The organism is Paenibacillus sp. AK121 (assembly GCF_019042715.1).
Lineage (GTDB): Bacteria > Bacillota > Bacilli > Paenibacillales > Paenibacillaceae > Paenibacillus > Paenibacillus polymyxa_C.
The window spans coordinates 634386-688436 of the sequence record NZ_JAHPJM010000001.1 but is presented as its reverse complement, the minus strand read 5'-3'; the positions used below and the strand labels follow the sequence as shown (position 1 = coordinate 688436).

General features: G+C 51.2%; 72 protein-coding genes and 1 pseudogene (1 of these 73 cut by a window edge). 6 read left to right on the top strand and 67 right to left on the bottom strand.

What is annotated here, in order from left to right:
- Positions 1-147 precede the first annotated feature (147 nt).
- The 30 genes and pseudogenes from KSP24_RS03215 to KSP24_RS03070 form a co-directional block, all read right to left on the bottom strand.
- Complete coding sequence (locus tag KSP24_RS03215) at positions 148-342, bottom strand: hypothetical protein (RefSeq protein ID WP_216974456.1); 195 nt, start codon at positions 340-342, stop codon at positions 148-150.
- A gap of 1 nt (position 343) precedes the next feature.
- The gene (locus KSP24_RS03210) at positions 344-1120 is read right to left on the bottom strand and encodes a M15 family metallopeptidase (protein WP_216974455.1); all 777 of its coding nucleotides are present in this window, start codon (positions 1118-1120) and stop codon (positions 344-346) included.
- A gap of 7 nt (positions 1121-1127) precedes the next feature.
- Positions 1128-1436, bottom strand: a complete 309-nt coding sequence (locus KSP24_RS03205) for a BhlA/UviB family holin-like peptide (protein ID WP_216974454.1) — start codon at positions 1434-1436, stop codon at positions 1128-1130.
- A gap of 21 nt (positions 1437-1457) precedes the next feature.
- Positions 1458-2225 carry a phage tail protein gene (locus KSP24_RS03200; RefSeq protein ID WP_216974453.1) on the bottom strand — a complete coding sequence of 256 codons (768 nt, stop codon included), beginning with the start codon at positions 2223-2225 and terminating at the stop codon, positions 1458-1460.
- A gap of 2 nt (positions 2226-2227) precedes the next feature.
- The gene (locus KSP24_RS03195; protein WP_216974452.1) at positions 2228-2800 is read right to left on the bottom strand and encodes a YmfQ family protein; all 573 of its coding nucleotides are present in this window, start codon (positions 2798-2800) and stop codon (positions 2228-2230) included.
- On the bottom strand, positions 2797-3873 hold the full coding sequence (locus KSP24_RS03190; protein ID WP_216974451.1) for a baseplate J/gp47 family protein: 1077 nt from the start codon (positions 3871-3873) through the stop codon (positions 2797-2799). Before KSP24_RS03190 ends, KSP24_RS03195 begins: the two co-directional genes overlap by 4 nt.
- Positions 3874-4299, bottom strand: a complete 426-nt coding sequence (locus tag KSP24_RS03185) for a DUF2634 domain-containing protein (RefSeq protein ID WP_216974450.1) — start codon at positions 4297-4299, stop codon at positions 3874-3876.
- Positions 4289-4753: a DUF2577 domain-containing protein gene (locus KSP24_RS03180; RefSeq protein WP_216974449.1), complete on the bottom strand. Its 465-nt coding sequence runs from the start codon at positions 4751-4753 to the stop codon at positions 4289-4291. Before KSP24_RS03180 ends, KSP24_RS03185 begins: the two co-directional genes overlap by 11 nt.
- On the bottom strand, positions 4750-5895 hold the full coding sequence (locus KSP24_RS03175) for an XkdQ/YqbQ family protein (RefSeq protein ID WP_216974448.1): 1146 nt from the start codon (positions 5893-5895) through the stop codon (positions 4750-4752). Before KSP24_RS03175 ends, KSP24_RS03180 begins: the two co-directional genes overlap by 4 nt.
- On the bottom strand, positions 5895-6491 hold the full coding sequence (locus tag KSP24_RS03170; RefSeq protein ID WP_193190941.1) for a LysM peptidoglycan-binding domain-containing protein: 597 nt from the start codon (positions 6489-6491) through the stop codon (positions 5895-5897). Before KSP24_RS03170 ends, KSP24_RS03175 begins: the two co-directional genes overlap by 1 nt.
- Before the next feature lie 89 nt (positions 6492-6580).
- Positions 6581-8347: pseudogene (locus KSP24_RS03165) on the bottom strand (phage tail tape measure protein); the annotation flags it as partial.
- 239 nt (positions 8348-8586) lie between these two features.
- Positions 8587-8910, bottom strand: a complete 324-nt coding sequence (locus tag KSP24_RS03160) for an HNH endonuclease (protein WP_216974446.1) — start codon at positions 8908-8910, stop codon at positions 8587-8589.
- Positions 8911-9789: 879 nt separating this feature from the next.
- Positions 9790-9984 carry a hypothetical protein gene (locus KSP24_RS03155; protein WP_216974445.1) on the bottom strand — a complete coding sequence of 65 codons (195 nt, stop codon included), beginning with the start codon at positions 9982-9984 and terminating at the stop codon, positions 9790-9792.
- Positions 9985-10240: 256 nt separating this feature from the next.
- The gene (locus KSP24_RS03150; protein ID WP_216974444.1) at positions 10241-10615 is read right to left on the bottom strand and encodes a phage tail assembly chaperone; all 375 of its coding nucleotides are present in this window, start codon (positions 10613-10615) and stop codon (positions 10241-10243) included.
- Between the two features lie 57 nt (positions 10616-10672).
- Positions 10673-11113 carry a phage tail tube protein gene (locus KSP24_RS03145; protein WP_193190890.1) on the bottom strand — a complete coding sequence of 147 codons (441 nt, stop codon included), beginning with the start codon at positions 11111-11113 and terminating at the stop codon, positions 10673-10675.
- A gap of 16 nt (positions 11114-11129) precedes the next feature.
- The gene (locus KSP24_RS03140; RefSeq protein ID WP_367949276.1) at positions 11130-11984 is read right to left on the bottom strand and encodes a phage tail sheath subtilisin-like domain-containing protein; all 855 of its coding nucleotides are present in this window, start codon (positions 11982-11984) and stop codon (positions 11130-11132) included.
- Between the two features lie 238 nt (positions 11985-12222).
- Positions 12223-12696, bottom strand: a complete 474-nt coding sequence (locus KSP24_RS03135) for a hypothetical protein (protein ID WP_216974442.1) — start codon at positions 12694-12696, stop codon at positions 12223-12225.
- Positions 12653-13126, bottom strand: coding sequence for an HK97 gp10 family phage protein (locus KSP24_RS03130; RefSeq protein WP_167440733.1), 474 nt, complete (start codon positions 13124-13126; stop codon positions 12653-12655). The genes KSP24_RS03135 and KSP24_RS03130 overlap by 44 nt, the downstream gene beginning before the upstream one ends.
- A complete protein-coding gene (locus KSP24_RS03125; protein ID WP_216974441.1) occupies positions 13127-13444 on the bottom strand; it encodes a hypothetical protein in 318 nt (105 codons plus the stop codon).
- A 1-nt stretch (position 13445) separates the two neighbouring features.
- Positions 13446-13844, bottom strand: a complete 399-nt coding sequence (locus tag KSP24_RS03120; RefSeq protein WP_216974440.1) for a hypothetical protein — start codon at positions 13842-13844, stop codon at positions 13446-13448.
- A 14-nt stretch (positions 13845-13858) separates the two neighbouring features.
- Complete coding sequence (locus tag KSP24_RS03115; protein WP_216974439.1) at positions 13859-14068, bottom strand: hypothetical protein; 210 nt, start codon at positions 14066-14068, stop codon at positions 13859-13861.
- A complete protein-coding gene (locus tag KSP24_RS03110; RefSeq protein WP_216974438.1) occupies positions 14068-14508 on the bottom strand; it encodes a hypothetical protein in 441 nt (146 codons plus the stop codon). Before KSP24_RS03110 ends, KSP24_RS03115 begins: the two co-directional genes overlap by 1 nt.
- Before the next feature lie 49 nt (positions 14509-14557).
- A complete protein-coding gene (locus tag KSP24_RS03105; protein ID WP_216974437.1) occupies positions 14558-15676 on the bottom strand; it encodes an SU10 major capsid protein in 1119 nt (372 codons plus the stop codon).
- Between the two features lie 57 nt (positions 15677-15733).
- Positions 15734-16318, bottom strand: a complete 585-nt coding sequence (locus KSP24_RS03100) for a phage scaffolding protein (protein WP_254207551.1) — start codon at positions 16316-16318, stop codon at positions 15734-15736.
- Positions 16319-16483: 165 nt separating this feature from the next.
- A complete protein-coding gene (locus KSP24_RS03095) occupies positions 16484-17182 on the bottom strand; it encodes a phage minor capsid protein (protein ID WP_225164775.1) in 699 nt (232 codons plus the stop codon).
- A gap of 116 nt (positions 17183-17298) precedes the next feature.
- Positions 17299-18678, bottom strand: a complete 1380-nt coding sequence (locus KSP24_RS03090) for a phage portal protein (protein ID WP_167440823.1) — start codon at positions 18676-18678, stop codon at positions 17299-17301.
- A gap of 230 nt (positions 18679-18908) precedes the next feature.
- Positions 18909-20633, bottom strand: a complete 1725-nt coding sequence (gene terL, locus KSP24_RS03085; RefSeq protein ID WP_367949280.1) for a phage terminase large subunit — start codon at positions 20631-20633, stop codon at positions 18909-18911.
- Between the two features lie 149 nt (positions 20634-20782).
- Positions 20783-21031: a hypothetical protein gene (locus KSP24_RS03080; RefSeq protein ID WP_216974435.1), complete on the bottom strand. Its 249-nt coding sequence runs from the start codon at positions 21029-21031 to the stop codon at positions 20783-20785.
- 604 nt (positions 21032-21635) lie between these two features.
- Positions 21636-22025 carry a phBC6A51 family helix-turn-helix protein gene (locus KSP24_RS03075; RefSeq protein WP_216974434.1) on the bottom strand — a complete coding sequence of 130 codons (390 nt, stop codon included), beginning with the start codon at positions 22023-22025 and terminating at the stop codon, positions 21636-21638.
- A 627-nt stretch (positions 22026-22652) separates the two neighbouring features.
- On the bottom strand, positions 22653-23474 hold the full coding sequence (locus tag KSP24_RS03070) for a hypothetical protein (protein ID WP_216974433.1): 822 nt from the start codon (positions 23472-23474) through the stop codon (positions 22653-22655).
- A 210-nt stretch (positions 23475-23684) separates the two neighbouring features.
- On the opposite strand from KSP24_RS03070, the gene KSP24_RS03065 reads away from it, so the two are divergent.
- Both KSP24_RS03065 and KSP24_RS03060 read left to right on the top strand, forming a co-directional pair.
- Positions 23685-24170 carry a DUF2321 domain-containing protein gene (locus KSP24_RS03065; protein WP_216974432.1) on the top strand — a complete coding sequence of 162 codons (486 nt, stop codon included), beginning with the start codon at positions 23685-23687 and terminating at the stop codon, positions 24168-24170.
- A 105-nt stretch (positions 24171-24275) separates the two neighbouring features.
- On the top strand, positions 24276-24482 hold the full coding sequence (locus KSP24_RS03060) for a hypothetical protein (protein WP_216974431.1): 207 nt from the start codon (positions 24276-24278) through the stop codon (positions 24480-24482).
- A gap of 65 nt (positions 24483-24547) precedes the next feature.
- Here the strand turns inward: KSP24_RS03060 and KSP24_RS03055 are convergent, their stop codons facing one another.
- The 4 genes from KSP24_RS03055 to KSP24_RS25445 all read right to left on the bottom strand — a co-directional run bounded on the left by KSP24_RS03055 (position 24548) and on the right by KSP24_RS25445 (position 26377).
- A complete protein-coding gene (locus tag KSP24_RS03055; RefSeq protein ID WP_216974430.1) occupies positions 24548-25408 on the bottom strand; it encodes an ATP-dependent DNA ligase in 861 nt (286 codons plus the stop codon).
- 107 nt (positions 25409-25515) lie between these two features.
- Positions 25516-25686 carry a hypothetical protein gene (locus KSP24_RS03050; protein WP_216974429.1) on the bottom strand — a complete coding sequence of 57 codons (171 nt, stop codon included), beginning with the start codon at positions 25684-25686 and terminating at the stop codon, positions 25516-25518.
- 295 nt (positions 25687-25981) lie between these two features.
- A complete protein-coding gene (locus KSP24_RS03045; RefSeq protein WP_165181746.1) occupies positions 25982-26140 on the bottom strand; it encodes a hypothetical protein in 159 nt (52 codons plus the stop codon).
- 108 nt (positions 26141-26248) lie between these two features.
- Positions 26249-26377, bottom strand: coding sequence for a hypothetical protein (locus tag KSP24_RS25445; protein ID WP_277933270.1), 129 nt, complete (start codon positions 26375-26377; stop codon positions 26249-26251).
- Between the two features lie 161 nt (positions 26378-26538).
- Here KSP24_RS25445 and KSP24_RS03040 point away from each other — a divergent pair, with 161 nt between their 5' ends.
- Positions 26539-26739: a helix-turn-helix domain-containing protein gene (locus KSP24_RS03040; protein ID WP_216974428.1), complete on the top strand. Its 201-nt coding sequence runs from the start codon at positions 26539-26541 to the stop codon at positions 26737-26739.
- Here KSP24_RS03040 and KSP24_RS03035 read toward each other — a convergent pair.
- The 9 genes from KSP24_RS03035 to KSP24_RS02995 all read right to left on the bottom strand — a co-directional run bounded on the left by KSP24_RS03035 (position 26726) and on the right by KSP24_RS02995 (position 32940).
- Positions 26726-27250, bottom strand: coding sequence for a hypothetical protein (locus KSP24_RS03035; RefSeq protein WP_216974427.1), 525 nt, complete (start codon positions 27248-27250; stop codon positions 26726-26728). The genes KSP24_RS03040 and KSP24_RS03035 overlap by 14 nt on opposite strands.
- A 32-nt stretch (positions 27251-27282) precedes the next feature.
- The gene (locus KSP24_RS03030; RefSeq protein WP_216974426.1) at positions 27283-27678 is read right to left on the bottom strand and encodes a sigma factor-like helix-turn-helix DNA-binding protein; all 396 of its coding nucleotides are present in this window, start codon (positions 27676-27678) and stop codon (positions 27283-27285) included.
- Between the two features lies 1 nt (position 27679).
- On the bottom strand, positions 27680-28906 hold the full coding sequence (locus KSP24_RS03025; RefSeq protein ID WP_216974425.1) for an HsdM family class I SAM-dependent methyltransferase: 1227 nt from the start codon (positions 28904-28906) through the stop codon (positions 27680-27682).
- Between the two features lie 168 nt (positions 28907-29074).
- Positions 29075-29269: a hypothetical protein gene (locus tag KSP24_RS03020; RefSeq protein ID WP_216974424.1), complete on the bottom strand. Its 195-nt coding sequence runs from the start codon at positions 29267-29269 to the stop codon at positions 29075-29077.
- Between the two features lie 7 nt (positions 29270-29276).
- Positions 29277-30650: a DNA cytosine methyltransferase gene (locus KSP24_RS03015; RefSeq protein ID WP_216974423.1), complete on the bottom strand. Its 1374-nt coding sequence runs from the start codon at positions 30648-30650 to the stop codon at positions 29277-29279.
- Positions 30601-30783 carry a hypothetical protein gene (locus KSP24_RS03010; protein ID WP_216974422.1) on the bottom strand — a complete coding sequence of 61 codons (183 nt, stop codon included), beginning with the start codon at positions 30781-30783 and terminating at the stop codon, positions 30601-30603. Before KSP24_RS03010 ends, KSP24_RS03015 begins: the two co-directional genes overlap by 50 nt.
- Complete coding sequence (locus KSP24_RS03005; RefSeq protein ID WP_216974421.1) at positions 30780-31370, bottom strand: nucleoside/nucleotide kinase family protein; 591 nt, start codon at positions 31368-31370, stop codon at positions 30780-30782. Before KSP24_RS03005 ends, KSP24_RS03010 begins: the two co-directional genes overlap by 4 nt.
- Positions 31367-31639: a hypothetical protein gene (locus tag KSP24_RS03000; protein ID WP_216974420.1), complete on the bottom strand. Its 273-nt coding sequence runs from the start codon at positions 31637-31639 to the stop codon at positions 31367-31369. Before KSP24_RS03000 ends, KSP24_RS03005 begins: the two co-directional genes overlap by 4 nt.
- Positions 31639-32940 (bottom strand): hypothetical protein, encoded by a 1302-nt coding sequence (locus KSP24_RS02995; protein WP_216974419.1) that lies wholly within the window; start codon positions 32938-32940, stop codon positions 31639-31641. The genes KSP24_RS03000 and KSP24_RS02995 overlap by 1 nt, the downstream gene beginning before the upstream one ends.
- Positions 32941-33028: 88 nt before the next feature.
- On the opposite strand from KSP24_RS02995, the gene KSP24_RS02990 reads away from it, so the two are divergent.
- Entirely contained in the window at positions 33029-33424 is a 396-nt protein-coding gene (locus tag KSP24_RS02990; RefSeq protein ID WP_216974418.1) for a hypothetical protein, read from the top strand.
- Here the strand turns inward: KSP24_RS02990 and KSP24_RS02985 are convergent.
- The 15 genes from KSP24_RS02985 to KSP24_RS02915 all read right to left on the bottom strand — a co-directional run bounded on the left by KSP24_RS02985 (position 33408) and on the right by KSP24_RS02915 (position 44114).
- Positions 33408-33812: a 3D domain-containing protein gene (locus KSP24_RS02985; protein ID WP_240752950.1), complete on the bottom strand. Its 405-nt coding sequence runs from the start codon at positions 33810-33812 to the stop codon at positions 33408-33410. The two genes, KSP24_RS02990 and KSP24_RS02985, sit on opposite strands and share 17 nt — an antisense overlap.
- 47 nt (positions 33813-33859) lie before the next feature.
- Positions 33860-34117 (bottom strand): hypothetical protein, encoded by a 258-nt coding sequence (locus tag KSP24_RS02980; protein ID WP_216974417.1) that lies wholly within the window; start codon positions 34115-34117, stop codon positions 33860-33862.
- 1 nt (position 34118) lies between these two features.
- Positions 34119-34913: an FAD-dependent thymidylate synthase gene (gene thyX, locus KSP24_RS02975; protein WP_216974416.1), complete on the bottom strand. Its 795-nt coding sequence runs from the start codon at positions 34911-34913 to the stop codon at positions 34119-34121.
- A 203-nt stretch (positions 34914-35116) separates the two neighbouring features.
- Positions 35117-35653, bottom strand: a complete 537-nt coding sequence (locus tag KSP24_RS02970; protein ID WP_216974415.1) for a dUTP diphosphatase — start codon at positions 35651-35653, stop codon at positions 35117-35119.
- Positions 35654-35815 (bottom strand): hypothetical protein, encoded by a 162-nt coding sequence (locus tag KSP24_RS02965; RefSeq protein WP_216974414.1) that lies wholly within the window; start codon positions 35813-35815, stop codon positions 35654-35656.
- Positions 35815-36636: a hypothetical protein gene (locus KSP24_RS02960; RefSeq protein WP_216974413.1), complete on the bottom strand. Its 822-nt coding sequence runs from the start codon at positions 36634-36636 to the stop codon at positions 35815-35817. Before KSP24_RS02960 ends, KSP24_RS02965 begins: the two co-directional genes overlap by 1 nt.
- A gap of 133 nt (positions 36637-36769) precedes the next feature.
- Entirely contained in the window at positions 36770-38704 is a 1935-nt protein-coding gene (locus KSP24_RS02955; protein WP_216974412.1) for an anaerobic ribonucleoside triphosphate reductase, read from the bottom strand.
- The gene (gene nrdF / locus KSP24_RS02950; protein ID WP_216974411.1) at positions 38701-39675 is read right to left on the bottom strand and encodes a class 1b ribonucleoside-diphosphate reductase subunit beta; all 975 of its coding nucleotides are present in this window, start codon (positions 39673-39675) and stop codon (positions 38701-38703) included. The genes KSP24_RS02955 and nrdF overlap by 4 nt, the downstream gene beginning before the upstream one ends.
- A 19-nt stretch (positions 39676-39694) precedes the next feature.
- Positions 39695-41782, bottom strand: a complete 2088-nt coding sequence (nrdE, locus tag KSP24_RS02945) for a class 1b ribonucleoside-diphosphate reductase subunit alpha (RefSeq protein ID WP_483311483.1) — start codon at positions 41780-41782, stop codon at positions 39695-39697.
- A complete protein-coding gene (gene nrdI, locus KSP24_RS02940; RefSeq protein WP_216974409.1) occupies positions 41775-42128 on the bottom strand; it encodes a class Ib ribonucleoside-diphosphate reductase assembly flavoprotein NrdI in 354 nt (117 codons plus the stop codon). The genes nrdE and nrdI overlap by 8 nt, the downstream gene beginning before the upstream one ends.
- Positions 42091-42297 carry a hypothetical protein gene (locus tag KSP24_RS02935; RefSeq protein WP_216974408.1) on the bottom strand — a complete coding sequence of 69 codons (207 nt, stop codon included), beginning with the start codon at positions 42295-42297 and terminating at the stop codon, positions 42091-42093. The genes nrdI and KSP24_RS02935 overlap by 38 nt, the downstream gene beginning before the upstream one ends.
- Complete coding sequence (locus tag KSP24_RS02930; RefSeq protein ID WP_216974407.1) at positions 42294-42524, bottom strand: hypothetical protein; 231 nt, start codon at positions 42522-42524, stop codon at positions 42294-42296. The genes KSP24_RS02935 and KSP24_RS02930 overlap by 4 nt, the downstream gene beginning before the upstream one ends.
- Positions 42509-43066, bottom strand: coding sequence for a crossover junction endodeoxyribonuclease RuvC (locus KSP24_RS02925; RefSeq protein WP_216974406.1), 558 nt, complete (start codon positions 43064-43066; stop codon positions 42509-42511). The genes KSP24_RS02930 and KSP24_RS02925 overlap by 16 nt, the downstream gene beginning before the upstream one ends.
- Positions 43044-43544, bottom strand: coding sequence for a hypothetical protein (locus tag KSP24_RS02920; RefSeq protein WP_216974405.1), 501 nt, complete (start codon positions 43542-43544; stop codon positions 43044-43046). The genes KSP24_RS02925 and KSP24_RS02920 overlap by 23 nt, the downstream gene beginning before the upstream one ends.
- On the bottom strand, positions 43545-44114 hold the full coding sequence (locus tag KSP24_RS02915; protein WP_216974404.1) for a hypothetical protein: 570 nt from the start codon (positions 44112-44114) through the stop codon (positions 43545-43547).
- Positions 44115-44669: 555 nt separating this feature from the next.
- Between KSP24_RS02915 and KSP24_RS02910 the strand changes: the two genes are divergently transcribed.
- Complete coding sequence (locus tag KSP24_RS02910) at positions 44670-44843, top strand: hypothetical protein (protein WP_216974403.1); 174 nt, start codon at positions 44670-44672, stop codon at positions 44841-44843.
- A gap of 45 nt (positions 44844-44888) precedes the next feature.
- On the opposite strand, the gene KSP24_RS02905 is transcribed toward KSP24_RS02910, so the two are convergent.
- The 8 genes from KSP24_RS02905 to KSP24_RS02870 form a co-directional block, all read right to left on the bottom strand.
- Positions 44889-45974, bottom strand: a complete 1086-nt coding sequence (locus KSP24_RS02905) for a DNA polymerase (protein WP_216974402.1) — start codon at positions 45972-45974, stop codon at positions 44889-44891.
- Between the two features lie 176 nt (positions 45975-46150).
- Positions 46151-48001 carry a DNA polymerase gene (locus KSP24_RS02900; RefSeq protein ID WP_254207550.1) on the bottom strand — a complete coding sequence of 617 codons (1851 nt, stop codon included), beginning with the start codon at positions 47999-48001 and terminating at the stop codon, positions 46151-46153.
- 15 nt (positions 48002-48016) lie between these two features.
- Entirely contained in the window at positions 48017-49813 is a 1797-nt protein-coding gene (locus KSP24_RS02895) for a hypothetical protein (RefSeq protein ID WP_216974401.1), read from the bottom strand.
- A 51-nt stretch (positions 49814-49864) separates the two neighbouring features.
- Positions 49865-50119 (bottom strand): hypothetical protein, encoded by a 255-nt coding sequence (locus KSP24_RS25110; protein ID WP_254207549.1) that lies wholly within the window; start codon positions 50117-50119, stop codon positions 49865-49867.
- Between the two features lie 223 nt (positions 50120-50342).
- A complete protein-coding gene (locus KSP24_RS02885) occupies positions 50343-51113 on the bottom strand; it encodes a single-stranded DNA-binding protein (RefSeq protein WP_216974400.1) in 771 nt (256 codons plus the stop codon).
- A 155-nt stretch (positions 51114-51268) separates the two neighbouring features.
- A complete protein-coding gene (locus KSP24_RS02880) occupies positions 51269-51718 on the bottom strand; it encodes a hypothetical protein (protein WP_216974399.1) in 450 nt (149 codons plus the stop codon).
- A gap of 113 nt (positions 51719-51831) precedes the next feature.
- Positions 51832-51990: a hypothetical protein gene (locus KSP24_RS02875; RefSeq protein WP_216974398.1), complete on the bottom strand. Its 159-nt coding sequence runs from the start codon at positions 51988-51990 to the stop codon at positions 51832-51834.
- A 225-nt stretch (positions 51991-52215) separates the two neighbouring features.
- Positions 52216-52803, bottom strand: coding sequence for a hypothetical protein (locus KSP24_RS02870; protein ID WP_216974397.1), 588 nt, complete (start codon positions 52801-52803; stop codon positions 52216-52218).
- A gap of 101 nt (positions 52804-52904) precedes the next feature.
- Between KSP24_RS02870 and KSP24_RS02865 the strand changes: the two genes are divergently transcribed.
- On the top strand, positions 52905-53159 hold the full coding sequence (locus KSP24_RS02865) for a helix-turn-helix domain-containing protein (RefSeq protein ID WP_134904562.1): 255 nt from the start codon (positions 52905-52907) through the stop codon (positions 53157-53159).
- Positions 53160-53212: 53 nt separating this feature from the next.
- Here KSP24_RS02865 and KSP24_RS25550 read toward each other — a convergent pair whose 3' ends face one another.
- Positions 53213-54051, bottom strand: partial view of a toprim domain-containing protein gene (locus KSP24_RS25550; protein ID WP_216974396.1) — the 3' portion only. 151 nt of this gene lie beyond the right edge of the window; the window shows 839 of its 990 coding nt (coding positions 152-990); the start codon falls outside the window, past its right edge; the stop codon is at positions 53213-53215.

Sequence of the window (54051 nt, the reverse complement as noted above, 5' to 3'; positions counted from 1 at the left end):
AATTATACAGTATCTCCCCTTAACTGCCTACCATTTTATACAATCGTAATTAAATACACTACATCTGAAGAAGTAGCACGTTGTCACTAAAAGAAAAAACGGACCCACTCACGCAATCTCCCGCACAAATGAGTCCGTTAAAGTCTGTTACTTCGTATCTTCCGCCTTCTGCTCCGTCTTGAACGTCGAGTACACGCCTGTCCCGATTAACGCGTACGACACGATGTCTACTCCGATTTGCCACGTTCCGAAGTCCGGTGCAACTCCGTACTTTTCGAGAATTTGGTACGCAAGGCCGACGACGGCTGCGATGAATAACGGATTAGTTAAACGTTGTTTCATGTTACGCTGCACCTCCCTTCGCACCAAATACGCCAGCGCGGTCGAGTATCGTAATCATCCGGTAGAAATCGTAGCTACCGTCGTTCGCGGTATCCAAAAGCCCGACTGCCTTCGCATTAACACACGCTTGTTCCGCCCACGCCGGCACCTTCGCGAGCTTATTCGTAGATTCCAGCGCAACTACACGATCCTGCAACGCTTTAAAAGCGGCTTTTTCTTCCGTTGTCATCTCGTCATCATCCTCCGGTTTATTCGATTTAAGTGCGTCAATCTTCGCCATCGCAGTATTAAGTTGCGTCTGGCTCGGGCGCTTGCCTGCGCGGTAGTCTGCGGTTGATAACCCGAACGTCATCTCGAAATGCGGATAATCCTTAAACGAGCGCCAATCTCCGCCCCAATTCCAGCCGATCCGTTTTGCCTCCGCAACGACTTCGTTCCAGTCCGCAATGCCATCCCCGTCTCCATCGCGCCGCATATCCCACGATACGTTTTTCCCGTCCGGCAACAATAACGCAAAGTCGATCGCAACGCCGAAATTGTGGTAACTGTAACCTCCGCGAGCATTCGTTACGATTTGGCCGGGCTTGCTGCGGCCTTGTGCGTAAAGTCCGTTCTGCTCGTCGATGGTGCGGAGCCCTTGCGTGATAACAATCGGCACGCCGCACGCATAGGCAAAGTCGATAAGCAACTCGGCCGCTTTACGTTGGATGTCAGACAGACCCGCGATTCGATTCGTTGACTTAGCGCGGACTTGATCTAGCGTGAGTTTGTTCGCCATATTTACGTTAACCCTCCCGTTTAATCGCCGACTTGATATCGTTGACGTCAATCCGCAACGTCTCGTACTGGCCCGCGAGCGTTTCGAATTGCTGCGTAATGCCCTCCGCGAGTTTTAGCAAGCGGTCCTCTCGTTCGCGTGCCTCGGTATTGATGCGCAGCTCTCGCGCGGCTGCTTCGTCCTGGATGCGGGATTCACGCGCTTTGCCATCGTCCTGAATGCGTCGGGACTCACGTAATTGGTATAAAAAGAGCGCGACAAAAAGGACGGCGAAGATACCGTCCTTTAGTGCTGCGTTTATTAACGTTTGTTCCATCGGTTATACGCCCTCTCTCTATTACTCGTACGCCCACCAGTTACTTACATACACATAATATGAATCTACCCCGACGGATTGCGTCGTATGGTTAAACGTGATTTTTCTGCCCGATCTAGTATAACTCAAGGAAATTTGACTATTTTGTATTGTCCCTACCGGATCTATAGGTAAAATTTCGGGACCAACACTTGAGACAGTCCCTCCCCCCGGTTTGAGTCCCGAAACAAATATTTTAACGAGCACCGTATTGGGGTTAAAGTCTACAGGAATGTCTAGTGACTTTGATTCGCCGAAACGGATACCGTTTAGAGTTACACCTAGATTACCGCTTGCGGTATGCTTTACGGATAAAGCTAAAATTGCCGCCGCTAACTGATCTCCGGTCATGGCCGAGTTGGCGTTTCCGCCTTTGCCAGTGATAGCGTTAGCGACCTTGGATTTAAGATCACTGGCTTGCGTAAAAGCCTGGTCAGCCCGGTTGTATGCTTCATTTGCTCTATCATTAGCCGTCTTCAGCGCCTTAGCGGTCGGCGCCAAAGTCTCTGACGTACTATTCGTTGCATTCGTAAGTTGGACGATACCTTTAACCGTCGTACTTGCGTCAACCGGGTCCTTTACGTTAAGCTGACCCGCAGGCACCTTCCCGTCTGCACCAAGTACCGCAAGCCCACCCGCAACACCTGCCTTCGCATCTATCGCCTCGGCCAGCGCATTCATGTCGCGCGGTACGTCCGCAGTCATGTTTGGCTCAATTAGCGGTAGGTTGAGTTTATCCGTATTTGCCATCGTTAAAACCTCCGGTTATATATGTCTTCGTACATCTTCCCCGTTGCCGCAATCTCACCGTACGTTTGGTTCAATGCAGTTAGTTCCGCATACGTAAAGAAGCGGAACACGTAGTCAATTGCGAGATGCGCCGGTATAATTTCGCGTAACGTTTCTTTTAATAAGTCAATTTGCGCAGGCACGCCAAAAACGCCTACGAATGTAATCGTAAGCGTGTAACTAGCGATGTTGGGCGTCACGTCTACTTCTCCGTTTGCATACGCGGCCGCTACGTTCTCGATAAGCTCCGCGGTTACCCGTCCAACGCCACGGAGCTTACCGCGAAGGACCTCACGCCGCTGCTCGTACGTTTTCGTTGGGTCCGTGGTGATTCCGAATATCTTCTCCCACCGCGTAAGCCCCCACGTAGCCGAACCGATGTAAAACTGATCAAGTACATCGTTAGCGGATGCACCGACTCGCGCTAGTTCCTCGGCCTCGCGGTCGACTACATTGTCAGCGATACGGGATTCGTTATAGTAATCCGGAAGCGAATCACGCATAAACTGACGCATTTGTTCCGCTGTCTTTGTCACGATATCGTCACCGTCCCGAGTACCGCTACCTGCCCGTCCGCAACGATGATGTTGCCGGTCGTACCGTTAAGCGTAAGTGACGCATAGTCCCTGACCGGGGGGATGTCGATAATTACGTTGCCGATCTGATTGATACGAACGATCGGGTCCGCGAAGGCTAACGTTTCGAGGTACTTACGCGCTCCCGCATCGACTAGCGCTTTTACTTCGTCCAACGTAGCACCCGGCGCCAAGTCCACGTCAGCTACGATATTAATTGGAACCTCTTCCGCTCCCACAACCGTAGCCACCGCGCCGAGCGGTGCCTGACCTTCGCCGCGTCCGTCCTGTGTCGGATCAATGTACGCTTGGGCTGCGGCTATGACTGCGGAATCGGGCGAGGTCTTGTCGTCACCAAGTAGTACGACCTTAACAGTGCCCGCGCCCTTCCATACCGGATAAACACGCGCATCTGTCACACCGGGTACCTCTCGCGCCCATTGTCGATAGTGATTCGCGTTACCCGACGTAACTGGCCGCCGCGCTCGTTCGTAGTAGCGATCACGAAATGCATCGTCCGTTTCTCTATCTACGCCGCCCTCAAAGTTAACTGCGTTCGTTACCGTTACGACTCCGACTAAATCGCCCACCATCGTATTAACTGCGCCAATACTTACGTTGCCGGATACGCCCGCCTCTTCTGCTGTAGCCGAGACCGTCGCACTTGTGCTTGCGATTGTTACGTCAGCCGTCGTTATAAAATAAACCGGAACCGCCGCGCCCGTCGATGTAACGGTTCCTGCGGGAATAACCGTCCCGTTAGGACCCTTAAACGTTAATGTACCTTTCGCTTTTACCGCTGCTTTGCGTGTCAGTCCGTAATCTGCTGCGCGACGGTCGAGATAGACGTCACTTGTGGTATCCGTAAAGCCCATCGTAAGTACTGTGTCCAATTCCGTGTAAAGTCCGGTCATTTCGATAGCGGCTGGTGAGAGTAAATCGTTCGTAACCGAGCCTTGCCGCTTGTCAATATCCTCCGGAGATGCGTCGAGCATCCGTTGTAGTATCGCGGCCTTCGTTTGATCCTCGTACATCTATAGCGTCACCTCCATCGGTATTGTCTCGTTATCTGTATCCACGTAAAAAGAGACGAACAAATCGCTCGCCTCTTGCATAATTTCGAATCCATATACGTCGTCAATTCGGTCGTCGTAAATAAGTGCCTCGGTTATGACCCGAGGTATTTCCGTTTCAAGCAGCTCCATCGGAACGTCCTGACCGATCAAGTCTTCGAGCTCACATCCGTAGTCCTCGTCGTAGATCGTAAAGTGAAAACGCGAGGTTAATATCGCTTTGAGAATAAACTGGCGAATCGCCTCGCGTCCATCAATAATCCCGCCGACTACTCCGCTATCCAAATCTAGGGCATACGTCCGACTCGGCTCCACGTCATTTTCCGTTACTACGTCAAGGTCTGCGTCGAGATTTACGTCAACTTCCGGCAATGGACTAAGCGCCATCAGCCGCACCTCCTATCCGATCCAGCACGATATAACGTTGTCCCGCGCCAAACGACGCAACGGCCACGCGATCGCCCGCCTTCAGCGTGTCATGAAGCGTAATCTCAAACGTACCGGACGTGAAGCCTCCGAAGTTGAACACGTCGCTGAACGCTTTCGAATTAACAGGCGCAGACGATTCGGTCTCCTTTGTTACGCGCGTATATCGGTTGAGTTCAAGCGTAGTCGGCTCCACCGCTTTAACGGACACTTTCCGCGTATGTTCACGCAAATGCTCCGGAACAATTACGTCGTCTGCGTCGAGTTCAATCTTCATATTATCGACTTGGACGCGGAGAGCTGGCGGAGGAGCGAGGATTGTTGCGTATTCGATATCGACTTCTACGTTGTGTCCGAGTTGCTTAATGACGTCGCGGAATTGCGATACGCCGCCTCCGTCAATTCGTTCGATCATTTCTTCGCTCCTCCCCGTATCGATTCCATTTCAGAGACAACGTCTAAAACCTTCATTGTACTGCCGCTACCGCTGTTATTTGCCTTTGAGGATTTTTTCTTTGCTTTCTTTTTCTTCTTCTTGGCTGCTTCTTTCTTCGGCTCTGATTCTTCATACTCCAATTTCGGCAGGTCATCGGTTTTACTCAACGTAAGCGACATCGTGTGTGTACCGTTCGTAAACGTATGAGTATCCGCATTTACGTAATAGCCGCCGACAATGTCCGTCATGGATTCAAACGCATAAACAGCAGTTCCCGCGACAACTTGCGTAATACCTAAAGCATCTACCGACACGTCTTCGCCGACTTTACCGAGTTCCTTTAGTTTTGCTTTCGCAAGTTGTTGGATTTGCGAAGCGGTTGCGTCCGAATCCGCAGACTCTACGTGCTGCATCATTCCGTATTTTTTAATCAACGCGGCATCCTTAGCCGTAGACGTTATCGGCTTTTCCTCCGTTCCACCCTGCGCCTTGACCGCTGTCCGCATCTCCTCAATAGACTGGCTACGCCGGGCCGACGTAATGTTAACGCCATCCTCCAGCATCCAGCGGATAACCTCGTCCTTTTTCTCACGCAAAAAAAGCTTACCCTCACGCGAGTAAACGATGAATTTACGGTTATTTTGCTTACGTGTTTCCGTCAGTGCCGTCGTAATCATATCCCATAACGACATATCGCGGAGGATGAGCTTCGGAATAACGTAGCCCGTGTTTGCGACGGTACCAACCGGGATTCCGAACGACTTACACAACGAGGAAACGATCGCGCCAGCCGTTTTGCCTACGAACTTTTGCGTATCAGCGTTTTTCGTCAGGTACACGTTTTCATCGTACGCCGTAATTGTTGTATCGCCTTTGTCGTCGATGTCGTACGTAAAAATAACGCCGCGGAATAGACCCACATCGTCTGCGTAAAACCGGAGTTCCTTTCCGAGCTCAAACGCGATCCGCTTATCGTCCGCATTTAACGTGTTGGAGTACGCGATAGTCAACGTACGGTGTGGCTGCGCGACGTCTCCGGACCATGTTGCGGATTTAACGAGCGGTTCGATCCAATACTTACCGTCATATAGCAATTTAATCTGTGCAGCTCCCGTTCCCATTACGGAATCACCAACTTTTGCCCCGGCTTGAGCACGTTAGGGTTCGGACCGATTGCGGACTTATTTTTCGCGTAAAGCTCACGCCAGCGGTCTCCGTTGCCGAGTACGTCTGCCCGTTGCGCAATCTTCCAAAGCGAGTCGCCAGCCTTAACCGTATAGGACTTCGCCTTGACCGTTGTATTCGGACGCTTGGCTGAGGATGTAAGCTTCGGCATCGTCTTTGACGCGGAGCCCGTAAGCTTCTTATTATCCGATTTCTTCGCAATCTCGATAAATACGTGTTCCTTCAGTGATAACGTATAGTAGATGTCGCCAGGCTCGCCACCGCGCTCCTCGTACTCAAAGGAGCGGATAGTAACCGCGAAATTAACGGATGTTCCGGTGATAATAAACCGGGCGGGCTTACCGCTACGCATCCAACGTTCAATTATCGCTACGTACTCACGCGGCTCCTTGAGGTTCGTGTACGAGCAGTAGCCGGCGTTATAATCTCGTGGGAAAAATGATGAAAACGAGAACTCACGAAGGCGCTGATTGCCGATTATCGTGTACTCGCCGAGATTCGATATCTCTACGTCCTCGTACCCGTGGGTCATCGTTGTTTTGATACTCTCGGGATTAACCGGGAGCCATAGGACTTCCGCGCCGTTATTGTACTTGAGCCAAAACTGCAAATCATCGCCTCCTATCTCGCAAGTTGTACCGCCAGTTGACGGGCTAGTTTATCGATATCCGCATCCTCGCGTATCGTAGTACCGTACATATTAATTACGACACCGCTATGCCCGCCTTTGCCGCGTTGCTGATCACGCCACTCTGACGCTTCGTGTTTCGTAAGGACCGCCTCGTCTTTGTGGAGACGTGCGGGCATTCCGTTGTACGGAACGGTATCAATACCGCTTGCGAACCCGGTTGCTCTGCGGAAATCCGCCCATAAACTTGTATCGTTAGGGTCGACTTTGCTCGACGGTGCTTTAAGCTCCGTAGGACCCTTAATTACTGGCGTGCCCTTCGGCGTGCTATTGAGTTGCGCATTATACTCCAGCAACCGCTCTCCGCCTGCTGCTCCGCTAACCTCACGTAATCCGGTCCGCAGGAAATCTATTGTTTTCTTAACCCACGGATCAGCAATGATTCCTAGTGCCACTGCGAGACCGATCGGATTCGGCGCCTTCCCCGCAATAAACAAGCCGAGAATAAACGCAAATTCGGGGTTATTGGCAATTGTACTCGCGAAATTCTTCCCGATTGCAACTGCGGATTCCTTACCGAACTGCGCAAACTTTTCGGACGCGCCTCCGTTCCACCAATTGGATAACGTCTTCTTAACGTCGTCGAATACGAACGCAATTTTACTCTTAATATCGGGAAGCTTGTTAAACTCCGGATTGTTTATAAAATGCGTTTTTAGGTACGACTTAGACGTGTCGACCGCACGCTGCATGGCGGCTGTGATTCGCGGGGTGTACTTAACGACAAAGTCCGCAGCAGCTTGCGCGAGCTTCTTCAGGATCGGCATCGTCGGAAGCAACGCGGAAATCTGCAACGTCTCGATTGCGCCCTGGAATTGCTCAACCGCGCCCGCTGCGTTGTCCATCTTCTTGGTTGCGACTTGTAGCGCGGTGACATTCGCCATCTCCTGCTGGAACTTCTTAACGCCAGCCGCGCCCTCTTTAAAGAGGATATTTCCCGCACGAATCGCGTCGGACCCGAAGATTTGGTGCAGATAGTATTGACGCTGCTCATTCGTAAGCTTTCCGAATCGGTTCTTCAGCAAATCCGCTACTTGCGCTAGGTCTTTAATCTCACCCTTTTCGTCGTAAAACGCAGAGTGTACGAGATTACTCGCGGTTAAGAACTTCTTCGTTTCCTTCGTGGCCTTAGCCGTACCGACCTTGAGTCCCGTCTGCGCTGCAACGTATTTCTCGATATCCTTCGTAACCGCTTGGACGGATGTGCCCGTTGACTTAATGCCCTTTTTGGACATAAATGCGAGGGCATCCGTGGTATTTACGGTCAAGAGATTGAAGTCCTCGAACATGCCATACGCCTTGTCCGTCATCGGCACGAGGTTCGAGAGCATCGTTTTCAGCGACGTACCCGCGTCTGCGCCCTTCAGCCCGTTATTCGCGAACAAGCCTAGCGCTGTATTCGTGTCCTTAAACGACTGCCCTACGCCATCTGCAACTGAACCAACCGCTGCCAACGAGTAACGTAAATCGTGTACGTCCGTAGCTGAGGCGTTCGCCGTACCCGCCAAGATATCCGCAGCCTGCGCCGCAGTTAAGCCGTCTTTCTTAAACGAGTTAAGCGCGGTCGACATAATTTCCGCAGATTCCGCTAGGCCGAGACTACCCGCAGTTGCGAGATTAAGTGCTGCGTTAAGTCCGCCCGCCTGAACCTGTGCCGTAGTCATCCCCGCTTTGAGCAACTCTTCGATCCCTTGTGCAGCTTCAAGTGCTGAATCAAAATGTTATCGTAGAGGCTCTTTATCCTCTACTTCTTACGGTTTCCCGTAAGTTCAGACTATATCTTCGCCCTCGACATAATTCGGTCGGGCGCTGTGCGCTCGTGGGTGTTTTGCCATGCCTTACGGTTTAGGCTACTCCACCTAGTCGTTACACCTTCCGGTAATTTCTTACACGGCTCGGCTCGGTATTAGCATGGGGAAAAGCAAAAGGAACGCGTCCGTCAAGCGCATTCCTCGTGGATAAATTCAATAAGTTGCTTTTCAGTGTTGCCTGTATAACCATATTGATTGTGGAAAGCTACATGACAGGTCTCACAGAGTGTTACTCCGTTATCCACGTCAGTACGCCCTTCTACATACTCCGCATAGTTACGAACGTGATGCGCCACGAGGTTTCCGCCTCTACTGTCACCGCAAGATACACACGCATACCCATCTCGGAAAAACACGTCTTTGCGCCAATGTGTGTACTCAGGATAACTACGTGCTTGCAAACGCTCCTCGTCCGTAAGGTCGGGGTTCCATCGCGGGTGATCTGCCCCCACGTACACGACACTACGTAGTAGACCTGCACACTCAACTGAGCAACACGTTGTTTTTCTATTATCAACTGCACTGGGCTTTATGTGGAATAACTTCCCACAATAATCACATTCTTTTTGGTTATCTTTCTTAACCTGAGCCATTCGTTGTGAATGGTACTGAAGATAGCACAATCGACTACAGAAGTGGTGTTCTCCCCGATAGGAGCTCGCTATCCTTGTGATAGTCTCCCCGCAAGTTTCACAGGCGCGTACCAATCTGCGGTACTTAGGGTTGAGAAAACCCTGCTGAAACTTCCCGATATTCCTTTTATAGCATTCATTAGAACAGAAGACGTGTTTATTGTCTCTGATTCTGTAGGGCTGAACACTAATAGAATCGCCACAACCATCACAAATAGTCTCTAAACGATTGTAGTTAGGATTGCGTTCTGCTGCCATCAGGGTACCCAGATGTGCCGCCCGACACTGAATATTACAATAAGTGTAGTTAAATTTTGATAGTTTATATGGGGTCGTCTCCACAGGTGATTGACAGTAAGAGCACTCTACCGTGACCCGAGTCCTTCTTGACTTACCTGCACATTCTCTACTGCAATACTTATTTGAACTACGTCTGGCGTTGAATTGCTTCCCACAGTGTCCACATTTCTTCAACATCCACAGCCCTCCTCATTAGATGTGTGTTGTGGCGGTATAGACCGCCGGCCTCTAATATAAGGACACGAGAGTGCAGAATTGGGACACATTTCGTTGTACGTAATGCAGACTCTTAGTTAGTGGAGTTAACTTTTCATTACAAATCGACGGTCTTCCCTTTAGCCTTCACCGAATTCACACAGTTCATTTTTCTACGGATTACTCCGTAGCGAAGCAATCAGTCTACTTCGTTAATGCTCCTTGTTGGAGCGCGAGTTGCTGCATTGCTTTCGTTTGCGCGTCCGTTGCGCCTGTCAGCGCCTGTATCGTAGACATTTGTGACTCGAAATCCATCGCTTTCTTTACGCTATCCGCTGCAAACGCAATCCCCGTAGTTGCGACACCAAGTCCTGTCGCAGCCGCCCCGAACTTGAGCATCCCGCCCATCGCTCTACGGAGAGGACGAGACATGTCGTCGATAAGGCGCAAATGCCCGATTAAATCGAATGAAATCGGAATTACCTCCCTTCTGCGCTAGTTCTCCGTGCCTTTTCTTCTCGTTCCAGCTGAAGCATCATCGACGCGTACATAAAGAAGCGGTGCCTTCGTTCCTTTGCGTAAACTTCGTCGGGGGGAATCCCGTGACGTTGGAAAATCTCATGCAGCATGTACGCCTCCGGATCGCCCGACTTAATTAGTTTTTTGCGTCTTCAACGAGCTCCGCGTCTCCCACGAAACCGGAAAGCGCCAGAACCGACTGAATCAGGCGTGTTTGTTCGCCCGGCAGCAGCGCCTTCTTCACGCAGTCCGCTGCGTCGGATGCTTCGTAATGATCTTTAAGCGTCTTATCATTAAAATCCGGATCGACTGCGCTCTTTACGATTAACAAGCGGTTAAGTAATGCGTCGTCTACAGAGCCGTCTTTGCCTGTGGTTGCCTGCGCGCGAGCCCGTTCGATTGCGTCCTCGTCCAACGCCTTAATCGTGAAATGCGTTTTCAGTCGCGGGATATAAACCTCTTCCTGTAAATCCGTCGTTGCACCGAGTAACGCCTCAAGTCCTTTAGCCATCTATGCCAACCTCCGTTATTTTCGTAATTAAAAAGAGGCCCCGAAGGACCTCGTATGTTAAGCCGCGCGAATTTTATCCATAACCTCGTATCCGGAGAACAAGAACGTTAACTCCTGTTCGACGATCGAACCGACCTCGTAGTGAATAATCGGAATTTTATCGAATGTGACGTTTTTCAGCCGCACGCGATACGCACCGAACGATTCCGGATCGTCCAACTTAACGACAAGCTCCGTAGTAAATGCTGGACTCTTGTCGTCCGTAACCTGCGCCATTTTTTCGATCCATTCCGACGTCACCATGTAGCTACCGATTGAACCGGAGCCTTTGAGGGACACTACTTTATTTCCGGTCCAACGTGTACCGGCGAGCTTGACGTCCTCGAAGCCGATCTCGATATTCGCCTCGCAAGAGTAAACGTTGGACATCCAGTTACCGTCCGCATCGTTCACCGCACCGTAAGCGCCAGAAATGACGCGTGTAGCATCTAGTACCATCTATTTTCACGCTCCTTTAAACGTTCACCGTAATGAAGATACGTTCCATCGAATCGACTTCCACGTAACTGATTACGAGGAACACTTGATCACCGACGGATGGGAAATTCGGATCGAGCCCGACCGAGGGTCCCGACAATACGCCCGATTTCTCCAAGCGCTCCAGGTACGCCTTAATCGCAACCATTAACGTAGCCTGACCGTCCGCGTTGTTGTTGAGCTTACCGATGTAATTGTCCTCGGCGGTCTTCGTAATGTCCGTAGAAATCGCTTGCCGTGCGCGCATATTACGGACTTTTTGCTTCGACGTTACGAGCCCTTGCTTAACCTTGACTTTCGTTCCGTCGTTAACAAAAACAAACGAACCCGCCGTAAGTGCTGCGTCAAACTCCGTCTTGGTCAAACGCCGAGTAACGTCACCCGCCGGTACTTGCGCATAAGTAGTCGAGCGATTAATCGCTGTACCCGCAATCAAACCGGCCACCCACGGAGAAAATGCGGATGAGTGGTACGTTTTGCTGCCGACGACTACGCCGCTAATCAGGTTAACGATGTAGTTATCCGCATTAAGTACGGACCGCGCGTTACCAAGCGCAGGATCGGCGTCCGTTGCCACGTCGCCCCCGAACACGGAGATAAAGTGCTTGCCCTCTGTACGATTGCGGATTGTCCACGTCTTGGTCAACGCTTGCTCGTCCGCGTTAAACTCGCCATCAAAGGCAAACACGTTGAAATCACGTGCGTCGTAGGCGTCTCGCATGGCGATGTAGTCCTCCGGTGCGGGTGTCTTCGGCATCGTATAGACGAGTACGTTTTTAGCACCGCCCTGCAACGCAAATAAGATCGACTGAATATTCGACGCTCCGAACAAATCGGATGCGGCTTTCTCCGTTTCGACCGTGTAGAACGTCTTAGCTGTCGCCTTTGCGCCGTAATTTAACAGTGGAATCGCGACCGTGCCGCGTGCGCCTCCGTTAATCTGCGCTGCGGCCGCTTCGACGTAGTTGAAATAAAGACCCGGTTGAATAGGTAACGCAGTAGGGTCCCATGAACCTCCGGCCATCTAAAAACCTCCTTTGGAAATAAAAAAGAGCGCCCAGTTGGACGCCCTACACGTAACGCGGATGTATGTGGTTGATCTTGTCGTACTGTCGTTGCGGCTTCATTTCGCGAACTGTCGTCTGCAAAACACCGACCGTCGCGTATATCTTGTTCTCTGTGAGAACTGGTTGCGCAAAGCCAAAGCCCTCGAATCGCATATGCACGTCAGGCAGTCCGCCCTCTGCGTAAATAGCCGCACTCAGCTCGGACATGACCGGCATCGTCTCCTCCGGATACTTCGCGAAATGAATGATCTGATAATCGCGGTCAATCCGGTAATGCATTCCGGTTTCAAGCGTCCGGCCATCACGCAAAAAGCGGACAACAAAAAGCCCCGGCGTAGGTTGCTTCGGGACTGTCTGCTTCTCGTATGTTGCGGTAGGGTATTTCCGCTTTATGAACGCCTCTATCGCTTCAATCTCGCTAATCAGCGCCATGTTAAAGCCCCTTTCGCTTGATCGCGGCTTTGATTTCCGCCTCAATCTTACGTTGCCACTCGCGTTCGTTTTCCTCCGCCGGCTTATCCAAAAACCCCGGAACGGTTCCCGGCGTTGTTGGATTACGGAAGGAATCGCCGTGCTTTTTCGGGTATACGTCGTTAAGATACGTAGCGTAATCGAATTTCCGCTTCCCCTTAACCTCGATTGCGGACGCACTGATTTCGCCGACCCACTTGTCGCCTTGTTTCGTAACGTCCGTTGAAATACTACGCCGCAACGTGCCGGTCTTCAGCGGAGCAATGTTCGTAGACTCCCGACGCCACTCGTCCATAACGTCCTGTATTCCGATCTTCGAACCGGAAGAAACCGCGTCCTCAAGTCGCGTACGATATCCCTTAAAGAACCGTCCAATAACGCGCTTAATAAACGGAGCTCCGCGTGTGGCGTCAAAATCAAGTCTGTTTACCGCCATCTATACGTTCACCTCCGTTATTAGCGCCTTGCCGGACAACCCCCGTTTAGGTTGAATCGCGATAGGCTTACGTTTAATCGTTACCCCGAGCTCATTCGTGTACGTGATCTCGTCGTCGTACGATATGTCCGCCAGCTTGTCGATTAATATCGTCATGCTAGATACCGTCTCGTCTCCGAACTGATTCGTAACCGTCTTCGTCTGTTCGGATACACGTGCAGATACCGCTACTTCCGCTCCAGGCGATGTGTGACCCCATCCGCTACCTTTCGCAGCCTTCGTTATCGTTATTGTTTGCCGCATGGATACGAGTGGCACGTCACATCACCGTCCATTTCGCGGAGCGCTTCGATAGCTTCACGCCGTTTTCCGCGCCGATTAGGTCAAGCGCTGTTTGCGGGATAAACTTGCGTAGGTCATCGTAAGGCATCGTTGTACTTCCGTCTTTAAACGTGACGTTGAATACGCCAGTTAAGCCGAATGACGCTGTACCCTGCCGCTGAAGCCGCCCGGTATCGTTGTACAAAATCGAAAGTACATTCGCAAATTCGTAGGTCGCGGCGTCTGGAATGACGTATTTCGGATAGGCGGTCGTGAGCGTTCGTCCTGCGACATTTAATATTCGTTGTTTTCTCGCAGCGTCGCTCGCTTGCCAATCCTCTACGTCAAGACAAGACGCATTAATATACGCATCTGCCGCTAAAATCGTAGTTGCCACGGTAACACCTCCGTTTATTCCTCGGAGGTTTCCGTCGTCTGCGCCTTCTTCGCGCGTGGCTTCTTCGGTTCCTCCGGTTCTTTCACGTCAATACGGCTAATCCACGTAGGCACTAACGCGTCCAAACGTGCAATCTCTCCGGCATCTTCGGTTACGTAAACGCCGCTTACGTCAAATTCGATACCATCGAGCGAGTACCGAGGACTTGCGTGATACTCCGCCATTATTTCGCCTCCAATGCTGCAATTCTAGCCGCAAGCTCTGCGAGGATGCCTTGGACGTTTGTTGCGGTACCAGGTGCGATTGCCGTAGCTGTTACGGCACTGGCCGCATGTGTGTGGTTGCCTGCCGCTGCGGTTGATGCGGTAGTACCGAGGGCTAGATTAGACGTGCCCGCCCCGATTGCCGTCCGAGCTGCAGCCGCATCTGCCGCGGTCATAACGGATTTACCTACTGTACTTGCGTCCGAGATTTGTCCCGCAGTATGCGTGTGCGTTGCTGGAGCAAAGGTCGACGGCTTTCCGGTAATATCCGCCCATGCTACGGACGATGGTCCGCCGCTGCCCCCGGATTGAATAGATTGGATGATATCGCCCAATCCGATGTCATGCGCGGCCGGGCTAGTTAGGTTTAGACGTTCTTTGTCGCGATCTGAAATCGCCATTTACGCGGTCACCTCCGTTAAAATTAAAGAGGAGCCGAAGCCCCTCCGATTAAGATACCGATGTGCTAATGTTATCCAGGATAGCGATCTTCTCGCCCGCATTCTTGACGGTTACACCGTACTCGCCACGGATCTGACGGGCCACAAAGTCAGCGCCGGCTACGGTAGCGTCCATGTCATGCAGCGCGCGTCCATTCAGAGCATCAATAGACAAGATATTACGGTCAAACAATGCGATCTTGTTTTTCGGAAAGTTCGGATCGACGATGACGGTTGCTACGGAACCGCCTACGATATCAGAAACGAACGTCTGAATCTTGTGGCCGGTCTCCGTATCTGTGCGTTCTGTTCTGATCGTATCTTTTGCGAACTTCGTGATTTGACGTGCGCCAGCAGTGTTAGTAAGGATAGTGTTTACTGAGCCGCCTCGCAGGTAGATTTGTTCAGACAGGTCATTCAGAAACTCTGGAGTAACCTCCTTGCCCTCAGCATTCTTTTTCGCTGCGCCTTTCTTATCAGCAAAGTAAAGCAAACCGCCAGTTGTGCGCGGCATGCCGGGAGCACCATCAATACGACGACCGTAAATCAACCAGTCATTCATCTCGCGTTGCATCTCTTTTAGTCGCAACTGTACTTGGTAGTTCAGCTCGTCCGTAACGTTGTATGTCCGTACGTTTTGCTGCGTACCGGATACTTGCGCATAACGTTCGATGATCTGCGTTACATTGTAATCAACATAGCGGTCGTGGCCTTCATCTACGCCAGGCAGTGCGCCTTCCAACTGCGGACGTGCTACGATTCTAATCTCGCCACCAGCGGTGATTGCCGCCGCATTCGTGCCGTCATAGCCACGGACAACAGTAATAACGTCACCAGCCACAGCAGTTACGCGCATATATTCTTCGCCAGAAACTACGATTGCGTTGACGCGGAATTTGAGCCCGTCACCCTCGGCTACCGTGATCGATGTGGCGTCGGCTGCGGCAGCAGAAGCGGCAGTTGCGCGGTTAGAATTCAGGTTATCGGACATCCATTCGAACTTTGTCTGATACAGAGAATTAGATCCTAGCCCGATAAGGCCGAGCAGGTTCGGGGCATCATCGATAATTAGTGAAATACCCGCTTCAAGCTGGCGTACTTGGTCCTGAAAATCGTAAGTTCTCAACATGTATAAATTTCCTCCTTAAATTTAGGGAAAATAAAAAGCCTCGGATTTTCCGAAGCTTTAGCGTGTAAGTTTGTTAGATAATTCAATGACCTTTGCGAAGTCTCTAGCTCGTTTTGCCTCCGCGAGTTGTTGTTCAAGTGTGCGTGTTTCCTTATCGTAGGGGTTTCCACCGGAAGGACCTCCGATCGGCGACGGTTCTTTTTTCGGTTGCTCAACGAGGAACGGTTTATTTTCGATTAGCGCTTTTACTACGTCCTCAACGCCGTTGATACTTCCGTCATCTCCAACGGACGCAGAACTCAAGTCCGCTAAAACATACGCATCGTCGAGCGCATCAGGTCGAACGTTTAGTTCGCGAGCCATCGTACGAAATTCAGCCCTGATAAGACGTTGATTAGCGGCTGTTAGCGCTTTGTCACGCTCAACTCTCGCGTCTTCGGCGGCTTTCAGCGCTGCTGCCTTCTCGGCTTCGAGCCGTTCTGTAACGGTCATTTTCTCCTTCTCACGTTCTTCTTTCTCACGTTCGAAGTCAGACAGTTTCGTCTTCAACTCGTCGTAATCCGCATACTTCTTACGTTCACGAGCGATACGGTCCGCAATTACCTGGTCAAGCTCCTCCTGCGTAAAGGCCTTCACAGGCATCGGATCGGCTGGCGGAGTCGGCGTTGGGTCTGGATCACCCTCCGCGAACAGTTGTAGATTCAGCGGAAACTTAACGTTGATTGTTTTACTCATATGTCTCCCCGCGTTTAAGCGCCGCGTAGCGCATAGTATCCGTCAGTTTTAGGACGTATCGTAGGTCCGACATTATTTCGGATTTCGTATAGGCATCAAGACGTGTCGGCAACGTGGATGAAAAATCTCCCGCCGAGGTAGGTCGCCGTAATACGGGTAATCACCGGGGGCGTCCGGCGTAAGTTTTACAATCCGCCCCTCCCACTTACTGCAAGCGTCCTTTGCTCCGTGACTTGATATCTGCGCATAATAAACGCCGCGACCGAGCGCTTCGTTTATCGTAGCTTGGCGCTGTGTTTCCGCCATTTTTGTACGGACGAGCATATCGACATAGGCTTCCGGCTTCCAGCGGCGACCTTTTGCGTCAATAATCCCGGTGTCTACCGCGTCTCCGAGTATCTTACGCATCCGGTCGACCACGTCCCGCTGAAGCGTCGTGTTTCCGTTTATTCCTTGCGATAGGTTCGAGCGAAGCGACTCCGCAAGAGCCTGGCGGATAGCTGCCTTCGTTTTACGATCCATATTCGCGGTTACAGCAAGCACGTCTGCGTGAGTATCGAGGATCGCAGCCGCCAACATATCGCGATTAGCCCGATTCAGCTTCGCTTTTTCCGCAGCTTCAAGCAGCGTTTTAGCAGCACCAATATCAATTAGCGCGCGCTTCACGCCATCCTGCGCAGCTTTCGTGAGGTTGTCCTTTACCCATTCCTTTGACTCTGCGTTCAGTTTCGCTAGAGCCTCGGAAGCTTCTTTTGCGGCTGCGTCCGCCATCTTGTGGTTAGCTCCTCGCGTAAATAAGCGACTGACGGCGGAACCGATAGCTGAACGAGCACGCCGAAAAGCCCCGAGTAGTTTAGACACGGGGCCATCGTAATTCGGATCGTCCATTAGGCGTCACCGCCAGTTTCAGCGTTAAATATCGAAGCGTCGACAGTGCCGGAAACGCGCTGTTCATCGGCGTCAATCCTGCGGACAAGTTCGGCTGCCTGTGCGTCATCAACCCCGTCGAGGTCTTTAATTGCGTCAGTAACCGACCACGTAGGCTTACCGCCAGTGCGCAGGCTAGCGACCTCTGCCGCTTCCTTCTCGTCACGCGGAATACCGTCACGCCAAGTAATCGTAGGGTACGTCGCTTCGTACGCTGTGAAGTCGTCGACGCCGTCGTTGGCGTGGTTCTCCAGTTTCATCGCCTTCCACAACGCATTACGTAGACCTCGGTCAACGTGCGCTCTAATGCGTTTTACCTTGGACAAGATCGGCATAAATCGAGCTTTAATCGCGCCAGCATCCGTATGCGACGTTCCTGTTCCGCCCTTATCTGAAGCGAGCGTCGTACCAAACAGCCATTGCGGCGTCTCGCTTATTTGGTAAACGAGACCAAGAAGGATATCGAGCTCTTTAAATGCGCCTTCCAGTTGAGAATCCCATACCATGTAGCCGGGCGTTGCATCGTCCTTGGTCACGGGAATATAACGCCCACCACTACGTACCGTCGCGTCGTCGTCCTCCTGAAAATCGGGTCCGTACGCAGTTGGATCGCTGTGCTTCCAAAGGATATAGTCAATTTGGACGAGTCGATCGTTGACCGCGGCCAGTACGCTCTCTAGCTTTTCCGTACCGCTCTCCCCGCGCCAATCTGCGTCCGTTGTCTTGTACGGAATGTGCTCGACGAGCAGTTCCGGCATCCCGGTCGGTACAACGTCCTGCTCCCGTCCGGTCGGAACTTGCTCACCGATGTTATACGTTGGAATAGGCGCCCCCCATCGGTCATCCACGCCTCGCTCCGTAAGTTCATATCTTTCGTACACGATATAGCCCGGTATATGGCGCTCCACGTTTAGATACGGCGTCTCTGTAGTCGGGATTCCGGATAAGAACGACATAATCCGGCTGCTATTTTCGATTTCCCACTCTACCCATGCGATATTCATCGCCTTAAACCGTTTTTTAGAGCCGCGCGAGAGCTCCGGAAATACAATCGAAGCGTCTACGGGTTCAATAATCGGCTCCAGCGGTGCGTCTGGCGCATCTAAACCGAGTTGAAGCGTCTCAGATACATCCGCACGTTGGCCGTAGTACGTCTTTAGGAACGAGTCGCCCCGAAAGCCTGCTCCGATTACAATCTCGTGAATCATCTGCGTTAGGTCGTTCTCTTCAACGATACGACTTAGCGCTGTTTGTTCGGGGGATTCCGGATCGTGTCCGGTCTCAAACGTAGGAGCCTCGCCGACCATTAAGTCCGCAGGCTTCGTTAGCAACACGTCCATAAGATTAACCGCAATAAATAACGTTTTGAGTTGCGGCGCAAACGGCGTATCTTTTAGGAGTCCGGAGGCGCGGTCGTATATCTCAACGTGGCGACCTTGGTAAATAGCCCGTCCGCGTTCATACTTCGCCAATCGAGGAATCTCATAAACCGGCGGGTATTGAGCTCCGGTGTAAAATAGTTTCGTTTCTTTTACGTCGTAAAACTCAGACATTGCGTTCCTCCTTTCCGTTACATCCATTTCGGCTTATTCCGGAGCTTCTTGCGTCCGGTCTTCGCTATACTAACGGCCATTTCGAGTGCATCCGGTAAATCGTCATGTGACCCCGTCCCGTAGAGCTCGAATTGCTCCAGTAATAACGCATGTTTTCGGCTAAACTGAATAGCGCCGCTCTCGATATCCGGGAGCAGCGCCTCTATACGGAGGTCCTTACGGGACCGTTGATGTATTTCCTTAACGCGAGTCTGTGCGGGATAACCCGCAGCCCTTAACGCTTCCTTTAGCTTCTGGACGAAAAACTCCTGCGCTGCCTGCGCTTCTGCTGCGATCGCAGTTGGTTGATAACGCAGCGTCTTATCGACAATGACGCGCATAAACTCGTCCGGCTTAACTCGTTCCCCGTACGCATCAACTACGTACTTCGTACCGCTCTGTTTATGCCGCGCAATTGTAACGACCGCAGAATAGTCACCTCGCGTTTTACCCATCGCAAAGTCAATTCCGAGATAAATATCATACTCACTCGTTGAAAAATCACGGTCCTTATCTCGTTCATCCCAGTACGTGAACGACTCCGGATTAAAGATCATCGACTCCTCATCGACCGGATTGTTCATATACTCCGTGTTGAACGCCTTCGTCCCGTTATCCCATTTCCACGTCATCAACTTCCATAGCGGTTGCGCTTCCGGCCAAAGCACGATAGCTCCACGGTCCATTTCCTCGCGATTCATCTCGTACAGTGCTTTTGCGTCCGCAGCTCGATTCGGATTATCTCGATCGACGTAGACGAGACGGCACGCCTCCCATAAGTCCATACGCTCTGGCCATTCGATAACCGCACGATAAACTCGGCTCTTAAAGTCCGATCGCTTGTACAGTACGTTAACGAGCAGCGCCTCGTGATGGACCGTTGTTCCCATGTATACGAAGGCTGTACGCTTGCCTTTCGGATCACCGAGCGGTACGACGGTCTGTGCGAACCAGTCACGCATTTTCTGGCGTAGTTCTGGCGTGGCCGCGTTAGACTTGATGTCCTCCAAGTCGTCACATACGATCAAATCCGGACGGACACCGTTCCAGTTACGACCACGAAGCGCCTGGCCGGTAGATGCCGCTTCAACTTTCGTGAGCATTTTCGGTATTCCGCTGTCTGTCGGCTCCCACGCGATAAACTCCGAACTATTATCCTTCGGGTTCTCCTGTTGTTTCGGGGATAGCAAAGGACCGAAGTCCCTCCGCAGCTTCTCGTTATGCTTGAGCTGCATTGAAATCCAGTCCAGGTTACCGCTTGATACTGCCGGCGTCTCCGATATGATAATTTCGTACTTACGTTTTCGGTACACTATCTCGCGAAGGGGAAACGCCTTGGAAAGATACGTTGATTTAGCGTGAGAACGGGGCGCCGCTACTGCGACCTTATCGTTGGTATTAACGTTCGAAACATCGTCCATTATCACGCTAATTTCACGATGAAAATCAGGCGCTTCGTTCACGTCTACGATATCGAATCCGTCCCAATTGCCCGCGTTGCCCGGATTTTTAGCCTCGCTGAAGTATTCGAGAGCGAACGCAATCAAATCCGTTTCAGAATTGTGTATGGCCTCTAGTCTTTCTAGTTCGTCTTTTTTTGCTTTTATTGCAGTAGTGAGTTCTCCAGGGACAGCGGTATCCGTCGCCTTTAGCCTACTTAGCGTAGTTCGGGCCGTTTTACAAAAAACTCTTAACTCGTCCATCACTATCTGTCTTTCTTCCCTACAGAGCCATTTACCGTTAACCCAAGCGATAGATACCGCCTCCCCCTTTGTTTTGACGTGGATTTACCGTGAAATTAGCCCGTTTCGCATCTTCCGAGTAGTCTCGTTAGGGTCAACGTGTTTAAACGCTAATTTAACGTCAATTTATAGGCAAGTGCTGCGAACATGAGTGCGTCGTTAGGATCAGCGGCGTATCCATAAGCAAAACGGAACGGCTCCGACTTACCGACTCTCGCGCAATACTCCCGCCAGCCCTTATCGTAAGTAACGTAGGATTCCGGGTATAGCGTAAGCACCTCCGCCAGACTTTCGAAGTGTTCTGCGAATAATTTAGCGCGATCCTGCGGTGACATATCCCTAAGCTCGAACCAATCCATACGTTGCACCTCCGTAAAAGTCAAAAGTTAATTTTGGTGCGCGGATTATTTACGCACCAGATTCCGGGCCGCGCGAGGGGGCGCTTGGGGGTACGGTGATTCTGCGCTGTATTAAAGCGTTAATCTTACGCAATTGAAGCGCAGACTCCCTTCTTCGTTCCCTAATCGTAAAGGTACCGATATACACCGGGTATGCGGGACATGTTCACAAAATACACGGTTTTGTGAATATGTCTGCGCCCGGAACCCGCGCCATTACTGCGTTCATTCACGTTGCATAAATCCGCGTTATACATTGCATATACATTTCCAGCGCATAATACGGATAACCCGCGTTGTTATGCGGATTAGCCCCGTTACATACTGGAAGATTATACGTGTATTTCCCGTACCCCCTATCACGTTTATGCACCGCTTATTCAACGAACGAACGTTCGAAGCACGGTTGCCTATTCGTAGTGTAACGCGTTGTTACGGTGAAGCGTGAGGGTGTGAATCGGGAAATTTCGGAGGGGGCTTGCGCCAGGAGCTTCGTGTAGGTAAAACACGCCCGATCCGAAAGTATCCGAAATAGCCTGCATGTGTTACTTCATATAATGCACCGCTATTCGCCCGCTTCGGGATCGTCGCCAAGCGCTTGTAATTGTAACAGCAGTTCGTCCACATTAATGTCCTCCGGACGCTTTGTAGTTACCTCGACACTCTCCGTAAGCATACCGCCCATTTGTAACGCGAGTTTAGCCATGGCCGCGTTACCATCTCGTATAGCAATGTCAACGAGCGAATCAACCAATTGTGGTAATTTATCGTCATTTACTCGCTTTACTTTACGTCTAAACTCCGCGTCAAACATTGGATTCTTTCGCCAATTCTCCAAAGTTCGTGCAGTAACCCCGCATAGCTTTGCGATCTCCTCATAGGTCTTTCCGCCTCTGTGCGGTTGTGACAGCCAGTCAATTGCTATGAGCTGCGCAGATGTTAATGTAATCGCCATCCCCTGCGTCCTCCCCTCGTTTGTTTTACGTGTTTTTAACGCAAATAACCGCATACCCTACGCTCAGGCAAGGCGTAGAGTAAAGCGGCTCATTTCACGTTATTTTACCGGGTATTTCAACGCTGTATATTCCGTAATCCTATCGACTCCAGAAGCGATATCAATCCGGTTAAGATTGTACGCATATACTCCGTTCTCGTACGTTTCATCGTTACCGCCATCTGCGTTATGACTTACGAATACAAGCGCTGGAATACCGTTGTTAAATATTAACGCAGGTTTACCGTCTATTTCCGTCCATGTTGACCGTTCGATACTTACGCCCTCCTTCCGCTCACTGTACGTTCGCTTACCGTTTATAAAAGATACTGCGCGTCGCTTCGCTCCTTGCCGTCGCCTATCGGCTCCGGACGCGTATCGAGGTTATTTATCAATATACTTTTCTGCGTGATACACAAGGAACGAAGTTCCGCAGTGTCGGACGAAGTCCGGTATCAAAGACTAAGAATAAATTTGACCCCCTAAAACGCCGAAACCCGCGCCGCTCTAAGGCGGAAGCCACTTTTTTCGTGTTCGCGTTTTTACCGATGAAAGGCCGTTTTTGTTCGCGTTTTTACCGATGAGAAATTACGCAGCCCGTTTTGCGAAGTTATTTCGGATGGAAAACATCTCCCGTAACGTCGCGTCAGGCTTCCCGTTTTTGCGGTAGAACACGAATGGATTGATCTTGTAATAGCGGTATTTTCCGTAGGATACTTCGGCAAATACGTACTGATCCCCGAATTTGAGATTACGTAGCTTCGTATAAACGGATTTAGCGGAGACTCCCGTAACCGTAGCAATATCCTCTTTCGTAAGTGGTAACGTATTTTCAACGTCTCGTTCGTAAGGATTCGCGCATATCGTATTCGTTTCGAGGTGTATGTAGCGGAGTAATTTGTATACGAAGCCGAGGTCCTTCGCGTTAACTTCCGTATACAGCTCCTTTACCTTCGCAACGAACGTTTTGACTACCGCGAGGTTGTCCGTTTTACCCTGGAAATGATAACGCGGATTCAGCCGGTAACGGTCGCCACACTCGTAAATGACGTTGTGATCGGTCATCTCACGTAAAAATTGATGCAGCGCTGTCCGTCCAAGCTTCAGCGTGCGCATGATATCGGCGCGGCTCATTGCGGTTTTGTCCGGATTCTCCAAGATTGCGTCATAATTAACGAAGCATTGCAAATAAAGAAGGTACCCGCAATTCTTATCGGATACCTTCTCGATTACTTCGTCGATATTATGCATATTTGTAACGGTAAATTCCGGAGCGCGTCCGGATGTCTGTATTTTTGCGTAAGATTCACGTTGTTTTGCGGTAGTAATGCGGTCACCTTCCGCAAGGACTGCGGTGTGTTCGTGTATCTCGCCCGTTTCCGGGTCAATTAACGTTTTAAATTCAGCCATGTTCGTAGCTCCTTTACGTGGAAATAACGTAAGGGTGTGCGGAGTGTACCCGCAGCGGGCGTTCCCAAACGGGAAAAAGACCGCTCAATGGCGGCCCTACCTATATAGCTTTGAGAACGAAGTAAAAACAACTACTTACTAGTAAATATGAAGGAAAATATATTGTCTTGTCGAATTAATTCCGTAACCAACTACGAAGGGGCTGTTTAGATGTACCAAAACAAAAAAACTTATGATATTGCAGTAGTCTGTCTCAACGGGCACCTTATAACTAATACACTTACTAGTGCTCCACATGAGGCTACGCGTTTTTGCTCAGACTGTGGCGAAAGAAATATAGCAAAATGCGAACACTGTGGTGAGCCTATCAGAGGCGCTACGAGGGTTTATATGGAGGGGTACACATACCAGACGCCTTCCTTCTGCCACAGTTGCGGGCATGAGTTTCCTTGGCTTACAAGAAAGCTTGAGCAGGCTGACCGATTGGTTGATCTAATAGAGAACCTGACCGAAGAAGAGAGATCAGTCTATAAATCAGATATTAGAGAGTTGATAAAAGACACGCCTAAGGCTACTGTTGCCGGAATCAGCATCAAGAAACTCCTCATAAAGACTCCACAAAACATTAAAGATTCTCTCAAGGACATACTTGTTAATGTCGCGAGCGAGGCAGTCAATAAGATGATGCTAGGTTGACTTCATGCATAAAACATACTTTCTAAGGCATGGGAATAGAGGGTGTACTTCTGCTCTTACGTACCAAACGGAGGAATTAGCGTATTTCCGTCGAAATATTTCCGTATGAAGACGCTAATTACTGACGTAGATTTACTAGCCGCAGCACTCACACAAGCACGCGTTACAGTTTACGAAAAGGACGGACGAATTGCAGATTACGGAGGTGTGATCGAAAGGTATACGCCTGAGAGCGTAAAGATAGCGGGAACGTATTTTATGCGCGAAGTATACGTATTTAAGACGGGAAGCACACGGGAAAGGCCGGAATAACTCTGCATTGTGTAATAATTGCGGAAATACCCCGCTAACCTTTAATCGGTCGGCGGGGCTTTTTATTAGACGATAAACTCCGTAAATACAGGTATCCGCAAGTTGCCCGCCTTAGTCCAGTTTCGCATTTTAACACGGGCTCTTATGCGCGGCTCCACGTAAACAAATTCGCAATCCTCATCGGTCTTTAACGGTCCCACGACGCCATAGAACGCCTTCTTGTGCATTGGGCTAGCTCCGTGCTCAATAATGCCGGCGGGACGAAGGTTACCGCGCTCATTAGGCACTGATACAAGCCATCCGAATTCCTCTTTACGATAACCCGTAATGTACACATCGGCATAGGACCAGTTAATGACCTTCTGCCAGGACGCTGATCGGCGGCTGACATACATACTATCCTTACGCTTGGCGACCAGGCCTTCCATGCCGCGCGCTTCTATCTGCTCGAACAACGCCTCCCCGGCGCCTTCAATATACGGAACAACCCCGAAACTAGGGCTAGGAAGCGTTAGACTAGCGAGTATGGACTTGCGTTCCATAAGCGGAAGGCTCCGCAAGTCCTCGCCTTTAAAGCTCAAGACATCGAAGACAACGAAAGTAGCCGGTAATTCAGCTACGAGCTTAGTAATCTTGTCCGTTTTCCTCGCCTGGAAGCGGGACATAACGGATTCAAAATCCGATACACCCGTTGTCGGATCAACGCACGCAATCTCACCGTCCAACACAATGTCATGCGGGAATGTAACGCTAGCTATCTCCGGGTATTGGCGTGTACAGTCATTGTTATGGCGCGTGAATAAGCGTACAATGCCGTTCTGTTGCGAATATATTAAGCGGTGGCCGTCTATTTTCGGTTCGAAGATATAGCGCGAATCCGAAAAGGGAGCAGCCGCTGTTTCAAGTAACATCGGGGAGATAAACATAAAACCACCTCACTCCGATTATACCGCGATGAGTAATTTGAGGAATCCGGTAAGTATTGGAGAACGTACGAAAAAAGCCGGAATAGCTCCGGCCTAGTGTCAATTTGCTACAGCTTTGTTATTAACTTCGATAATTCCGCCTTGATCTCATCAACACCTGCCTGTAAATGGTGCAGCTCATCAACTAACTCAGTAAGTTCTGATAGTAACGCTGCGTTATCACTCCCGTATTGCCTCATTATCCGTATAACAAGCATCTCTATTTTAGTAATATCCACGCCCAAATCACTCTCCTATGTTTATTAATTCACCGAGGTTAGGTACATTACCTTCTGTTTAATTAGTATAGAAAGCTCCGTCCACTTCCCGCCGGCGATGCGCACGTACAAGCGGCCATTTGCGTAGCGTCCCGCGCAGAATTTACGTTTATTCATTGCGTAAGCACCTCCGCGTTTTATTTATCCCGCCAAACTATCACCGCGACAATGGCCGTCCCGATCAAGGCCGCAATACTTACGATCCACGTTAACGTATCCATACGATTTCACTCCTGTAGAGGGCCGAAGCCCCGTGTTATTTAATTTCTATAGTGAACTTGACCGAGCTACGACCCATTTCCTTTGCATCGCGAATAGCCCCCGCGACAATGGCATGAACATCCTTCATTGTGTATGCGTCTGTTTGACTCCAGTATCCTTTATCCTCTGTCACCACATATTTCGCTTTTTCCATATTCCATAGCCTCCCGCGTAAGGCCGCCGCCAGATTGTTTATATAAATCAGTTATGTTATGATTGGGTATAGAAGGCGCTGTGTAAGCCGCCCTCTACCAAGGAATCCTTAACGTCTGCGCCGACCGCGTCGTTTATTGGTTCCTTTTTTCTTTTTGTTACGGCGATGTGTTTTCCAGATAGCAAGTGCTGTAACCAGTTGTATGATTGCCGTAATCAGGTTTACCCAATCTTTCATGTTGAAGTTCTCCTTTCCGATGACTCTTTTAACGTGTCATCCTTATATACCTATAATACCATGACTCGTTTAAGGTGTCAATAACTATTTGACACTTTTTTCGAGTCAATTTATACTGAAGACAAGATTCCATTTTATTTCTCTCTAAGGAGGCGGGAAAATTGCTCATTCACTCGAATTTAAAGGCTATCGCAGACGCACGCGGCCTAACGGTACGACAAATCGCGCGTGATATCGACTACCGCTTCGAAAGTGTACGTACGATGTACAATGACGAAATGGAGCGTTATCCGCGCGATCTGCTCGCGAAATTATGCAGCTATTTGGACGTCGGCATCGACGAATTGCTCACGCTCCGATAGGCAGTCGCTGATCCCCGACACATTGCGTAAACTCTTCCGTCAATTCGCCGCCTGTATCACGCAGATTATACGTAACTACCGGTCCTGGCGCCGTATCCCTGCGGTACTGCTCAGCTCGCTCTTTATTACGTATCTTCGCGCCAGTATCTACACGCCAATTCTCGTAGCCTGTCCGCTTTCGTCGCGTCGGTCTGTTGTAATCCTTTCCGTCCGTTCCCGTTGTCTCTGCCGCTGAACCGGACGCTTCCCGATCCCGCCTAAGCTCGAATTGTCGTTCGCTCATGAACGGGTACTCCGTTTGCGACATTTTATACGGATTCGGGTCCGTGATTTCTTCCCGTAGAATGTAGTCAGTCAAGCGCTCCAAGTCAAGAGCATCCGGAGTATCCCCCGTTTCGTTAATGTACGCGGTAGTGAGTTGGTCAACTGCGTCCATCCGCTTGGTTCGGTCTGCGATGTTAGCGTCGATTAGAGCGGTTACGGCTTCGGTAAATCTCTCTTTGTGGTTCATGTGGAATCCCCCTTGTTTTAAAATCGAAGCACCTACGCCGCCTGTTGCGATGTTTCAGAATATTCGCACGTAATTTTTCCGTAATCCCAACGCTGATACACCGCCGCAATCTTTTCGACAGCTTCGTCCGCCATTTTCGCGACGGCTTGCTGCGTAATCCCCATAATAGCCGCCGCTTTCTCTTGCGTAAGGTCAACGCCATAAACCCACGCAATAGCTTCCGTTTGTCGCTCCGTAAGACCCGCCGAATTAATTGCGCTGTGCAAGTCGATTAGGATATCGCTGGCCGCCGTGTCGCCTCTAAATCTTGCGGAGCTGATCCGGTGACGATCACGGAGGAGGGAACGTACCCCCGCTGCGTCGTTGAGTGCGTATTTTACCGCGTAGCTGCGGTCAGATTTTGCGATATCTACCTTTACGTGGCCCATGTTACGCCGCCTCCTTTGTTTGTTGCGTAATTCCCTCGTAATAATCGTCAACAATACGATCCGTCCACGTGAAATCAAACGTACTTACTCCGTCAATTTCCTCGCCAGCCCCAAGCGTAAGCTCGTTCCAGCGGTACGGGCCTTCTGCGGTCGCTCCCGTTTTGTGCCCATATGTTCTGCTCGCATCCCTGTAACCGTCCCCGTCGTTGTTGGCGTGCTGGAACATAAACGCGGAAACGTCTTTGACACTGTGCCACGAAGGTATATGCGGGTATAGGTTAGAGCGTATTAGGTATTCGTCGGTAAAGTCTTCGAGTAGTTCGTCAAGTTGCGTGAGGCCGTCGCCCCACTTATCCGTACTCTTGCCGTGTTTGTCGTAACCAATATCGGTAACTTGCGCGAAATAAGCTGGAGTCTGCCCCGCGAGAAACTTTGCGCTAAACTGCGTGATATCTTTGTACCCGCCGCGCCTGAAGTTCGACCCCCAACGGTTTGTCGCAGCAGGGATAAGCGGAGTACCCGGCGGTGCCTTGCGTACGATTAATATCTGCGTCTCAATCGTCGTACCCGTTAATGCAAATGTCTCGCCGGGCAATCCGATAGTCGCTACGTGCCAACACGTTTTATAGAGTAGTTGGCGCACCTTTTCCGCATAATTCGTGTAGTTGAGACCTAACGGGAGCACAAACGCGATGTAGCCGCCGGGCTTGGCCGCTTTGATTGCGAGTTCAATAAACGCACTCTCCGACTTGCCTTTCGCGCGGCCTTTCGTAATTCGCAACGTCTCGAAGGTATCCGGTAGATCAGCCGCAGCAATATCGAGATTGACTCCGTACGGGGGATTACCGATCACATAATCGTAGTAATCTCGGAGTCCGTGCAGGAACGCATCACCCTGTATTACGTTGGCGTGCGGATAAATAAGCGATGCAACTTTCGCACTCGTCTCGTCCAGCTCCAGCGCTGTTACTTCCGCATTCTGCGGCATGTGTTCGATGAATACTCCGGAACCCGCGGACGGTTCGAGAAAACGCGCGCCGGACGGGAATGACCCGCCAGATAGTCCGCGTAATGCCTCGATAATAAACCGCGCAACGTGAGTCGGTGTGTAGAACGCACCGCCTGCGTATGCGTTCGGCAATAACCCGCCCGTTGACGTGTAGTTATCGCGGAGAAACTGAACGTCCTCCTCCGTTATTTCTTCGCGCGGCTTCGCAACAATCGCCATACTTCGAACGTTTCCGTCCCATCTTGCTCGCGATGCTTTTCCGATGGAAATCCGCCTCCCTTTTTCGCAATGAGCACGGCATCAACGTACTTACGCTGCCTGTCCGCAAGTACGTCGAAACCGCCGCTAATCTATTGTGAATTATTCATAAGTTGAGTTTTGCGAATACTAAGCCGCAGTTTCACGTATGATTCCGAGTTCAGCCATCACGTACTCATTTTCGCAGTGTCCGATATGCGTCCTGTCTCCGTTGCTGTACGCTGTAAATTCATCGCCTGCGTAAATCTCGCCGCCACACCAAGCGCAGTAGGCGGAGACACGCGGATCATCACGCGGGCTCGGCGGCTGGAAACGGTCGAACACGCTCATATCACGCCGCCTCCTGCAAATCCTGCGCCAAGACTGCGTTAAGCTGCTCTTCCAGCGCGACTCCGATTAGGTAGGAGACGCGCGATGCGACTCCGTTACCAACGATGCGGTATTGAGCGCTTAGAGATATATCCGAAGGCAGCACGTACCAGTCTGGTACGGATTGGATGCGTAGGCACTCGCGGACGGTGAAGCGGCGTGGTTGCGGGTGACACAAGTAGTCGCCACCCCTTGCTTTCTCGGTAACTGTGTTGCTTGGTTGGTCTAATGGCTGTATGGCGTACTCTAACTTTGCGCCATTGTAAGAGCTTTGTTCATTCCTTGTCTGACGTTCGTTTTTAATATTTATGTGGTTTATTTCGCAGTGTTTATCTCCATTATTCTGTGCCTTGGGTTCTGGCAAATCCCCGATCACATCCCGCAGTACTTGCGTCCGGTACTCTTCCGCACTCGGCTCCGGAAACTCAAATGTGAATCCCAAGTCCTTACGAATACCCACTGCAATCACGCGCTCACGCTTTTGTGCTACCCCGTAGTCCCAAGCGTTAATTACTCGCCATGAAACGCTGTAGTTGATAGATTCAAAATATGCGAGCAGAGCGTCAAAAGTAGGGCGGTGTTTTTTAGATACGAGTCCCTTAACGTTCTCAAATACGAAAGCTTTCGGCTGCTTTCTCGCAATGACTCCGAGGTACGTCCATACGAGCTTACCGCGCTCTCCCTCTTCGCCAGCTCCAGACCCAGCAACGCTATAATCCTGGCATGGCGGTCCGCCTGCGATAATGTCAGCGTCAGGTATCTGCGCCTGTATATCGTCACTCGTTATGTCTCCGTACACAACATGATCACCGATATTATGTGCGTAGGCTTGAACCGCCCGTTTATCGAAGTCGTTCGCAAAGGTTAACGTATAGCCTGCCGATTTGAGTCCAACCGCCATGAGACCGCCGCCGCAAAATAGTTCGGCGACCGTTAGGCCGTTCGTCGGTAATTGCGGAGTTACGTTATAGTTTCGTATGGATACCGTCTCCTTTCGTTCGGGACCGTCGATAATGTTCTCGGCTTTTGCGCGAACAATCCGAGCTGGCTTTTCGTAACTGTCGTTATACCCGATAAGGTGTTTCTTCGAATGTTCATGCTGCGCCTGTGTCAGTGGGTAAGTAACGTGATTCTCCGTATTGTTCACGCTCCTTTCTTTACCTTGCGGATTGACCAGCCCGTTCGGAGCGCCTTTCGCCCATTGTGTAAGAACCGCAGGACTCGGCTGGTCAAACGTCACTATCGGATGTTTACGGATATAGTCCACATAGCCGCCCTCCGCAAGTTTACGCGCTACGTGATCGCTTAACAGTTTCGGATCGTGATTTGCTATCATCCTCACCGTCCTCCTTCCCGTAAACACTCCGCAAGGCAGCCGCATAGCCGACCGCATACCCTGCGTCATACCCACGTTGATAACCGTTGTTAGCCGCTTCTTCTACTGCTACGCGTATGAGTTCGTTAATCATTCCGGCCAGTCTCCGGATAAGTACGCGATTATCTCGTCTATTTGCGCGTGGAGTCTGTCGAGTGTTCCGTCGTTCGTCACGGTGAAGTCCGGAAGGTATCCGTCGAGCGCCGTTTCCGTACCATGCGCGAGGTCAGCGTAGTTAAACACGTCGCCGGATTTGATAGCGCGGTCGATGCGGACGGCGTCCGGAGCTTCTACGCGGATGAGTACGTAGCCGGCCGATTGGAGCGCGGCATACTCGTTTTGCTGGCGTACGTCGGAGATTACGGCGTGGAATGGACGAGGTACCTCGCGGAAGTATCGGGCTAGGCTCCGTTTTTCTACCGCATACCGCTCGATTGCTTCGAAACACTTACGTACCCAAATGTCCGGATCACGTTCGCGCATCGTTTGTCCGAACCATTGATAGAGTTCGCGCGGCTTCACATCGAGGGCAGGCTTACCGAACAACTCGTGAACGTAACGCTTGAGTTCGTTACCGAACGCGAATTGCGTGTAACCGTAGTTATCCGAAAGATAATGAGCTACTTCGTCTTTGCCGCTTCTAAGACGGCCCTGAAGTCCGATGTTAGGGAGCGCAGTCATTCGGTGGACACCTCGCTTTCAGGACGTAACTCGAACGCGCTGATTACGTTATTCATGTTCGTCTGTGTCCGCGTAGTCGATGTCCCCTGCGTCAGGTTCTCCGCGAGGTACATTGACGCATAAACTCCGCCTCCGGACGCGCCAGCCGTCGCCTTCATAACGGTACTAAACCGGATTCGGTCACCTACGCGCCAATCCCTGAACGTTTCTGCGCTTGTTTTACGGTTGATTGCGGTTATGACGAATACTTCGCTGTACAGTCGGATCATTACGCCGCCACCCCCTCGCGTGTATCGTCGATGACTTCAACGAATCGGATGTTCTTGTAAATGCGTCCGTCTCGGCGGTTTGCCCGACTATGTTTAAAGAAAACGCCAGATGGCGAAGAATCTCCGTACGTAATCTCATCTACGTACCCCTTCACGCCCGCATAGATGCCCGAAGTAGAACGTACGGCATCGCCCTTTCGAACTTCCGTAGGCTGCGGTACGTTCAGGTACTCCGCAGGCACTTCGAGACCAAGCGCGCGATACAGCGCGATTGCCTTACCGATGTGTGCGTTAAATACGTCGTTAGGTGCGCATCTTGCGATTCCACGTAAGATAACGTTTTTCTTGCCAGTTTCGAGTTCACGAATTAACGCGACAACCGTTCTCTTCTTGCGATTAACGGCGAACTCGCACTCATCCGTAACCGTGATCCAATCGCGTTCTGATAGCCATACGCCGGCTACAGCAGCATCGGGGTAATTGTGCGATAGCAAGTCCGCAACGTCAGCCTTCGCACGCTCAACGATTTCGTCCCGACGCTGCTGCGGAGTTTTAAGCGCATCCGATACGCTCCGCTTTAATCCCTCGGAAAACTTACGGACAGCCTTGAGGACCACCTCCGTATCAACTGTAGTTGTCGGCTGCGTTACTTGAGTTACTTGCGCCTCTAGCGCATCCATGCGCTCAGTCAACGCATCCAAACGTAAAGCTAACGCGCCGATCGTAGCTGCCGCTTGGTCTTGCGCAGACTGTTCGGATAGAAGCGCGGTGGCTAACGGTTCAAGTACGCGGTACTTTCCGTCCCTAACGAAGCCCTCTACGTTCTGACCACGTCTACCACATAGTTCGGCGATATAAATGCCGCCATAAAGAGATTCCGTTTCCTCTCCGTATCTCTGTACGTTGAAGACTTCGCCCACCTCGTAGTTGGAGGGTAGTTCGTTATTTACGATTATTACACGCTCGCCCACCGCTGCCTTACGGTCGACCATACGGTATTTGCGTCCAACGCCGTCCGGATCATCGACGTAAACAGCGGCTGTTGGTTCGAGGACTACGTAATCATCATGGCTCGGGTTCAACACGGAGCCGTCCTTCCACTTTCCGGTTGTCTTTACGTTGAAACCAACTACGTCCGTCACTTCGTGTATTGTTCGGCGGAAATCCTGTCCGAAGAAGGCTTCGGGGCCCGCCGTAATTTTAATCCGTTCACCCGTGACTGCTTTCCGTTTAACTTCACGGTATTCACGTTTAATGCCGCCGAGGGATTCATCGGGAAGTACGGTTACGTTTAGTAACATAAGATCACTCGCTTTCGTTAGTTGTAATAAGAGAACGAAGTTTTTCCGATATAGTAACTAAATAGAAAAGTATTGTTTGGAGGTAGCTATGAAGCCTGAAAAGGAAAGATTGGCATTAAAGAAACTAAAGGAATCAAAGAGATACTATGCTAGATTCAAAACAAAAGAGCTTGAATTAATGAAGGCAGGCTACGAGGCTGATGAAGAAGATAATAAACAGATTGGTGTCATCATTGCCCTCATTACGATTGGTGCATCCTTCATGAGTCTCTCAGCTAACCTTATGATGAAGGTCAATACGTATCTTCTGCCCCTTGCTCTATTACTCATTTACATAATCGGAATATCAGGAGTTACTTATATGGGGTGGATTACGTCAGTTCGAAACGTCAAGACAACGCGGACGCGCAAGATAATCGACATTGTTCTCGCGGAGAGAGCCGCCGCCAAAGCCAAACAGAACGCGCCTACTCCAACACCTTAACGCTAACCCTTTGCCGCCCGAATTTACGCGCTTTCCTTTCGGACGACACGAGCACGTCAATCTTACGCCCCTTAATCGCGCCGCCCGTATCTTCCGCTATCGCCTCGAAAGTGCGACCGTCGGCGGTACGGATTGTCAGCCGAGAACCTAACGGAACAACCCGCGGGTCAACCGCTACAATACGCCTTCCCCGGTGCTTAACTGTGCGGCTGACGTCGAGCCCTGTCGCGGTTACTCCGATGCATCCCTCGGAGCAAAACGCCGTATATGCGGTCGCCTCATACGTTGTCCACTCCGCTTCCACCTTCGTAGACTTGCCTGTTGCCTGCGAAGGTGTTTGCGTTATAGTGTCCGACAGGTTAGGAGGTACACCGTTTATTCCGCTCAACAACGTAGCTACTGCGATGATTACACTTAGCGAGACTACGCCACCTCCTATTCGAATAAATTTACGTCAACTGTTTCGATAATCCGTGAATCGTTCAGATCGTTAACAAGTACGCCGTACTCGCGTGAGTTAACGCCAACTGACGCCGTTATCGTATCGCCGTCGAGTCGGTCCGGGCCCAGTCCTGCGATGATGACGCCGGTAACCTCACCGCGCCGAGCTGCGGCCGCCCAAGCTTCGAGTACGTCGGCGATTGCGTTGGGAAACGGGATGACTTCGGCTAGTTGCGTTTCTTTTTCCGCCATGTTACGCAGCTCCTTTCGTGTCAAGATACGGAGCCAGCCACGGGTCAACCTTTACGACCTCGTCACGGATGCTGACCGCTAATTCCGCAATCTCCCATTGGGCTCCGCTGCCTGGCCGTCTCTTTGCGTAGAAATCGAGCAGCGTTCGCAAGTTCCCCGTCATTACGAGGTTACACGCCGCAGCATTCGGTAGGACCATACGTGCGTCTTCGGCCGGGACTCCGGCTTCCCGCAAACGATCGTAGGCAGATTGCGCATCTCTCACCGCCTCGCTGAAGATGTCGCCCGCCGATTCCTCGAAGAACGTACCTTCGTTGACTTTCTTATCTGTAGTCACACTCGGAGGTGTCACGTAATCAAACCCGCCGATCCTATCCCCGCTCCCCATTCGTACATAACGTTGACTCTGCACGCTAAACGATAGATGACGATGGCGCGTTAATTGCGCAAGTAGCGCACGGCTTACGCCCTCGATTGCGAATGTGTATGTGATGTGCTCCAGAGTTGACGTGTGACCGCTCCGTGTTATATGACGGAACAAGCGATCTGCCTCCGTACCTCCCTCTCCGTCTGACGCCGCGTTACCGAAGTATTTAGCGCCCTCTTGCGGAATAATCTCCGTAGGCTTCAGCGGTGAGTAACACGTACGGATTGCGGTGAGGGCTACGACTTGTCCGTCAGAGGCGTCTAATCGATCAAGCCCGTTCCCTTCGTATTCAGCAAAAGCGCCGTAGATATCGAAGCTTTCGTAAAATTCGTCCGACAACCGTGTATGTGCGATTAGTTTAACGTTCACTCTTCGTCCTCCTTACCGTAGTAGTGCTTGTGTATCGTAATGAAGCCGAAGTTGAATCCGTGGAATATTAACGCAATCCCTCCGAAAAACGCGAGGATGAATAACGCAGAGTCCATATCGTACCTCCTATCGTATAGCCTCGTGAATTACGAATGCCCAAAACAACGCGCAGCCTGCGAGAATTAATCCGATTGATACTCGTCTCAATTAGCGCTCACCTCGGCTGTAACCCCCGTATGCCCGAATCCGCCGTTCCCGCGCTCCGTCACCGTAAGCTCCTCGTCCGTCTCGATGAGATTGACGCGAGGAATTGGAAGGATAAACGCCTGAGCTACGCGGTCGCCTTTACGGATGACGCGAGAGTTATCGTCGAGGAGACAACCAGCAACGAAGGTATTCGTTCTATGTCCGCTAATATCTCTCGGAGTCGTTGTTGCCCACTCTGAGACGTCGGCGGTGTTATCAAACATCATCGCAACCTCACCGCGATAATCCGAATCAATCACGCCAATTCCGTTTGGTTGCCGCAGCTTCGTCTTCAGCGCAACCCCCGACCTCATAGCGACGATCATTACGTAACCTTCCGGTATCTCGAACGCGAGGCCGAGCGGTACTTTTGCGGTCTCGCCAGGCGCAATGATTACGCCCTCTACCGCAACCAAATCGAAGGCGGCAGCGCCTGGCGTTGCGTATTGCGGGATAACTGCGTCTGGATGTAGACGCTTGATTTTAACGTTCATTTACTCGTCCTCCTCGATTCCAACTGCTGCGAAAAATAAGATAACGATAAACAACGTCAGCACCGTGCTAACCCGGTCCAACACGTAAGTCCCTGCGATGACTCTAACGAGGACACTCGTCCAATACCCCGCACACAACCAACCAAATGTACGTAAAATCACTAGGCCGCAGCTCCTTCCGTAGCAACACTGTAGTCAACGTCGGTGTCGTCGATAACGGTTCCGTTACGTCCGTTCCACGAATGAAGCATCGAGCAGTTTCTTACATTGAAGTCCGCTGTGCTATCCGTAAGCTTACGCGTTTCACCGGACACACATCTGATAAGCATGTTCGCTAACTTCTCCGTCGGCTTTGGCGCGTTCGTATATTCGCTCGGCACCGTCAGTCCCAAGGCGCGGCGGAGTGCGATCGCCTTACCGATTTCTGCGTGGAATACGTCGTCAGGCGCAGCTTTTGCGATGCCTTTTTCGAGGATTGCATTGCCGTAGATGCCTCGCACCAGCACGGTAACGGCACGTTTGTTCCGGTTAATGTGAAACTCCGGTTTTGAGGTGAGCGTATTAAACGTACGGTTTCCGTCTGAATTAGCGATCGGACTACGCATTTTCCGAGTCAACTCCGCAACATCGGCGCGTGCCTTTTCGATAACGGCTGCGCGGGTTAAGGCGGCCGGCTCCGTTTTATTTACATCACCGAGAATAGCGCGGATCGTATCGGCGTTGTCAAGGATGAATTGCGCAAAAGCACTCGCTAGGGCTTCGTTAGTACCTGACGTTGTTACCGGTTCGAGTACGACGTATTCTCGGTGATAGACGCCGCGCTCGCTCCCGTTAAGCATCGCGTGTACTCCTACGGACACTCTCTCCGTTGTCGTGCCTTCGTCGCCCTCACCGTACCCGAGCGCGAATTGTGGATTTACGATCCTGATCCGTTCACCTACGTTTGCCTCACGCTTAACCTCACGATAAGTTTGTTTCGTCATAATCCGAATCGCCTCCGTTTTAGTTTTGCGTTATTTGGCGGTTGTTTCCGCCTTACACTTTATATAAGGACACGAATTTGCAGATTTGGGACATCGTAAATAAAAAAAAACGGAGAAGCCCGAAGGCCCTCCGTTACGTACCCGTATGTCTAACGCGATCCCTTACCTCCGCCTGCTTTGCGCTGTTAAACCGATGAGTATACGAGCCCGTTAAATAGCCCGTTACGCGCCGAATACGCGACATCGGCACATCCGAATCTGCCGCACCACAAGACGGACACGTACTACCGATAATCCCTTCGTAGCCGCACGCAGGACAGCGATCAATCGGATGGTTCACGCTGAAATAGCCGACGTTTTTAGCCAGCGCGTACTGCACGATACGCATAAAAGCCGCCGGATTATTCCGTGCATTCCCGTCGAGCTCTACGTAGGAGATCGCCCCTGCGTTACAAAGCTCGTGGAATGGCGCTTCTAGTTCGATCTTACGCGCAGCCGTGATCGGAAAATACACCGGAATATGGAAGGAATTCGTGTAATATTCCCGGTCATTGACCTCAGGGATAATTCCGAAGTCGCGTTGATCCAGCAATGTGAACTTGCCCGACAGACCTTCCGCTGGCGTTGCGAATAGCGAAATGTTAAGGTCGTATTCTTCCGCAGCTTCGTCGCAGAAACAGCGCATATGCTGGATAAGCGAAACAGCGCCTAGATGTAAGCCGTCGTCCTCTCCGTGGTGCTTTCCGTAGAGAGCCACTAAGCATTCCGCAAGTCCGATAAATCCGATCGAAAGCGTACCGTGCTTAATAAGTTCGCGGACAGGCTCGTCGGGACTTAACCCTTTTCCGCCTTCCCATACGCCCTCGCGCATCATAAAGTCGGAAGCCTTCGCAGGTTGTCGCGCTTGTATCTCGAAGCGGTGAAGAAGGCCACGTAATGCAACGCCCATATAACGGTCAAGCGCGTCCATAAAGCCGTCGAGGTCTGGCTCCGCGCGTTTTCCCGTAGCTATACCGTACTCAAGTCCGAGCCGTACGAGGTTGATCGTATTAAACGAGAGATTGCCCTTTCCGCTCTGATGATTGCGTCCGAACCGGTCAGCAATCGTACGCGTCCGACAACCCATCGTTGCAATAATCGTATTGGGATCGCCGGCCTGATAATATTGCAGATTATACGGAGCGTCTACGTTGACGAAATTCGGATACATACGTTTGCTGGAACACTCGACCGCTTTGGTGAACACGTCGTAGTTCGGGTCGCCTGGCGCTTGGTTTACTCCGCGCTTACACTGGAATATTTGCTGCGGAAATATTGGCGTTTCGCCTGCGCCTAGCCCGTTAATCGCCGCTTCCAACAACGCGAATGATACGAGACGACCTTCGGTTGACGTACACATTCCGTAGTTTAGCGATGTGAACGGAATCTGTCCGCCAGCACGTGAGCTCATCGTATTGAGGTTGTGTATCAGCGACTCCGCTGCTTGGTGCGTTTCGGCTTCCGTTTCGCGGCGAGCATATGCATACGAGGACGGAAACATCTCGGATAGGTCCGCGTTATCCAGGTACAGCTCGGACTCCTCTACGTGCGCCTGCTCCCCGAAATAGTGCTGACCCTTTCGGAAGTGTTTCGCGAAAGACTTACGCACATATGGCGCGAGGTCCCAATCGATCTTATTGCCGGATACGCCACCGTATTGCGAGTTCTGCTGCGACTGGAATATGATTGCTACAAGCGCCATTGCGGACATAATTGAGTTAGGCGTACGTACTGATCCGTTGCCCGTATTGAACCCGTTCGCGAGTAGTTGGTCAAACGGAATAAAGACGCAGTTTGTCGTACCTAATGCATACTGGTCGAGGTCGTGAACGTAAACATAGCCGCCATCTAATGCGTCAACAAGTTCGCGCGGCATAACGTACTCACGCGCATACCATTTCGAATACTCCGAGCCGAACTTCGACATCTTACCGCTGAAGGATTCCCCGTTTAAATTCGCATTCTCGCGCAGCAAATCCGTGTCCGCTGCGGATAGTATTGTATCGCCTATCGTTTTGAGTTCGCTCAATTAATCGCCTCCTCTACGCAAAAGTCCGCATCTGTAAGCGGCACGATATTGACCGCTTTTTGATATCCGTTTCCTTTTTTGCTGAAGAAATCGTGTATCTTCGTAGACGTATCGATTCCGTTGAGTACAACCGGATTGATCTCCTCGTCAGGAAAATGCGTAGGCCGTCCGAGGTTCATCAACGCGCGATTAAAGTTATAACGCAGGAACCGCAACACATCTTCCTCCAGCCCAATTGGTGCGTACAAGTCGACCGTATAGCCCGCTTCGTTATCGTATAGACGTCGTAGTAACGTCTCGACTTCGCGATCGAGTGCGGCCTGTGACTCGTGCGAAAGCTCTCCGTAAACTTCTCGCGCTAGTGTTCCGATGTACTGGCCGTGTACCGCCTCATCACGCATAATCAGGTCGATAATCTCGCCTGAAGCCGTCATCTTTCCGTGACCTGCGAGCAACAGCGGATAATAAAATCCGGAGTAAAAAAGCGCAGACTCAAGGAACACGGAAGCCACCATCGCCATGTACAACGACTCGGGCGATTGAATATTCCGGTAATAGCCGCTAATAATCGTGCCTTTTCGCTGAATAAACGGATTACTATCGGCCCACTCGAAGACTTTATCGGACTCCTCCGCAGACACTAGCGTTGCAAAGATGGAGCTATACGACTTGGCGTGAATATGTTCCATCGCGCCCATGATGCCGAGGACCGCCTTACGCTGCGGACTCTCTACGCGCTGCATAATAAGCGGCATTCCCTCCGCGCCTTGTTCCGTATCCAAAAACGTTAGGCCGCCGAGCACCTTTTTATATACGTCTTGCTCCGTGGGTGATAGCGTAATCCAACTCATCTTGTCGTCATCGAGCGGTATTTCGTGCTCGCGCCATATCTGCATAAAATTCTGATTCAAAAAGTCTTCCGTATACTCATCGTCCGGACGGTTCCAGTTTACCGCTTTAAGATTCGTCAAATTATCGTCTCCTCTCGTTTTAGACCGCGCAAGCCGTACATTCGGCAACGGACAGCAGCTTATTACGCGTATAGTACAGCGATTTAAGGCCGCGTTTATGTGCGTACAGATAGTAGCGGACAAGCTCGTTAGTTGGCGTTTTGGAGTCCACGTAAAGTATCGTAGAAATGCCCTGGTCTACGTGTCGTTGGATCGTCGCAACCATGTCGATAATCCGATACTGGTTCGTATTAAACGCCGACGTGTACGAAATCATATTCTCACGCGTTAGGAACGGAGCCGGATAATACGTAGTCGAATTTGCGTACGTACGTGTCTCCATCACGTCGGATATCGGCAGTACGCTAGATGTCGCGTTTTGAACGTATGAAATAGACTGCGTAGGTGCGATCGCTAATCTGTACGCGTGCCATAAACCGTAATGTTTTACGTCAGCAGCCAGACGTTCCCAATCGTCAGGGCTCGGTAACTCAATACCTGCGCTAACGAACAGCCCCGCAACCTTATCGAACTTCGGACGGAAGTCTTCTTCGAGATATTGCGTAAAGTACGATCCGTTTGCGTAGTCCGAACGTTCGAATCCGTAAAACGTCTCCCCGCGCTCCTTCGCGATCTGCATCGAACGTTCCAGCGAATAGAAATTGACGGCAGCGAAGAAAGCATCCGCAAAGTCACGCCCAACCTCCGATTGGTACGATATACGGTTCTTAACGAGGAATCCGTGTAAGTTCATCGCGCCAAGCCCGACGCTGTGCATACGTTCATTCGCCTTTACGATGCCCGGTGCGTTAGCGATCGAAGTCATATCGGATACAGATGTCAGCGAGTCCATCGCGGAATGCACGACGCGGCGTAAATCTCCGGAAGCCATTGCGGTTACGATGTTGAGTGACGCGAGATTACACGAGATATCGAGGCCGATTTCGTCAGGCTGTCCATAGTCATTAATGACCGACGTCTCCTGTAGCTGAAAAATCTCCGTACACAGGTTCGACATCTTAATCTGACCGAGCTGACGTAACGGATGCGCCTGGTTCGCGTTATCCTTAAACATGAGATACGGATAACCCGACTCAAGCTGCGTTGTCGCAATCTTCGTAAGCATATCGCGTGCATTCAGCTCACGTTTTTTGACGGCCGGATTCGTCACCAGTTCGTCGTACATTTCTGCGATGTTCATATCGTCCAGATGCGTACCATACGCTTTGAAAACGGTGTGCGGAGCGAATACGTAATACGGTTCGTTTTTCTCCGCAAGCTCGATGAATTTGCTCGGAACGATAAGCCCGATAGATAGCGTTTTAAGCCGTGACCGTTCATCCGCGTTAATCTTTTTCGCGTCTAGTAGCTCCAGCACGTCCCATCCGAAAATGTTATAGTACACAGCACCGGAGCCTTTGCGTTGCCCCATTTGATCCGCATAGGAGAACGCCATTTCGAGTTGCTTGGCGACCGGCACTACGCCCTTTGCAACGCCCTCTTCTTCTTTAATCGTCTCGCCTCGTCCGCGCAGTTTCGAGAGATTTAGCGCAACGCCCCCGCCGATCTTCGAGAGCTGCATCGAAAGGTTGTGCGCAAATCCGATCGCGTTTAGGCTGTCGTCAACTTCCGTAAGAAAGCACGATACCATTTCGCCGCGGCGTGCCTTACCCGCGTTAAGGAACGTAGGCGTTGCCGGTTGAACTCCGTTAATGTAACCCCACAGGAGCTCACGCGCCTTTTCGTAATCGCCCTGCGCCAAGTACAACGCAACAATCGCCAGGCGTTGCGGATACGTTTCGAGATACGTCTGTTTATCGCGAGATTTAAGCGCGTAGTCACGGTAAAATTTCGTAGCTGCCATATATGATGCGTACGTAAGCCCGGCCGCGTCCACTTGGCGGTGAATTTCGGTAATCTGCTCCGACGTATACTGCGTGAGAACTTCCGGGTAGTAATAGCCCTCCGCAACCATATATCGGACACGCTCAATCGCGGAGTCAAAACGCATGGACTTATCCGCTACCTCTCGAAGATATTCCGCTACAGCTTCGCGGTCCTTATCGAGTTGGTAAAATCCGTCCTTAATCGCGGTTACCTCGTTGTTCAATTCCACGTGTCTATACAAGCGCGTCAACTCCTTCGATGAATTTCGCTATGTCTGATGGCGTACCCGCGAGTTCAAATTTACACACGATAGGCACGCCGTATTGTTCCGATATGATATCCGTTGCGGCTCCGTAATACGGACCAAAATTCCGGTTACCAGACGCAGCCACACCGCGTATAAGTCCGTTGTTATCCGCTAAGAACTGGCGTGTCTTCTCGGGAACCTTCCCGATCTTGTCCGTGTAAGTGACGAGGACAAACGGCTCAGACAGCCGTAAGCCCTCTGTAATTTTCACGCTACGATAAGGCAGGCGATCCACGAATAGTTTAACGTTGCCCGTCCTGGATGCGTACGCTATTAGCATCGGCCAACCTCCGTTCTACTACTGCCAGCGCTGCCCGTGCCTCCGACAGTGCTTTCTCATACTCTGCGACATCCATTCGCTTGTACGCAAGCGCGTTGGTAAGCCTGCCGATCTGCTGGTGTAGGCTAAGTGCATAGCGTACGTAAACGTCCTCTTCATCCCGAGTCATGACAGCGCCACATCCGCATATTTGCGGATCAACGGGCGTATAACTCGTACAATTTCCTCGTCCGTCATTGCGTCTAACTCAGGCGTGTCCGTCAGTTCCTCAAACTTTGCAACTTCGGCTTCGGTAAGGACCTCGGACGGATCGCCTCCGAATTCCTGAAGCGCTAAGGTCAATGCGCCGCAGATAATAAACGCGTGTAATTTTTCGCCAGTTAGTACATTACCCATGCCGCAACCTCCTCCGTATCTATCAAGCCTTCACGTATCAAATACGCCAGCGCCACCGCACATGCGTCCGAGTCGTCATAGCCGGTTTTAAACACGTAATCTTCGCCTAGCCGCAACAATCTCCGCACAGCCGCTGCGACCTCCGCTTTCTCTGCCTTCCCGTTCCCCGTAACTAACCGCTTAACCGACGTCGGAGCCAGCGCAGGCTTTAAGTCAGCCACCTGGTATCCGTAAGAATAAAGCGCACGATCCGCCGCAGCCCACGAGCTGAATATCGTTTGTGTAGCGCGTTTGTTTCGGCCGGCCGTAAAGTCCTCGCGGACAACGTGGTCAAACGGTCGATGCGCGCGTACAAATTGCGCTACGAACGTCTCAACGATGTAATTGCGGACTGCGTCCGGATCGTCCGTAGATGTAGCAACGGAGGAACAAGCGACGAGGTACGGTTGCCTATTTCGCACCTCAATCGCAGCAATCCCGGGGCTTAGCGATAGGTCGAGCCCGAGCACACGTAACGGCTTAGGCCGCGTCGTCTTCGCCAATTCGCAACACCTCCGCTGATTTCTCACGGATAATATCCGTCAGGATGTCACTGCACTCTTTTGGCGCCACTCGACGGAGTCGCCGGCTAATCTCTTCTTGCATAACGATAGTCTCTGCCCGTGAAATCATCTCAGGACGCGGCCCTCCGTAAGCCCTCATTCCACTTAGTAACGTGGATAAGACTACGAGATCCCGTATATTCCGCTCATCCGCCCTCGCTTTCAATCGTCTACGGGCCTCTTCTTTTTCTTGGCGCTTAGCCCTGAATATCCCGCCATTAGTCGATTTCTCGTCAACACCTCCGTCCACAAAGCCCGCTACGAAAGCCCAAATCGCAAGTAATGCGAAGAAGATACGCATCCACCAATCCGAATCCTCTCCGAAAATTAACGCTAAGGCGACCAGCCCGCCAAGCAATACCGAAAACACCACACCTACGTACATAACTCCGTTGCTAATTCTTCGTCCGTAATTCATTTACGCAGCCTCCTTCGTTTGGCTTTCCGCCACTTCCGCACGAATCCGTGTAATATCCGCAAGCGCCTCGCTAGGTCCGCGCTTCTTCCAGTCCGGTAATGACGAATGATTTAGCGCGGTTACTTCTCGCTCCAGCTTCGCAATTTCCTCCTCTGATAAGGACAACGCGATCGTGCGTTTGAAGTCGTTAAACGTCCATTTATCGAGGTCAAGTTCCGGTGGGTTGCCTGTTTCTGCCGCGTGTACAATATCCGCAAAGTGATCGAGGACTTCTTTACGCATCTCGTCCGTAATATGGAGACCGAACGCCGCTGTATCCGGGTACTTCTCCGCATCCTCCGCAGACATCGCCCACGCTTTTTTCGACGCATTTACGTAGAGGATTACATAGTAATCGAGAGGTTCCGCCGGGGTTCCGTACATAACGGAATAACATACACACTGTTTAACGTGGTCAATCTTCGCACCATTCCGCATCGAATAGCCGGACGTCTGCGAGTACGTACCTTGCTTCGACTTTACTTCAAGACCGACGCGTAAGACTTCGCCACCGTCAGAAACGTAGCGCATGGTGCCGTCTCCCGTTCCATAAAGCGAGAAAGTCTTACCGCGATGCTCGACGATATGACCGCGTTTTGCGAAATCCTCAAACATCGGCTCACCCCGCTCGTTGCGTTCGAACGAAAATCGCGGTTGCTGACCGGTCGCCTTAGCGTAATGCTGCTCGGCGAATAAAATATCGCGCTGAATAACGTCGCCGATCGCTGTCCCGATACGGACCCACCGTCCTTGATGCGCTGGCCGCTCCGTCTTGTCCTTCTTGGCTCCGCGCATCTTTTCGTAGAGACCGCGTGAATCTGCGTTAGCTGACGAAGGGGAGAAATACGGAATGCCTCGCGGCGGCCATAGCTTGCGGGATTTGTCCGTTAGGAAATCCGCGTACCATCTGTGAATCTGCGCGTCGAGAGCGTCGTCGTACACTTCGGGGCTTTTATGCCAGGCGTTGAGATGATGCGTGAAGTCTTGCGCGATCTTATTTGCGAGTTCTTGCGACAGTTAAACCGCCTCCAATTGTTAATTAACTAGTTAACTTTAGGACAAGCTACTGATAAGGAGGTGAGACTAATGCCGGATAATAATGGACCAGATTGGGAGCCCCCTCTAGATACAAGGCGGGATACTACTCCACACACGGAGCCACCAGAACGACCAGAACCGGATCATGCTGACCCACCCGGGCAAGGAGGCGCCTTTCACCGCCTCTCAGATAGAAAGAAACAAAAGCATACAACTCATTAACCACAAGTGCTCTGGACTTTGGTCTGGAGCACTCAATACTTTATCTTACTTATATCTATCCGCACACTCCGGCAACGGGCGGCAATTCTCGAAATCCCACTCGTCCGGCCCGTACTCCTGCATCCAGCGCGGTTCGATCACAATGTCCGTTACGAGCGGTACGCTAAACGTAACCGTCTGCGTCATAATCTCGTCAATAAGCGCAATCGTCTCGCGTGTTAGCTGCTCGTTCGGTATCGAGTTTTTGATTTCATCGTGAATAGACGCGTTAAATTCCCACCCACGCGCTCGACACTCTTGCGCGTTACGAATACCGATTCGCTTCAGTACGTCAGCCCCTGTGCCTTGAATCACGGCATTAAATGAAGCACGTTCCCAATATCCGATTAGACCGCGTTTCTCGGACAACACGTCGATTTCGTCCTGAATCCGCAACATTTTCGCGGTATCTAATGCACTGAGCTTCGTCTTATTCCGAAGCGCCTTCCGTTCCGTATATAGCCGGATTAGCCGCTGTTCGTTCTTGGCCGTCGCTGCTGCCACGCTCTTATAATCCGGAAACCTACGCTTACGTCCGTCCAGGGTTTCAACGTAGCCGTGCTTGCGCATAAAGTCCCGAATATCCGCAACCATTTGCTTGAAGCTCGGAAACGTACGGTCGAAATTTTCAAAGAACATCGCAGCCACATCGTCAGTAACGTTCATCTTTTTCGCGAACGACTTCGGCGACTGGTCATAAGATACTGCGAGTTGTCCGGTCTTCATCATCTTCCGCGGCTGAAACGTGTGCGTCGGATCATACGCCTTATCAACGCAGTACTCCTGCGGTAAGTCAAACGTCATCATCGCCATCGTCGTATAGAGGTCAACGCCATCTACGAAGATTTGCCGCATAGAATTATCGCCGTATCGCGTGTACATAATGTGCGACATCACGCGCGGTTCGATCTGGCCGAGGTCAGCGCCGACAAACGTAGAGCCTGGGCGTGGCAAGAAACAGTTACGTACGCGATTGCCTGCGCCTTTTGACGGTAAGTTCTGCGCATTCAGTCCGCGTTGAACTTTACGGTCATCGGCAACAAGCTTGCGGACAATCGCGTGGTAGTTAGCGTCAGTTATCGTTAGGGACATCACTCAACCTCCGAAAATGTATTGCGCAGGAACTGACGCAACTATGGCGAGGAAAAGAGTAAGCAAGAACGCCTTTGCACACTCCTCGCCATTGCCTTGTTTGAATGCCTGGATACATTCACAGACAACACAAAAAGCTACCAAGATAAGAGAGATAAAAATAGTCCACGCAATTATCACTTAAGTTCCTCCGTTTCAAATTCACGTAGTATGTCAATTGGACGCCCACTGTAACCTGACGAACTGTACCGCCCTGTCGCAGTCCCACCCGATTTAAACTCGGAATGTACACGTCCGTCGACTTCGATAATCGATGATTTCCCCGCGCTGCCGAGCATCGGCTGAATATACGTTGTTAGTAGCTTCTCGTACGCCGCAACGGTGGCGAGCGGCTTTAACGCTTCCTCTTCCTCGTAGTACGCCTCCATAACATCCGCCGCGGTACTCCGTTTCTTGCCTCGTTTGAACTGTCCGGTCCGATCACGTATACCAAGATGGTCGTAAATGAGATACGCAAGGTGATTCGAGTTTGTAATCGAAAATTCCGTTACGAACAAGGGCGCATGCTCTTCGTCTGCCGGCGATATATCTTCCGCTTCTAGCTCCGCGAGACGTGCGACCGCGTTCGTGTACTTCTTCAGCGACGTTTTTCCAGCCGCTTCACATTCTGCGATAATTACACGCTGCTTCTCGGTCGCGTCTTTATTACGCGCAAGCCGTCGACGTTGCTTCTCGATCCAGTCCGTAATCTTACCGGCGTTTAACATACGGTCCATCTTACGTACAAACTTAGGACCGATATCGTACGAGGTAACTACATCCTCACGCGCTTGTTCAAGTAACGGCTCGAACTCCGATTCCAGCTTTGCGAGCCCTTCGAGGTCAACGACGAAGCCGGATCGTGCCAGAAATACGTCCGTCTCGGGCAACTTAGAGTCGATCATCGCGTAGCAATCGAGTAGCTTACCAGCGCCATCCGCGGAGGCTGCGTTTTTCATTTGCTCGTACTGCCACTCGGATAGTTTCCAGCCGTATAGAACGTCCTTTATCGCATAAATTCCGACGAGCTCGATACTGAACGGAGCCGGCGAGCGATTCCCGAACATGTCCTCGAACGTGTAAACGGGACCGTTAATGCCGAAGAATCTACCGTACTTCGCGGTTAACGGCTTGAGACCGAAGGACTCTTCGTGTTCGTTGAGCATTCGCATCGCATCTAGTGAGTCCCACACGCAGCCGTGAATCTCGTAGCCATCCTTAATCGCGACGTGTAAATCGTAGCGCGCCGATCCCATGTGAAACGACTTGCCGTGCGCAGGTTGCGAAAGGTACGGAGAAATTGCCGCAAGCACTTTCGAGCGCGTTAGCTGACTGTCCGTAGACTTGTGCGCACTCATATCGTCAAGAAACTCGAAGCCTGGCTCCCCACGCATATCTACGTGACCGTACGGAATGTAATAACCTTCGTTAAGTAACGGAAGCCACACGGAGTACCCGATAGAAACGTCAATGTACGTATCTACGCCGGTACCCTCGAAGTCATTTGCGGTCATGGACTTTACGCCAAGTTTCGCCCACCTGTCCGGCCACTCGCGCATTTGTCGGCGGCACTCTTCACGTAGCCGCTCAACGAACGCTGGCAACTCGGAGTCACGCGTTAAGGTGTGGAAATTATCCGGTTTCGTCCGTAACGTCTCCGCTACCCGATCCGCCCTTTCCCGCCGTTGCGTATCCGCCAAGATACGCTCGCCCGCTGCAACTACGTCAGCCTTCGTTACCTGACCGCCGCCGGAGCGAAGTCTAATAGCGGACGAGGGACTGCCTGTTTCCCTCGTCAACGCTATTTTTACCGCCTCGACTGCGTTGCGTTCGCGCTCCGTCAACGACATTGCGCTAATACGCTCGACTGCTTCGGCTGGCGTTTCCTCTGCGGCTTTCTTACGTTTGGCTGCATCAGCTACACGTTCGGCTACGTCAGGGTCTGCGGTTGGCTGGTGGAGATTCAGCGTTAATTTAACGTCAGCCATAGTTGCGGCACCTCCTTACGCTGCGGCTTCCGTAGCCTCAAGTCCCTTCCGGTCAAAACGCTGTTCGACCGGAGTTACGAGTTTGAAGCGATGAGGTGACGCGTAATTCCCACCGTCTACGCCCTTCTTTTGTAGTCGGAACATACCCGCACCGGCGTATTCAAGCGTAACAATATCCCCGTTCTTAATCGCGCCTTCTACTTCAAGGCACGAGTCGTCCACGACTTGAACGACGTCTCCGTCTTTAAACTCGCCAACCTCACGCCCGATCATCGCCCACTTCGCTGTCTCCGCGTCGAGGCGTTCGAGTTCTTCTTGCGTGTAATAATGGTACGCACTCCCGTCAAGCAACACGGATCTAAACGGATTACTATCTTCGTCATCTCGCACGACCTTCACGATAGAGCCCGTCGGAATGCCTTCTTTATCAACGAGAGTACGCGCATATTCGCCGACTCTGAAACGTACGGGCTCCGGTTGTGGCTGTGGCTTCTCTCCGTCAGTAACGAGGGTCAACTCGGACAGCAACGCATGCCAACGTGATTGTGCGGGAAATTCTACGCGAGCGGAATTTCCGTTAATACGCGTCACCGTTCCGATAGCTCCGTTATTCACGCCGCCCCATCCGTACGCCGGTCCTTCCCCGTCTTTAATCGTAAGGCGAACGGTAGAGCCGACTTCAATCGTGAGTTTTGCGAGCTGTTCCGGTTTAGCGTAGCCGTAAGGGATATCACCGCCAACGATCTTAACGACAGGTCCGTCGGGATGCGTTTCGTAAAGTGACGTATCAACTTCGTAAATCCCTCCGTTGTCGTATCCGTTCAACGGATATTTCCCGCCTCCGCTAATCAAACGCACCTTCTCGCCCTTTGTGAATTGGCTCCGCAGGTCTGTAGCCGCAAGTTTGCGTTTAGCTTCCGTTACCTCGTCGTCTGTTGCGCGGACTAGCTCGGACTCCGTAAACCATCCGGCATTCTTACCATCGATAGTTTCCGTGTGGAACGGACGGCTGGAGTCGTCATCTTCCGTAATTTTGACTACGTCACTGACCGAGACGCGCTCCTCTGTAAACATTCGGTTCTTCGCGACTACCTTCGCAAATTCTCCGACCTTCAAGCGTTTTTGCGCAAGGAACTCCGCTTCGGTTGCGGGTTCGTATTCGCCTGGACCGAACCAGACCGCAATTCTATCCCGGCCGTTCGCGGTTTCGCCCTTATACGGAAGGTGCTCAGACTCGTCGTCCTTTACGATTTTTACGATCTCGCCGATCTTAAACTGATGGCCGTGCCGCTCGCCCGTGATCTTGGCGTAATCCCCGACAGTCAAGCGCTTAGTTGCTAATTCCCTAACACATATCGGCTCCAGCACCGCGTACTCACACAGCATTACCGTTACCCTGCCCCAGGACTTAACTGTAACGCGTACATCACCGTCACCGTCTACGGAATCAACTACGAACTCGGCTCCGTTCTCATAGCGCTCCTCTCCGGAATACTTACGTACAATGCGGATACGTTCTCCCGGCTCGGCCCAACGTTTTACCTCGCGATATTCTGCGGTCTCTGATACTTTCGCATACACTTCGAACTCTTCGCCGCAAAGGTCGTGGTCGTCCCCGTCGTCGTCAGAAATGTGCGGATCGTCTGCGCCGTCAATACGTGTCACTGCGTAAAACGCACCTTTTGTTACGTAGTCGCTATCGTCCATATACCGAATGATGTCGCCAACTTGCGCGTCACGGTCAATCTTACGATACTTAACGCCGTTTACCTCTACGTCTACAGCCGGTACAGTTACGTTCAATTTCGCCATTTAATCGGTCTCCTTTAGGGGCTCGTTGGCCCGCGTTTTATTGGACTTACGTTAAGCTGCGAGTGCTAACGCTGACGTCTCCGGTTCGGGTTCGTCGAGGTTTCGGTTCAATGCGATGGACAATTCGATCCAGCGTTCGGATGCGCGCGCCTCGCTGCACCAATACTCCGAGAGACAGCGGTTTTCGAACATAAACACACGGGGCACCTCCCCGTCGACTGCCCATACGCCAACGATATAGTCAGCCTCGGATAAGTCGTACGTCGTACCGTTGCCTTTCTTCGCGTAGACTACGAGGTCAGCCACGCCATCACCGCGCTCGCGATCCGAACGCCGCCGCACCGTCTTAACTTGAATCTTAACGTGGCGGCCCGTAAGCGGCTCCGTCGCTAAAACGTCGTAAGCTTCCGCTGTTTCCGAAGTGTGTACGGTCCATCCGTTAGCTAACAGCGCAAGACGCGCCGCCAGCTCGGAGTATTTGCCCGTGATTTCCGTTTGATGTGCGATGTTACTCACCTCCTTTCGTAGGTTAAAACGGTAGATCGTCTTCGCTGATGTCGATAGGCGCATCCGTTTGTTGCGGCTCGGTCGGTGGAGTTTGTGCGGCTGCTCCGAGTACAGATTTATCGATGTGTTCCGGGTCTGCCTCGGTCAATAGCGTGATGATATCGTCCTCTTCGCGGAAGTTTGCGAGTTCCTCGTACGGAAATGTAAAACCGAGAAACTGTGCGGCTTCTTCCGGCACCTCTGCGTCACCAGAACCAAGCGAAAAGGACTTTCCATCTGTCGTTTTAGTGAGCGTAAAGACATCGCCAACAAGCGTATAGTCTTTGCTGAACTTCTTCGCAGCCTTTTCGAGCTTGTCGTAGTCACCAATCAAGTTCATGGCGTGGAACTCCTTGATATCGAGGACACGCCAAGTCTTGTACTCAAGATCAAACACCGGAATCATGAAGTATAGTTTGCGCTTGGCTTTAGCTTTGCACGAGATACATACGTTGCCGTTCGGCTTGCTGTACGACTTAATCTCCGAGCCTACGCCGCGAGGTGAGTGTAGGCAAGTGTGCTTTTTGACGTAAGTCACGAAGGGACTAAACGTGCTATCCTCGTGGCAAAAGTAAAAGTACCACTGGTCAGGGTCCGCAAGCATTACGAACTGGCGGCCCTCGCCGAGTTCCGACGCTTTCCCACCCAAACGAACATACCTCGTTACGCCTTCCGGAAGCCCCTCGTTCAAACCGCCACCTTTCGGAGTGTTGCGGTCTTCCTCACGTTGCTTCAACTGATCGCGAATACTCATTCAATCACGTTCCCCTCGTTTAATTTTCGGATTTCAGATTAGCGTTGTTACACGCCTTATTCCTACGTCCGCTACACGGCATCATCGGTATAGTCCCACGTTGACACCGCGTAGCCGGCGTAAGAAATTCCGGCTTATATAAAGGAAGCGATTTTTCAAACGTAAGCAACAACGGACTTCATGAGGTTCGTTTTCTCGCGTTTAATCTCGAAAAGTTCACGCTCAAGCTTTCGTAATTCCACGTCAATCTCGTTTACACGGGCGTTCATTTCTGCGATAACACGGTTGGATTCGGACTTGATGCAACGCAATTCCGCCTCCGCACGTTCGACCGCTAGTTCCGCCTTGCGGACGTTTATGCGTTTCGCTTCGCGTTTTTCCTTGCGTTCAGCCGCCTTGACTGCGCGTTGGATTAGGCGCTCGATCGGGTTGCGGATGACTTCGTTTGCCTTATGTTGCGGGTATAGCGTATAAACGGTAGATTCCGAGGGATGAACGATAAACACCGTACGCCGATACGCAAACATGCGGCCGGGCTTGCCGTCTTCATCGATTACGTGTTCGGAAATTAACGAAGACTTACGCAGCAAATCCATTACGTACATCGGAGCCTTCGCGCGTTCCACTCCGAAATGCTCGACGGCGCGGTCGCAAGCGTGCGGAGATACGAATATTTTTCCGATAAAATGCGTGCCAGCTTTCGGGTCAATTGCGACACTCATGCGATGCGCACTCCTCTCACTGCGGGAATACGTATGTAGTCCGCAGGGTCTTCGTATGGAGCGGTTGATCCGTCGTAGTAAACGTGAGCATAACGTTCCGATATCGTATATTCGTTGTTAGACGCATATTTTTTATGCGATTTTTTACGTGTCATCGTAAGCACCTCCGGTTAATAACGTTGACAAGCGTTATCATCACTGGTAAAATGCTCATTGTGAGGTAAGCGAATTTCCAGTAAAAATACATACTCGCATAGTCAACCGTTTGTTTAGTTTGTTGACCATTGTGTTATAATGCATTTAGGGTTAGGTCGGGCCTCATGCCTGAAGCTCCGATCCCCCGAGAAGCACTCGACTGCCAAATCGAGTATAGCTTCGTGTCAATTAGCGCATGCCAGCGTTTTTTGACACTCCGATCTAAATCTTGTGATTGCCTTCCGGTGTGATTCTGGTTTTCCCCCAAGTTGCTTCGCCAAAAGCAGCGCGGTGTCGGACTCACAGTATTCCGGTTCTGTCCAAGATTTCAAGATCGCCAATTTCCTTAGGTCACCGGCCGCCAAGCCGGTGATTCTTTCGTTAAGCATGATATTTCCGTCGACGATCGCCAAATCGTCTTGTATATCGTACTCCGCGTATCCCTCACTATCGGTATTTGCTACCAAAGGGATAACTACATTCTCTCGTGTTTTTATTAGGTGTCGTTTAACGGACCTTCCTAGTCTTCGTTTAATAAAGTTTACAATCAGTTGGGGTAAATCCCCCTTGTCAGGATCGAATCGTCTTACCGTGTCCTCGATTATCTCGAAGCACTCGTCCTCGAACCTGCTCTGACTTGTGAGCTTGTTTCTGTTGGCCTCGGACATCCTGTGAATTGTGTTTTGGAAATGAAACTTAATTTCCCACATCGAGGAGGTGTCTCCTGCCTTAGCTCTGATTGCTAAAGTATTCAGTTGTTCTTTATTCACCATTTATCAGCTCCTTGTTGGTTACATACTATATAAGGACATGAAAACTTAATATTGGGACATTGCCTAGATATTATTTTTAAAAAGTTTTAACGGAGGCATTTATGGCTGCTTATACGGTCACTAAATGCCTACTCGGTACCTTATTACGAACTGGTCCTAAGCCAATGAGCCAGGCTGAGTTATCGCGTCGCACGGGAATCAACAAAAGCCAGATAAGCGCGTATGTAAATCAACGTTACGCTAACCCAATGGACCTGGCACACGCCCGTTCGATTGCATCGGCGTTAGAACTAACGTCTCCTTACGATCTCTACGAATGGTATGAAGAATTACCGAGTGGGCGCACGAGCGATTAAATCGTTCCGTGTGCTATCAACGAACGTGATTCACGTCCAATTGGTTCCTAATATTACATTATTCGACGTGATTTGCCAACAGGATGTTGCAGCTTTGCGAAAATACTCCGCCTTGCTGCGCCGTTGCATAACGCTCGGACTTTTGCTGCGTCTCCTACTTCGTTTATGTCCTTTGCCGGTGCGGGTACATATACGTCATATACTTCGCAATATCCGCGCATTTTCTCCGCAACTTCCCGACGTAGCTTCTCTCCCGCCTCGTCATTATCCGTACCTATAAGTAGTTCCCTTACTGGAGACCTGCGTAATAGTTCGGCCTTTGCGTTCGTAAACGCAGACCCCCCGACCGCTATCGCCGGTACACCGCAGCTCCAAGCGTACATCGCATCAATTTCCGATTCTACGAGTAATACACGTTCAATCATGCGCGCATAAATGATATGAATCCCGTATACCATGTTTCGGACCGGAGCGCCGCCGCGCGCATACCAAAACGCCTTACTCCACGTTGCTCGCCATTTCGCATTTATCGGCGTTCCATCCGGAGAGCACCACGGCATGACGACCGCATTTTTAGCGCGATCATCACCGCAATCGAACATGCGTTGAACCTCTGGCGATATACCTCGACCTGTTAAGTACGGGATTTCCTCATCCGTCAGATACGGTGACACGTCGATCGGCTTGGGCTTGGGCGGTGGCTCAGGCGGCACCAGCTTAACTCGTAATGTCGGCGGGCCCGCCTCCTCAACGATTCCAGTTGTAAGTTCTTCGCGGGCTTCTTCGTATGTAATGTTGCGAAGATAGCTGTACAATTGAATCGGGCCACCGCGCGCCCATGTCGAATCCTTTGCGCCCAAATCCGTCCAACAGCCGAAAGCGGTCGAGTCCG

What these genes read in the sequence shown, in the direction of transcription:
- KSP24_RS03215 (WP_216974456.1), bottom strand. Translation starts at nt 342, where the DNA reads ATGAAACAACGTTTAACTAATCCGTTATTCATCGCAGCCGTCGTCGGC.
- KSP24_RS03210 (WP_216974455.1), bottom strand. Translation starts at nt 1,120, where the DNA reads ATGGCGAACAAACTCACGCTAGATCAAGTCCGCGCTAAGTCAACGAAT.
- KSP24_RS03205 (WP_216974454.1), bottom strand. Translation starts at nt 1,436, where the DNA reads ATGGAACAAACGTTAATAAACGCAGCACTAAAGGACGGTATCTTCGCC.
- KSP24_RS03200 (WP_216974453.1), bottom strand. Translation starts at nt 2,225, where the DNA reads ATGGCAAATACGGATAAACTCAACCTACCGCTAATTGAGCCAAACATG.
- KSP24_RS03190 (WP_216974451.1), bottom strand. Translation starts at nt 3,873, where the DNA reads ATGTACGAGGATCAAACGAAGGCCGCGATACTACAACGGATGCTCGAC.
- KSP24_RS03185 (WP_216974450.1), bottom strand. Translation starts at nt 4,299, where the DNA reads ATGGCGCTTAGTCCATTGCCGGAAGTTGACGTAAATCTCGACGCAGAC.
- KSP24_RS03180 (WP_216974449.1), bottom strand. Translation starts at nt 4,753, where the DNA reads ATGATCGAACGAATTGACGGAGGCGGCGTATCGCAATTCCGCGACGTC.
- KSP24_RS03175 (WP_216974448.1), bottom strand. Translation starts at nt 5,895, where the DNA reads ATGGGAACGGGAGCTGCACAGATTAAATTGCTATATGACGGTAAGTAT.
- KSP24_RS03170 (WP_193190941.1), bottom strand. Translation starts at nt 6,491, where the DNA reads ATGACCCACGGGTACGAGGACGTAGAGATATCGAATCTCGGCGAGTAC.
- KSP24_RS03155 (WP_216974445.1), bottom strand. Translation starts at nt 9,984, where the DNA reads ATGCTCAAGTTCGGGGCGGCTGCGACAGGACTTGGTGTCGCAACTACG.
- KSP24_RS03150 (WP_216974444.1), bottom strand. Translation starts at nt 10,615, where the DNA reads ATGGCTAAAGGACTTGAGGCGTTACTCGGTGCAACGACGGATTTACAG.
- KSP24_RS03145 (WP_193190890.1), bottom strand. Translation starts at nt 11,113, where the DNA reads ATGGTACTAGATGCTACACGCGTCATTTCTGGCGCTTACGGTGCGGTG.
- KSP24_RS03130 (WP_167440733.1), bottom strand. Translation starts at nt 13,126, where the DNA reads ATGGCGGTAAACAGACTTGATTTTGACGCCACACGCGGAGCTCCGTTT.
- KSP24_RS03115 (WP_216974439.1), bottom strand. Translation starts at nt 14,068, where the DNA reads ATGGCGGAGTATCACGCAAGTCCTCGGTACTCGCTCGATGGTATCGAA.
- KSP24_RS03110 (WP_216974438.1), bottom strand. Translation starts at nt 14,508, where the DNA reads ATGGCGATTTCAGATCGCGACAAAGAACGTCTAAACCTAACTAGCCCG.
- KSP24_RS03105 (WP_216974437.1), bottom strand. Translation starts at nt 15,676, where the DNA reads ATGTTGAGAACTTACGATTTTCAGGACCAAGTACGCCAGCTTGAAGCG.
- KSP24_RS03100 (WP_254207551.1), bottom strand. Translation starts at nt 16,318, where the DNA reads ATGCCTGTGAAGGCCTTTACGCAGGAGGAGCTTGACCAGGTAATTGCG.
- KSP24_RS03095 (WP_225164775.1), bottom strand. Translation starts at nt 17,182, where the DNA reads ATGGCGGACGCAGCCGCAAAAGAAGCTTCCGAGGCTCTAGCGAAACTG.
- KSP24_RS03090 (WP_167440823.1), bottom strand. Translation starts at nt 18,678, where the DNA reads ATGGACGTGTTGCTAACGAAGCCTGCGGACTTAATGGTCGGCGAGGCT.
- terL (WP_367949280.1), bottom strand. Translation starts at nt 20,633, where the DNA reads ATGGACGAGTTAAGAGTTTTTTGTAAAACGGCCCGAACTACGCTAAGT.
- KSP24_RS03080 (WP_216974435.1), bottom strand. Translation starts at nt 21,031, where the DNA reads ATGGATTGGTTCGAGCTTAGGGATATGTCACCGCAGGATCGCGCTAAA.
- KSP24_RS03075 (WP_216974434.1), bottom strand. Translation starts at nt 22,025, where the DNA reads ATGGCGATTACATTAACATCTGCGCAGCTCATAGCAATTGACTGGCTG.
- KSP24_RS03070 (WP_216974433.1), bottom strand. Translation starts at nt 23,474, where the DNA reads ATGGCTGAATTTAAAACGTTAATTGACCCGGAAACGGGCGAGATACAC.
- KSP24_RS03065 (WP_216974432.1), top strand. Translation starts at nt 23,685, where the DNA reads ATGTACCAAAACAAAAAAACTTATGATATTGCAGTAGTCTGTCTCAAC.
- KSP24_RS03060 (WP_216974431.1), top strand. Translation starts at nt 24,276, where the DNA reads ATGAAGACGCTAATTACTGACGTAGATTTACTAGCCGCAGCACTCACA.
- KSP24_RS03055 (WP_216974430.1), bottom strand. Translation starts at nt 25,408, where the DNA reads ATGTTTATCTCCCCGATGTTACTTGAAACAGCGGCTGCTCCCTTTTCG.
- KSP24_RS03045 (WP_165181746.1), bottom strand. Translation starts at nt 26,140, where the DNA reads ATGGAAAAAGCGAAATATGTGGTGACAGAGGATAAAGGATACTGGAGT.
- KSP24_RS25445 (WP_277933270.1), bottom strand. Translation starts at nt 26,377, where the DNA reads ATGAAAGATTGGGTAAACCTGATTACGGCAATCATACAACTGGTTACA.
- KSP24_RS03035 (WP_216974427.1), bottom strand. Translation starts at nt 27,250, where the DNA reads ATGAACCACAAAGAGAGATTTACCGAAGCCGTAACCGCTCTAATCGAC.
- KSP24_RS03030 (WP_216974426.1), bottom strand. Translation starts at nt 27,678, where the DNA reads ATGGGCCACGTAAAGGTAGATATCGCAAAATCTGACCGCAGCTACGCG.
- KSP24_RS03025 (WP_216974425.1), bottom strand. Translation starts at nt 28,906, where the DNA reads ATGGCGATTGTTGCGAAGCCGCGCGAAGAAATAACGGAGGAGGACGTT.
- KSP24_RS03015 (WP_216974423.1), bottom strand. Translation starts at nt 30,650, where the DNA reads ATGATAGCAAATCACGATCCGAAACTGTTAAGCGATCACGTAGCGCGT.
- KSP24_RS03010 (WP_216974422.1), bottom strand. Translation starts at nt 30,783, where the DNA reads ATGATTAACGAACTCATACGCGTAGCAGTAGAAGAAGCGGCTAACAAC.
- KSP24_RS03005 (WP_216974421.1), bottom strand. Translation starts at nt 31,370, where the DNA reads ATGACTGCGCTCCCTAACATCGGACTTCAGGGCCGTCTTAGAAGCGGC.
- KSP24_RS03000 (WP_216974420.1), bottom strand. Translation starts at nt 31,639, where the DNA reads ATGATCCGACTGTACAGCGAAGTATTCGTCATAACCGCAATCAACCGT.
- KSP24_RS02995 (WP_216974419.1), bottom strand. Translation starts at nt 32,940, where the DNA reads ATGTTACTAAACGTAACCGTACTTCCCGATGAATCCCTCGGCGGCATT.
- KSP24_RS02990 (WP_216974418.1), top strand. Translation starts at nt 33,029, where the DNA reads ATGAAGCCTGAAAAGGAAAGATTGGCATTAAAGAAACTAAAGGAATCA.
- KSP24_RS02980 (WP_216974417.1), bottom strand. Translation starts at nt 34,117, where the DNA reads ATGGCGGAAAAAGAAACGCAACTAGCCGAAGTCATCCCGTTTCCCAAC.
- KSP24_RS02970 (WP_216974415.1), bottom strand. Translation starts at nt 35,653, where the DNA reads ATGAACGTTAAAATCAAGCGTCTACATCCAGACGCAGTTATCCCGCAA.
- KSP24_RS02960 (WP_216974413.1), bottom strand. Translation starts at nt 36,636, where the DNA reads ATGACGAAACAAACTTATCGTGAGGTTAAGCGTGAGGCAAACGTAGGT.
- nrdI (WP_216974409.1), bottom strand. Translation starts at nt 42,128, where the DNA reads ATGCTAATAGCGTACGCATCCAGGACGGGCAACGTTAAACTATTCGTG.
- KSP24_RS02935 (WP_216974408.1), bottom strand. Translation starts at nt 42,297, where the DNA reads ATGACTCGGGATGAAGAGGACGTTTACGTACGCTATGCACTTAGCCTA.
- KSP24_RS02930 (WP_216974407.1), bottom strand. Translation starts at nt 42,524, where the DNA reads ATGGGTAATGTACTAACTGGCGAAAAATTACACGCGTTTATTATCTGC.
- KSP24_RS02920 (WP_216974405.1), bottom strand. Translation starts at nt 43,544, where the DNA reads ATGAATTACGGACGAAGAATTAGCAACGGAGTTATGTACGTAGGTGTG.
- KSP24_RS02915 (WP_216974404.1), bottom strand. Translation starts at nt 44,114, where the DNA reads ATGCGCTACGTTTCTGACGGTGGCGAAGTCTTACGCGTCGGTCTTGAA.
- KSP24_RS02910 (WP_216974403.1), top strand. Translation starts at nt 44,670, where the DNA reads ATGCCGGATAATAATGGACCAGATTGGGAGCCCCCTCTAGATACAAGG.
- KSP24_RS02905 (WP_216974402.1), bottom strand. Translation starts at nt 45,974, where the DNA reads ATGTCCCTAACGATAACTGACGCTAACTACCACGCGATTGTCCGCAAG.
- KSP24_RS02900 (WP_254207550.1), bottom strand. Translation starts at nt 48,001, where the DNA reads ATGGCTGACGTTAAATTAACGCTGAATCTCCACCAGCCAACCGCAGAC.
- KSP24_RS02895 (WP_216974401.1), bottom strand. Translation starts at nt 49,813, where the DNA reads ATGGCGAAATTGAACGTAACTGTACCGGCTGTAGACGTAGAGGTAAAC.
- KSP24_RS02885 (WP_216974400.1), bottom strand. Translation starts at nt 51,113, where the DNA reads ATGAGTATTCGCGATCAGTTGAAGCAACGTGAGGAAGACCGCAACACT.
- KSP24_RS02880 (WP_216974399.1), bottom strand. Translation starts at nt 51,718, where the DNA reads ATGTACGTAATGGATTTGCTGCGTAAGTCTTCGTTAATTTCCGAACAC.
- KSP24_RS02875 (WP_216974398.1), bottom strand. Translation starts at nt 51,990, where the DNA reads ATGACACGTAAAAAATCGCATAAAAAATATGCGTCTAACAACGAATAT.
- KSP24_RS02870 (WP_216974397.1), bottom strand. Translation starts at nt 52,803, where the DNA reads ATGGTGAATAAAGAACAACTGAATACTTTAGCAATCAGAGCTAAGGCA.
- KSP24_RS02865 (WP_134904562.1), top strand. Translation starts at nt 52,905, where the DNA reads ATGGCTGCTTATACGGTCACTAAATGCCTACTCGGTACCTTATTACGA.